Raw genomic sequence first — 57,671 nt, 5'->3', positions numbered from 1 at the left:
CCGCGCCCGGCAGGTGGTGCCGCGCTACCGCCAAACCGACGCCGCGTCACCGGCTTTCACCACCGGACGGGCGAACCTGGCCCGCGGCTGGTGGGAGCTGGTTCCCGACGACGCCGATCTCGACGACCTCATCTGGTTCCCGACGTCGGGATCGGGCCATCCGGCGATCGTGGTGCCCACGCACCCGGTCTCGGTGTCCAGCTACTACCCCTTGCTGCTGCAGGCCGCCCGCTGGCATGGCGTCACCGTGCAGTTCCGGGCCGACCGCGCCGACTGGATGACCGTGGTGAGCCAGCGGCACGGCGGCTTCATCGTGCCGTCCTGGTCATCATTTCTCGGCTGTGCGAGCGCCAAGGTGAACCTCGAGGAAGCGGGCTGGCCGGATCCCCTGGCCCGGCGGCGTTTCTTGGAACACCACGATCCCCAGATGATCACCGGCGACCCGGTCTCACTGAGTCAGCTCGCCGGGCTGGACGTGGACCTGCATCCCAAGGTGCTGATCTCCACCGCGTTACACCTCAGCGCCGCAACCCGACAACGAGTTGCCCAGCGCTTCGGATGCCCCGTCATCGACGTGTACTCCACCACCGAATCCGGCCCGGTCGCCGCCAGCCGTCCCGGACGCGGCATGGCCTTGCTGCAGCCACGGCTGTTCGTGGAGGTGCTCGACGATGCCGGCATGCCTTGTGCGCCAGGATCTTTGGGGCAAATCGCACTCACCGGCGGAATGAATCCGTACCTGCCGCTGCTGCGCTACCGCACCGGGGACAGCGCCCGGCTGGTGTGGTCGGGCGACCAGCCGGTCATCGAAGACCTCGTTGGCCGCACCCCGGTGATGTTGAGCCGTGCGGACGGCACCCAAGCGAACTCATTCGACGTCACCCAGCTTTTCCAAGAGCTACCGCTGCGTCGCTGGGCGGTCCATCAACACGCCGACACGTCGATCACCGTGCGACGGGAGCTGGAGGTCGGCGCCACAGACCATGCCGACGACCTCATCGTCGCCGCCCTGCGCCGCGCACTCGGCCCCGTCCCGATAGCCGTCGAACCGCTGACCGAACCCGACAAGGTCACTCCGTTCACCACCGCGGGGCCACGATGAGCTGGGCCGACTGTCGCTTCCTGACCTGCTCGGTGCTGCCGGTACGGATGGCCTGCCAGTGCAGCTGCCCGTTCTGCTTTTCGCGCTCATCGATTTCCGCGCTGGAAGCTGCGCCGGCCCGCTGGTCGGATGAGGAGCTGCGGAGCTACTTCCGGTGGTCGGCGAGCCGGGGTGCCAGACGAATGGTGGTCACGGGAGGTGGCGAGCCGCTGCTGCGCGCTGACGAGTGTGTGCGAGCCATTCGGTTGGCCGCCGACGTTTTCGACGAGATCGCGCTGTTCACCAACGGGGCCCGACTGAGTTCGCCGGTCGCCGCCGAGTTGCGGTCCGCGGGCCTAACGTATCTGTGCTGGTCCCGCCACGCCGTGGACGACGCCGGGAACCGGGCGATCATGGGCGACGCCGCGCCCACCGCCGAAGCGGTGTTGGCGGTCACGCAGGGCGCCGGATTGCCGGTTCGAGCAACCTGCGTGATGAGCACCGCCGGTGTCGCCGACCCCGACCAGGTCTGGGCGTACATCGGGACGTTCACGGCCCTGGGCGTAGCCGAATTCACGTTCAAGCACACGTATGTGGCGTCGGCACGGTCGCTGTTCTCCTCGTCTGACGCCAACCAGTGGTGCCGGGAGCACCGGATTCACGCTGATCCGTTCACCGGTCGTGGCCACGTCGTCGGGAAACTGCCATGGGGCCCCACAATCCGTCGCATTGGGAAGGTGCAGGTATGCCATTACTACGAACCGACACCGGAGTGGGAGCTGCGGCATCGGCTGGCCCGCTCGTCCAACCTGCTGGCGGACGGCCGGGTGTACGCGTCGCTGGAAGACCGGGCCAGCCTGCTGTACCGGCTGGGCTGCTCACCGATGCGGACTGCGAACCGTTAGTCGACGCGGACCTGCTCGCGGGTGCCATCCCGCCGGATCAGGTCGAGTCGCTGCGCCCGCTACTACCCGTCGGTTCTCGCATCGCGGCCGAGGCCTACCGGAGCGCCGTTGCGCAGCTGAGCGCCGACGACCTGTCCAACCATTACCGCGACGGCCAAGACTGGCTGCGCCATGTCTTCGCACCCGCACTCATTGACCGGGTACAACGACTCAGCGAAGGCGAATGGGATTTGACCGGCTGGCAGCTGTTTGCGGCCGGAAGCGACGTCGACCTCATCACCCACATCACCGAGGCGGTGGCGGCCGCGGGTCAGGTTGTGATCTACCCGGGCGACTGGTACGGCTTCATGGTCGGCGCTACCCATGACCACGCCGTCCGGTTCGACGCCGCGGGATCAGCAGACCTGGCCTGCGTGTGCGTGCCGTCGGTGCGCAACGGTCACCTAACCGACGAGATGGTCACCTTCCTGGCCCGCTCGCCGGCGCGACTACTCAATATCAACCTGCTTCCGACGCTGGCCGCCGCAGACCGCGCGGAGATCGCCCGGGCGCTGCGGCCGCTGCTTCCCGGCGCGCTGCTGTCGATCAGTTTCAGCCGCGGCTTCGGCCTGACCGCCTCGCAGCTGGGCGTGCTGCTCGTCCCGCCCGGTCACCCGTTGGCAACCAGATACCGGCGGCAGTGGGATTGGTTCTCCTACTTCTACAACGCCCTGGCCGCTCGGGCCTTCATGGCCGTCGACCTGGCAGCGCTGGCCGAGGTCGACGCCGCGCGGCGGGACTGGGTGGCCGATTGGCTTTCGCAACGTCAGTTACCCGCCATGGCGTCGGGCAGCTACTACGTACGCAGCTTCCGTCCGGACGGACCCGTCGCCGACCACCTTCGGCCGTTGTTCCGGCACGGGGTGTTGCGCTGCTGCCTCAAGCCGACGATCACGGGGTAGCAGCATCTTCGGGCGCCACTCGCCGGGCTGATTACCCCTGACCGTCCTGAACGGGGTCGACGGAATGCGGCGCCGCAGGACTACGTCCAACCGCACCGAAGCCTCACCTCGTCGACCACGGTTTGCCAGGACGCACCGTCCATGCACAGCTGGCTGGCGCTGAGCACCAGCCGTTCCGGAGTCCCGGGCAGCAGCGACACGGCGAACAATCGGCCGGTGCGCATGTCGAAGGAAGCACGTTGGCGGGCGACGACATCGGCGACGGTAACGCCGGGAGGTTCCACTGCCCAGCCCCATCCGCCACCCGGACGAGCCGCCCAGCAGTCGAAGAACGGTTCGAACACGGTGCCCAGAGCCGGGTTGGCGGCGAAGACCTGCTCGATCACGGCGCGCACCCGCCACTGGTCCAGCCGCGCATCGGCAACCAGCACGCTGGTGTGCATCAGCGGCTCGATGTCCTCGATCCCGGGCAGCTCAGCGATATACGAATAGGACGACACGTCCACAGACTCCGACGCCAACCTCGGCGAATCCTTGGCGGATCCTTGGAGCCGTCACACTTTGGCGACCCGTCTCGTCTGAGGGGTATGACAACGAAAACCCGCATCGAGCCCCTGCCTCCCCAACGCGCCGGACTGCTGGTGCGCGCCATGTACCGAGTCGCCAAGCGCCGCTTCGGCGAGGTCCCTGAGCCGCTGGCCGTCACTGCGCATCATCGGCGCCTGCTGCTCGCCAGCGCCGTGCACGAGACGATGGTCCAGCGCGCGTCGCAAACACTGCCGGCCAGCGTGCGTGAGCTGGCGGTGTTGTGGACCGCGCGTCAGGTCGGCTGCTCATGGTGTGTCGACTTCGGCACCATGCTGCAGCGCCTCGACGGCCTCGACATCGAAAGGCTCACGGAGATCGACGATTACGCGACATCTCCGGCGTTCAGCGACGACGAGCGCGCCGCCATCGCCTACGCTCAGGCCGTGACCACCGATCCGCATACCGTCACCGACGAGCAGGTGGCCGACCTGCGGGCCCGCTTCGGCGATGCCGGCGTGCTCGAGCTGACCTATCAGATCGGCTTGGAGAACATGCGTGCCCGGGTGAATGCCGCGCTGGGGATGACCGAGCAGGGCTTCAGTTCCGGTGATGCCTGCCGGGTTCCCTGGGCTACCGAGCCGACCCGGGCCGCAACGGAGAGCCGGTGAACTTGTCGGGGTTGGCGATATCCCATATCGCACAAACCTTTCCGTCGCGAACCGTCATCGCGGTGATCCGCGGCGCCATGTCCCGGTGCCCGTCGGCGCCGGCGAAACCCGTTGTGTAGGCGCCGAGTTCGCCGTTGACCAACGCCAGCTGATTTGCGGTGAAGAACGCCGGGCCGTAGCGACGGGCCAGGCCGAACATGAACCGAACCACCTTGTCCGCGCCGTGAATGACCTGAACGGCCGTGGCGGCCTTACCATTCGAGTCGCCGGTAAAGGTCACGTCGGGATGCAGCAGCGACACCACGGTGTCCAGGTCGCCGGCGGCCATGGCGGCCATCAACTTGCCGACGACCTCGTTGTGGGCGGGGTCAGATTGTGGCGGGCGGCCCGCTGCGTCGGTCGCTAGCGCCTTGCGGGCTCGCGATGCCAGTTGCCGGGCAGCGGACTCGCTGGTCCCCAGCACCTCGGCGATGTCGGCGAAGGGCACCGAAAACCCGTCGTGCAGCACGAACGCGACCCGCTGGTCAGGTGACAACCGCTCCAGCACCACCATCGCCGCGAACCGGGCATCTTCGGCGGCCACCACGGCGGCCAGCGGGTCGGCGCCGGCGGGGCCCTGCAGCTCGGTGACTATCGGTTCGGGCAGCCAGTTGCCGGTGTAGGTCTCCCTGCGGTGTGCCGCCGACCGCAACTTGTCCAGACCGAGCCGGCTGACCACGGTGGTCAGCCACGCCCGCGGGTCGTCGATCTCCCGGTCGTAGGTGTCCCAGCGCAGCCAGGCTTCCTGGACGATGTCCTCGGCGTCGGCCACGGTTCCGGTGAGCCGATAGGCGACCGACATCAGATGCGGCCGCAGCTCCTCGAATTCGGTGATCCGCGTCCCAGTGGCAGACAGGGCCATAGCCCGAGGGTAGCGCTACGCTCGCGAACAAATGACGAGCAACCTCTGGCTACATTTCGCCCGCCACGGCGCGGGGATCACGCCGCCGGTCATCACCCGCGGCGACGGCGTCACCATCTACGACGACCGCGGCAAAAGCTACCTCGACGCCCTGTCCGGGCTGTTCGTGGTGCAGGTCGGTCACGGCCGTGCCGAACTCGCCGAGGCCGCCGCCCACCAGGCCGGCACACTGTCGTACTTCCCGCTGTGGGGTTATGCCACCCCGACGGCGATCGAGCTCGCCGAGCGTCTCGCCGCCTACGCGCCCGGCGACCTGAACCGGGTGTTCTTCACCAGCGGCGGCACCGAGGCCGTCGAGACGGCCTGGAAAGTGGCCAAGCAGTTCTTCAAGCTCACCGGCAAACCCGGTAAGCACAAGGTCATTTCGCGCTCGGTCGCCTACCACGGCACCACGCAGGGCGCGCTGGCGATCACCGGCCTGCCGGCGTACAAGGCGCCGTTCGAGCCGGTGACCCCGGGTGGGTTCCGGGTGCCCAACACCAACTTCTACCGCGCGCCCGAGCCCTTCGACACCGATGTCACGGTGTTCGGGCGGTGGGCGGCCGACCGGATCGCCGAGGCGATCGAATTCGAGGGCCCGGACACCGTCGCCGCGGTGTTCTTGGAACCGGTGCAGAACGCCGGCGGCTCCATCCCGCCGCCGCCGGGCTATTTCCAGCGCGTCCGCGAGATCTGCGACGCATACGACGTGTTGTTGGTCTCCGACGAGGTGATCTGCGCGTTCGGGCGGATCGGGTCGATGTTCGCCTGTGACGACTTCGGTTATGTGCCCGACATGATCACCTGCGCCAAGGGCCTGACGTCGGGCTACTCACCGCTGGGCGCCATGATCGCCAGCGACCGGGTGTTCGAGCCGTTCAACGACGCCACGACAATGTTTGCCCACGGCTACACCTTCGGCGGTCATCCGGTGTCGACGGCCGTCGCGCTGGCCAACCTCGACATCTTCGAACGCGAGGGCCTCAACGACCGCGTCAAGCAGCACTCCCCCGTACTGCGAGCCACCTTGGAAAGGCTTTACGACCTGCCGATCGTTGGCGAGGTGCGCGGCGAGGGCTTCTTCTTCAGCATCGAACTGGTCAAAGACCAGGCGACCAGGCAGACCTTCACCGGCGAGGAACGCCGATCGCTGTTGAGCCGGGTGTCCGCGGCGCTGTTCGAGGCCGGGCTGTATTGCCGCACCGACGACCGCGGCGATCCGGTGATCCAGCTGGCGCCACCGCTGATCAGCGGTCAGGCCGAATTCGACACCATCGAAACCACGCTGCGCGCGGTGCTCGGCCAGGTGCGCTTTTAGACCCAGAAGCGTCGCTTGGGAAGCAGCTTCTTGACGGCCCCGGCGGCCTCGAGCACCTGCTGCGCCCCTTCCTCGGTCGGGCTGCACAGGTACCTGGTCAGCGCGTCGCACAGCACCGTGAGCGCCGCCGTCAGCGCGGGATCGGTCGCCGCGTCGCGATGCGCGGTCAGTTCCGCGCAGACCGTGTCGCGTCCGGAGTCGTCGCCGCCAGCCAGTCCCTTCTCCAGCAGCTTGAGCAGTTCCTTGAGGGCGCGGTTACGGGCGACCGGCGCACCGGCAAGCGGTACGGCGTCCTTTATCGCGGTGAGACCGCGGGCCGCGGCTGCCGCCGGGGCCGGCAGGAAGCCCACGGCCGATGCCACCCATCCCGACGGCAGCTCGACGGGCTGCACGACCTCGGTGAGCGGGCCGGCCTCGGTGTGTTCGGGATCGATGGCCACGAACGCGGTGAACCTCGACAGCACCCCGAACCGGATCGAATGCGCCACCAGACGCTCGGCCAGCTCCTCGGAGTTGCGGCCCGACGCGTAGTCGTCCTCCAGGTCACGCACTACCGACCGCGCCCAAATCGTCTGCACCGCAACAGCTTCTGCTGCCATCCGGGCGGGTAGAGCCAACCGGAACGGGCCGTCAGGGGCGTCGGCGTCGACGCGCAGCGTCACTTCGGTAACCGGGCCGCGATAGCGCCCCGAGATCACGCAGGGCACCCCGGCGAAGGCGTCGGGCACCCGGCTGGGCGTGATGCTGCCGTCGACGATCTCGATACCGTCGGCGCGCACCCGCACCGAGGTCAGCGCCGGCCGCCCGATGGTCCGGGCCAGCCTGGACATCGCCTCGTCCAGCCGGGCCTCGGATTCGACCAGCTCGGCCCGCCCGTTGCCCAGCCGGGCCAGCCGGTCCAGGAAGCCGGCGTTGACGGCCCGGTCGATGCCGACGCAGTAGAGGCGGGTTCGCCCGATCGCGGGCGCCAACAACCGCAGCAGGTGGTCCTCCCCGCTGATCTGGCCATCGGTCACCAACACCACGCTGGCCTGCCGGTCCTCCCCCGAACCGGCGAGCATCTGCACGGCCTGACGCAGCGGCTGGGCCATTTCCGTCCCGCCCCGGCTGCGCAACGAGCCCAGCCAGGACGCCGCCGCGAACCGGTTCTGATCCGAACCGGCGAGCAACCCCGGCGCCATCTCCGGCGGCGTATCGATCCGATCGTCGAAGGCCAGCACGCAGAACCGGTCGACGGTGTCGAGCATGTCCACAATGCGCCCTGCCGCTCGCCGGGCGGCGACCATTTTCCAGCCGCCCATCGACCCCGAGCGATCCAGCACCACGACGACATCGCGCGCGGCGCTGGACGGCTGCGCGGGCGGCACCACGGTGACCAACCAGGTGCCTTCATCACCGTCGGCATCCGGGACCAGCAGTGCCGACGACGCCAGCTCGCCGCGGTCGACACGGAACCGCAGCACGAAATCACGGTCGGCGCGGGCGCCCGGCTCCAGCCGCAGCCGGGTCAGCCCGTCGGCGGAGGCTTCCAGAACGGTCGTCGGAAGCGAGGACCGCAGGTCCGCGACGGGCAGGCCGCCGCCGTCGACGGTCACCGAGATCTGCACGTCGGGGCGCTCGTCGACCTCCGCAAGCTGCGGCGGGGTCACCCGCGACGCGTCCGGTACCGCGTCGGTGTCGTGCGCCCATCCCGGACCGGTCTGGTCACCGGGCAGCGGGGTTCCGGTGGTGTATCGCGGGGCGACCACCAGCGGGAAGCGGAAGGTGGCCTCGCCGTCCTCGAAGGCCAGCGGGCCGGTAAGCCGCATCTCGATGGTGGCTTCCTCGCCCGGCCCGAGATTGCCCACCCGCACCGAGAACACGTCGGAGCGGTCCTCCTCCACAATCGCGGCGCGCTGGCCCGCGGCCAAGGCCTGCTCGTAGTCGGAGCGGGCTTGGGCGCGCTCCTTGAGCACGCCGACCACCCGCCGCCCGGCCAGGTCGGCGACGAAATCGGTGACGCCCGCGCGGGCCGGCAACGGGAACACGTAGGTCGCCTCGATGCTGGTTTCACCGGTATTGGCGAAACGTTGCCGCACGGTCGACGTCGCGGTCATCCCGACGACCACGGTGTCCACGCTGATCGCCCGTAGCGGCAGCCGCCGCCCATCCGCCGAGCTGAGCTCGCCGCATGTCGGCCTGCCCGCCGGTCCGGGTGTCACCGTAATCAGGGGCAGCAATTTCGTACTCATGGGGCGTCCTTTCGGGTTTCGACTCGGGTGGCGGCGAGCAGGTCCAGCAACGGCGCGGCGGCCTGCCGCAAGGTGTCGAGCGCCGGGAGCGGGCCGTCGATCAGCACCGTGACGGTGTCGGAGAGCCGGACGGCGTGAACGTCGTGGACGTCCGTGACGGCCGGGGCAGCGTCCGGCGCCGGGGCGGTCTGGGGCACGGCGCGCCAGAAGCGGCCGGCCGCCCGCGACGGTTCCGCGGGCTCGGGATCCCCGAGGTCGGCCGGTATGACGCCGGCCGGGACCGCGGCCAGCGAGGCCAGCTCTGCCGGCGACATCGAGGCCAACCGGTCGCTGATCTCCTCCAGCGACAAGCCCTTGCCCTGCAGCCGCTTGACGGCGACCAGGCGCAGCAGGTGAGTGCGCCCATAGGTCAGTGCGCGGCCTCGGGTTCCGGGGCGCGGCAGCAAACCACGCGCCGTGTAGTACCGGATCATCCGTTGCGCCGGCACCGCCTTGGCTTGGCGGTTTTCCGGTGCGGCGCCAGACGCCCGCACGGCCGTGGCGGCCAGCGCGGCGAATTCGGGCAGCGTGAGAAGTGATGGCATGCTAGTTGACAGTGTCATATAGCTCATCGACACTGTCAACTGATATTTTTAACTTCCGCCTCACCAGTCACAGCGCGGCGCCCGGCGATCCGGCCACCGATCGCCTAATCTGCACACCGATGGACCTCTTACGTGCAGCATCGTGCCTGGTCGCAGCAGCATTCCTGGCGACCGCGCCGGCCGCTGTGCCGACCGCACACGCCGAACCCAATGCGGAGGCCAACGGCGCCGGAAATTGCCCGTACAAGGTGTCCACCCCGCCCGCGGTGGACTCCTCGGAAGTCCCGACGGCCGGTGACCCGCCGCTGCCGCTGGCGGTGCCCCCGACACCGGTCGGCGGCAACGCCCTGGCCGGCTGCGGCATCATCACCGCACCCGACACCCCGGCGGTACCGGGCGACGTCTCCGCGGAGGCATGGCTGGTGGCCGACCTGGACAGCGGCGCCGTCATCGCCGCCCGCGATCCGCACGGCCGGCACCGCCCGGCCAGCATCATCAAGGTGCTGGTCGCGATGGCCGCGATCAACGAGCTGAACCTCAACAAGGCGGTCGCCGGCACCGACGACGACGCGGCCGCCGAGGGCACCAAGGTCGGCGTCGACGCCGGCGGCAGCTACACCGTCAACCAGCTGCTGCACGGCCTGCTGATGCATTCGGGCAACGACGCCGCGCACGCGTTGGCCCGCCAACTCGGCGGCATGCAGATGGCACTGGAGAAAATCAACGTGCTGGCCGCCAAGCTGGGCGGGCGCGACACCCGGGTGGCGACGCCGTCCGGACTCGACGGGCCGGGCATGAGCACCTCGGCCTACGACATCGGGCTGTTCTATCGCTACGCGTGGCGCAACCCCACGTTCGCCGACATCGTCGCCACCCGCAGCTACGACTTCCCCGGCCACGGCGACCATCCCGGCTACGAACTGGAAAACGACAACCAGCTGCTGTATCACTACCCGGGTGCCCTGGGCGGCAAGACCGGTTACACCGACGACGCCGGCCAGACGTTCGTCGGCGCGGCCAACCGCAACGGCCGACGCCTGATGGCGGTGCTGCTGCACGGCACCCGACAGCCGATCGCGCCCTGGGAACAAGCCGCCCACCTGCTGGACTACGGCTTCAGTACCCCCCAGGGCACTCAGATCGGTTCGCTGATCGAGCCCGACCCGGCCCTGGCGTCGGGCAAGGACAAACCAAGCAACCGGCAGCCCGATGCGTCGCAGGCGGCCGGGTTCATGTCTTCGGCCGACGCTTTGCCGGTTCGGGTCGGGGTCGCGGTGATCGGCGCCATCGTCGTGTTCGGGTTGATCATGGTCGCACGGTCGATGAATAGCCGCGCTCAGCACTAGACTCTGCGAGATGACTGCCCTGTACGAGGACGCCGGCGTGCTCCTGGATGACGACTGCATCACCATCCGCCGCTACTATTTCCCGTTTGCTACGTCGAAGCGAATCGCCTACCGCGACATCAAAAGCATCAAGACCGAACAGATGGGCTGGGCGTCCGGCAAGGGTCGCCTGTGGGGCGCGACCGACCCGCGCTACTGGTTCCCGCTGGACGTCAAACGGGGCAGCAAGAACACCCTGCTGATCCTCGATGTGGGCAGCCGGGTCAAACCGTGCATCACCCCAGAGGATCCCGACCACGTCATCGAGTTACTCAAGGCCCGGGTGTCGGCGAGCTGAGCTGTCCGTGCAGCGGGGAATACAGGTCGGGCTCACCGCGGCCAGCGTCGGCCTCATCTACGGCTACGACTTGTCCAGTATCGCCGGCGCGCTGCTGTTCGTCACCGAGGAGTTCAGTCTCACCACCCGCCAGCAGGAGCTGCTGACCACGACGGTGGTGATCGGCCAGATCATCGGGGCGCTCGGGGCCGGCGTGCTGGCCAACGCTATCGGGCGCAGTAAGTCGACGGTGCTGCTCACTGCCGGCTTCGCGGTGTTCGCGCTGCTCGGCGCGTCGGCCGTGTCGTTTCCGATGCTGCTGATCGCCCGCCTGCTGCTGGGAGTGACGATCGGCGTGGCGGTGGTGGTGGTTCCGGTGTACGTGGCCGAATCCGCGCCGGCGGCGGTGCGCGGGTCGTTGCTGACCGCCTATCAGGTGGCCATTCTCAGCGGCATCATCCTGGGCTACCTGGTGGCTTACCTGCTGGCCGGCGCGCATGGCTGGCGGTGGATCCTGGGGCTCGCGGCGGTGCCCGCCACGCTGCTGCTGCCGTTCTTGGCGCGGCTGCCCGACACCGCCCGGTGGTATCTGCTCAAGGGCCGAGCCGACGAGGCACGAACGGCGCTGCTGCGCATCGAATCCGAGGCCACCGTCGATACCCAGCTGGCCGACATGGCCGCCGCACTCGGCGAAGGCAGCGGACGGATTTCCGAGATGCTGCGACCGCCGTATCGGCGCGCCACCTTGTTCGTGGTCAGCCTCGGCTTTCTGGTCCAGATCACCGGGATCAACGCGATCATCTATTACAGCCCACGGATCTTTGCGGCCATGGGTTTCACGGGTGATTTCGCGTTGTTGGGACTGCCGGCGCTGGTGCAGCTGGCCGGATTGTCGGCGGTCTTCGTCTCGCTGTTTTCCGTCGACCGGTGGGGACGGCGCCCGATCCTGCTGTCAGGCATCGCGATGATGATCGCCGCGGACGGCGTACTGGTCGTGACCTTCGCCCACAGCGCCGGCAGCGGACTGATCGGCGGATTCGGCGGGGTGCTGCTGTTCATCGTCGGCTTCAACTTCGGGTTCGGCTCGCTGGTCTGGGTGTACGCCGGCGAAAGCTTCCCCGCCCGGCTGCGGTCGATGGGGTCGAGCGCGATGCTCACCTCGACGCTGACGGGCAACGCGATCGTTGCCGCCCTATTTCTCACCATGCTGCATTGGCTCGGCGGCGCAGCCGTTTTCGCGCTCTTCGGGGCGCTGACCGTGATCGCCTTCGTAGTGGTGCTCGGATATGCGCCGGAGACCAAGGGCCGCGAACTCGAGGAGATCCAGCGTTACTGGGAGAACGGCGGCCACTGGCCTACCGAACCTTCCCAGGCCCCGGGGCCTCAGTGACCCTGGTCTGTGCCGGCACCGCGGTCATCGACGGCCGAGTGTGCCGGCCGGGCTGGGTGCACACCGCGGGCCGCACGATTTCGAGCTGCGGTGCCGGCCGGCCAGCGCAGCCGGCCGATGTCGATTTCCCCGACGCCGTTGTGGTGCCCGGTTTCGTCGACATGCACGTGCACGGCGGCGGCGGCGCGTCCTGCACCGACGGGCACATCGCCCGGGCGGCCGGCTTTCACCTGCGGCATGGCACCACGACCATGCTGGCCAGCCTGGTCACCGCCGGGCCGGCGGAGCTGCTCGACGCGGTGGCTCGGGCCGCCGACGCGACCCGGTCGGGCGCTGTCGCCGGTATCCATCTGGAAGGGCCGTGGTTGAGCCCGGCGCGCTGCGGCGCACATGACCCCACGCAGATGCGTGCCCCGGATCCGGCCGAGATCGACACGGTGCTGGCCGCCGCGGACGGCGCCATTCGGATGGTCACGCTGGCCCCCGAACTGCCCGGTGCGGACCAGGCGATCCGCCGTTTTCTGGACGCGAATATTGTTGTGGCAGTGGGCCATTCGAATGCGACGTACGAACAGGCCAGACATGCCGTGGGGCTCGGTGCGACGGTGGCGACCCACCTGTTCAACGCGATGCCACCGCTGGACCATCGCGCGCCCGGGCCGGCGCTGGCCCTGCTGGAGGATCCTCGGGTGACGGTCGAACTGATCGCCGACGGCGTCCACGTCCACCCCGCGGTGGTGCGAGCGGCGATCGCGGCCGTCGGCCCCGGCCGGGTGGCGCTGATCACCGACGCGATGGCCGCGGCCGGATGCGGCGACGGGGCATATCGGCTGGGCGCGGTGCCGATCGACGTCGAGGCCGGCATAGCGCGGGTGCGCGCGACGTCCACCATCGCCGGCAGCACGGCCACCATGGATCAGTTGTTTCGCAGCGTGGCCGGACCCGATCCCGACGACGACACGCTGGCCGCCGCGGTGCAGATGACCTCGGTTACTCCGGCCCGCGCGCTCGGGCTGGCGGACATCGGCGGTCTGCGGGCCGGCTGTGCCGCCGATCTCGTTGTGCTGGACCGCGACCTGCGGGTGGTAGCGGTGATGCGCAATGGGACGTGGCAGACGCAGCCCGCGGAAACGTGAGAGCCCTCGCCGCGACCTGCGCAACCGTAGCGCTTCTCAACAATTGACAAGAGTTGTACCGGGTGAGTTTGATATTCCCGAACTCGTGAGCCAGACCCCGGTGCAGTGGTCGACCACGGCCTTGCCGTGCAGGTAGGCCGAATGCAAATAGATCGCCAGCTAAAGGAGTGCCGGTAGTGATGCTGCGCGTAATGCCTCACCGGTCCGGGGTCGGTGATGCCGCGGCCGGGGCCCGACCGATCTCGGGCGCATCAGGCGGATCGGTATGACGGCGCCGGTCTGGATTGCCTCCCCGCCGGAGGTGCATTCGGCGCTGCTGAGTTCGGGCCCGGGATCCGCTCCGCTGCTGGCGGCCGCTGCGGGGTGGACCTCGCTGAGCACCGAATATGCCTCTGTAGCAGAAGAACTCACCGCAGCACTGGCCGCAGTTCAGGCCGCGGCGTGGCAAGGCCCGAGCGCCGAGCGCTATGTGGCCGCGCATCTGCCTTATCTGGCCTGGTTGACCCAGGCCAGTGCCGACAGCGCGACGCTGGCCACCCAACACGAGACCGCGGCGACGGCCTATGCCGGGGCACTGGCGGCGATGCCGACGCTGGCGGAATTGGCCGCCAACCACCTCACCCACGGAGTGCTGGTGGCGACAAATTTCTTTGGGATCAACACCATCCCGATCGCACTCAATGAAGCCGACTATGTGCGGATGTGGATCCAGGCGGCCACCACGATGAGCGTCTACGAGACCGCTGCGGGTGCGGCGGTGGCGGCGGCGCCCCGGACCGCGACTGCGCCGGTACTGCTCGGCGCCGGAGCCGGCGCGGCCACTGCCCTGCCCGCCGCTGCCGCGGTGGGAGAACTTCCGATCATCATCGTGATCTTGCTCAATATCATCCTGATATTGCTCGAGATCCTGTTTGCCGTGGTCGCATACACGATCGTGATCGCACTGATCACGCCGCTGCTGATCCTCACCTACGCGATCGTCTTCGCGATCCTGGGCCTCATCTTCGGCCCGCCGTTGCTGGTGATCGCAACGCCGTTCGTGCTGACCGGCGCGTTGATCGCGGTGCCGACGTCGTTGTCGACCGCGTTGCCGATCGGCATCGGCGTGGGCAGCCAGCTGGCTGTGGACACCGAGCCGGTCGATGACGACCTGAAGACGGCGGACCCCGTGCTGGTTGCCGCGGTGGGCGGTGGATCTGCTCCGGTGAGGCTGCCGGCAGATGGTGCGACGGCGCCGGCGGTCAGGCCCGTCTCGGCGGTGGCGCCGACGCCCGCGGCCACGCCGGCGTCGGTGCTGCCTTCCGACCGGGGTACCGGGACGTGGGGATTTGCCGGCACCGTCGGTGAGGCGACCGTCGCACAGCCATCGGGGTTGGCAGTGCTGCATGGCGAGGGACTCGTCGCCGGTCCGCGGGTGCCGATGCTGCCGAGCGGCTGGGGTGCCGATCTGCTCGCCGCGGTGAGTTAACGGCGCTACTACCGTCCCCGGCGCAATAGTCGTGAAAACGTCAGCGCCCCAACGGCTCCGGCAGCTATCGCGGCCACGGTCTGCCGTGCCGACAGGCCCTCGTCAACCTGTATCCGCGGCCGGATGATCGCGGGGCTCGGCGGATCGACATGCCTGGCACGCGGGTCGTCACCGGTTTCGGTGGCGGCCCAGGCGGTGGCGAACAGCACCAGGTAGGCGGTGACGTAGGCGAACACCATCAAACCCAGCACCGGCCCGAATGTCGCGCCCGCCGGGCTGCGCAGCACCATCCGCAGATAGATCGACCCCACCTGCTTGAACATCTCGAACCCGACCGCCGCCATCAAACCGGCCCGCATCGAGGTGACGAAGCGTCCCGACTGCCGCGGCAGCCGCGCGATCATCCAGGTGAACAACAGCCACGACACCACCACCGACAGCACGACAGAGATCGCCCTGAAGATCCAATCCAGCACCGAAAACTCCGGGATTCCAAGCCATTTCAAAGCCGTCGCCATCGGCCGCAGGTAACTGAACGCGGTGAGCGCAATGGTCGCCATGGTCACCACGAACGTCCCGACCATCGCCGCCAGGTCGGAGAGCTTGTTACGCAGGTAGTTCCCCGACTCGACGGGATGTGCCCACATCTCGCTCAGCGCCAGCCGCAGATGTGACATCCACCCCAGCCCGGCCCACGCCGCGGTGGCCAGGCCGATGACGCCGACCGACGCCCGCGCCTCGATCGCCGAGTTCATCAGGTCGATCAGCTGCTGACCGAAGGCCCCCGGAACCAGGGCCCGGATCCGGTCGTAGGTCATGTTCAGCAGTTTGTCGTTGCGCGACAGGGTGAACCCGACGACGGCGAAACCGACCATCAGCAACGGGAACAACGCGAAGATCGTGTAATACGTCAGGCCGGCCGCGTAGAAGCCGCCGCGGCGTTCGCTGAACCGCGTGTAGGCGCGCATCGCATGGTCGAACCACCCGTACCGGGCCCGCAGCCGATCAAGGATTCCAGGCTCGGCCGGCTCGCTCATCGCAGGTGATTACCCCGTTGCGGTAGGAAGCCCAGTCTTTCATAGACCCGTCGCACGGTTTTGCTGGCGACGTCGTGAGCGCGCTCGGCCCCGGCCCGCAGCACGGACTCGAGCTCGGCCACGTCGGCGGTCAACTCGTCGACCCGGGCCTTGATCGGGCTGACGTAGGCGACGACGGCCTCGGCGGTGTCCTTCTTCAGGTCGCCGTAGCCGCGTCCTGCGTAGCCGTCGACGAGGGTGTCGATGCCGGCTCCGGTGACCGCCGACTGGATGCTGAGCAGATTCGACACACCAGGTTTGGCGTCCGGGTCGTAGCGAACCTCGCGTTCGCTGTCGGTCACCGCCGAGCGAATCTTCTTGGCGGACAACGCCGGATCGTCGAGCAGGCTGATCAGCCCGGCGTCGGTGCTGGCCGACTTGCTCATCTTCGAAGTCGGGTCCTGCAGGTCGTAGATCTTGGCGGTGATCTTGGGAATGAGCACGTCGGGAACCACGAAGGTGTCCGGGAAGCGGCTGTTGAACCGCTGCGCGACATCGCGCGCCAGCTCCAGGTGCTGGCGCTGGTCCTCCCCCACCGGGACCAGGTCGCTGTCGTAGGCCAGCACGTCGGCGGCCTGCAAGACCGGGTAGGTGAACAGGCCGACGGTGGTGGACTCGGCGCCCTGGCGACTCGACTTGTCTTTGAACTGAGTCATCCGCGAGGCCTGACCGAAACCGGTGAAACACCCCAGCACCCAGGCCAACTGGCTATGGGCGGGGACGTGACTCTGCACGAAGATGGTGGCGCGCGCCGGGTCGATGCCCAGCGCCAGGTATTGCGCGGCGGTGATCAGGGTCCGGCGGCGCAGCGCTGCCGGATCCTGCGGCAGGGTGATCGCGTGCAGGTCGACCACGCAGAAGAACGCGTCATGGTCGTCCTGCAGCGCCACCCACTGGGTGACCGCGCCCAGGGCGTTGCCGAGGTGAAGCGAATCGGAGGTTGGCTGCACGCCGGAGAAAATCCGGCGGGATCCGGTGGGGGTGCTCATGATGCCCCTGATCTTGTCACGCGGGCATCGGGGTGATTCGCAGACGCTTGCGGTACCGGCGGTACCACCTTGTAATGTCGAAAATATGACGACCCGTACACCGATCCACCTGGGTGCCGGCGAGCCGGTCCTGCTGCTGCACCCGTTTCTGCTGTCTCAGGCGGTATGGGAGAAAGTGGCCCGCCAGCTGGCCGACACCGGCCGCTACGAGGTGTTCGCTCCGACCATGGCCAGCCACAACGGCGGACCCCGTGCCGGCACCTGGTTCCTGTCCTCGGCGGTGCTGGCCGATCACGTCGAGCGCCAGATGGACGAACTGGGCTGGGACACCGCCCACATCGTCGGCAACTCGCTGGGCGGCTGGGTGGCCTTCGAGCTGGAGCGGCGCGGGCGGGCACGCAGCGTCACCGGCATCGCCCCCGCGGGAGGCTGGCACCGCTGGAGCCCGGCCAAGTTCGAGGTGATCGCCAAGTTCATCCTGGGTATCCCGCTACTGGTGTCCGCCTGGATGTTCCGGCAGCGGGTGCTGCGGTTGCCGTTCAGCCGCCGGCTGGCCACCTATGCGATCAGCGCCTCACCGGACGGGGTCACCGACGCCGAACTGCACGGCATCATCGACGACGTGGCCCACTGCCCGGCCTACTTCCAGCTGCTGGTCAAGGCGCTGCTGATGCACGGCTTGCGGGAATTGGCCGAGAACGCCGTCCCGGCGCATCTGGTGATCTGCGGTAAGGACCGGATCATCCCCTCGCCCCGCTACACCCGGCACTTCACCACCCACCTGCCCGACGACCACCGCGTCACGGTGATCAAGAACGTGGGCCACGTTCCGATGTACGAGGCGCCGGAACGCATCACCGAGGTGATCAGCAGCTTCATCGAAGAGTGCTGCCCGCACATCCGGGCCGTCGACCCGTCGGCGAGCTGAGCTTCGTCTCCAGGTTCTCGGCGATCGCGTCGAGAAACTCCTCGCTGTTGAGCCAGTCCTGCTCCGGGCCGATCAGGATGGCCAGATCCTTGGTCATCTTGCCGCTCTCCACCGTCTTGATGACCACGTCTTCGAGCGTCTGGGCGAATTCGACGACCGCGGGGGTGTGGTCCAGCTTGCCGCGATGCGCCAGCCCGCGGGTCCAAGCGAAGATCGAGGCGATCGGATTGGTCGAGGTGGGCTGTCCGGCCTGGTACTGCCGGAAGTGGCGGGTGACGGTGCCGTGGGCGGCCTCGGCCTCGACCGTCTTGCCGTCAGCCGTCATCAGCACCGAGGTCATCAGTCCCAGAGAGCCGTAGCCCTGGGCGACCGTATCTGACTGGACGTCGCCGTCGTAGTTCTTGCACGCCCAGACGTAGCCGCCTTCCCACTTCAGGCACGCGGCAACCATGTCGTCGATCAGCCGGTGCTCGTAGGTCAGGCCTTCTGCTTCGAACTTGTCCCTGAATTCGGTTTCGTAGATTCGCTGGAACTCGTCTTTGAACATGCCGTCGTAGGCCTTGAGAATGGTGTTCTTGGTCGACAGATAGACCGGCCATTTGGCGTTCAGGCCGTAGGCGAACGACGCGCGGGCGAAATCCTGGATGGATTTGCGGAAGTTGTACATTCCCATCACGACGCCGCCGTCTTCGGGAATGGACACGAGTTCATGGATGATCGGCTGACCACCGTCCGCCGGAGTGAACGTCAGGGTGACGGTCCCGGGCTTTTCCACCTTGAAATTCGTCGCGCGATATTGATCGCCAAAAGCGTGCCGGCCGATGACAATTGGTTTGGTCCACCCCGGAACCAGCCGCGGCACATTCGAGATCACAATCGGCTCGCGGAAGATGGTGCCGCCCAAGATGTTTCGTATCGTCCCGTTGGGTGACAGCCACATCTTCTTGAGGTTGAATTCCTGGACGCGCGCTTCGTCGGGGGTGATGGTCGCGCATTTGACTCCGACACCGTGGCGCTTGATGGCATAGGCCGCGTCGATAGTCACCTGGTCGTTCGTTTGGTCACGGTGCTCGACGCCCAGGTCGTAATACTCCAGGTTGATGTCGAGATGCGGCAGGATCAGCTTGTCCTTGATCAGCTTCCAGATGACGCGGGTCATCTCGTCACCGTCGAGCTCTACCAACGGGCCTTTGACCTTGATCTTGGCGTCACTGGACATGGGGCCCGAATCCTCCAGCCTGGTGAGCTTTGGGTGAGCGGTCGCTCTTGTGGCCAGGTTACTAGCCGGGTTCACCCGCCCTACCGGCTCGCCGTTGGGCCGGAGTTGGCATGAAGCAGCCGCCGTACGGTAGGCTTCGAATCGGTCATGAGCGCCAGCGTCAAGCCCCGGCTTGCTGGCCGGCAACCCTCCAACCGCGGTGGGGTGCCCCGGGTGATGACCCGGTTGAGTAGCCACAATCGGCTACACGGCAAGCGCGGGTCCGCCATGACGGGCCCCCTGAGCTGACAGGGAGTTACGCCTATGAGCGCCGAAAACACCAGCACCGACGGCGATCCGGCCGCGCACTGGTCGTTCGAAACCAAGCAGATCCACGCCGGCCAGCAGCCCGACTCCGCCACCAATGCCCGGGCGCTGCCGATCTACCAGACCACCTCGTACACCTTCGAAAACACCGCGCACGCTGCGGCGTTGTTCGGGCTCGAAGTACCCGGCAACATCTACACGCGGATCGGCAACCCGACCACCGATGTGGTCGAGCAGCGCATCGCGGCCCTCGAGGGCGGGGTGGCCGCGTTGTTCCTGTCCTCCGGTCAGGCCGCGGAGACATTCGCCATCCTGAACCTGGCCGGCGCGGGTGATCACATCGTGTCCAGCCCGCGGCTGTACGGCGGAACCTATAACCTGTTCCACTATTCGCTGGCAAAGCTGGGCATCGAGGTCAGCTTCGTCGAGGATCCCGACGATCTGGACTCCTGGCAGGCAGCCGTCCGGCCAAACACCAAGGCCTTTTTCGCCGAGACCATCTCCAACCCGCAGATCGACATCCTGGACACCCCGGGGGTCGCCGAGGTCTCGCACCGCAACGGCGTACCGCTGATCGTCGACAACACCATCGCCACGCCCTACCTGATCCAGCCGTTTACCCAGGGCGCCGACATCGTGGTGCACTCGGCCACCAAGTACCTGGGCGGACACGGGGCCGCGATCGCGGGGGTGATCGTCGACGGTGGAACGTTCGACTGGACGCAGGGCCGCTTCCCCGGATTCACCACCCCCGACCCCAGTTACCACGGCGTGGTGTTCGCCGAATTGGGACCACCGGCGTTCGCCCTCAAGGCCAGGGTGCAGCTGCTGCGCGATCTGGGCTCGGCGGCCTCACCGTTCAACGCGTTCCTGGTGGCGCAGGGCCTGGAGACGCTGAGTCTGCGGATCGAGCGGCACGTCTCGAACGCCCAACGCGTGGCCGAGTTCCTGGACGCCCGCGACGACGTGCTGACGGTCAACTACGCGGGCCTGCCCGGTTCGCCGTGGCATGAGCGGGCAAAGAAGCTGGCGCCCAAGGGAACCGGTGCAGTCCTGTCCTTCGAGCTGGCCGGCGGCGTCGAGGCCGGCAAGGCGTTCGTCAACGCGCTGAAACTGCACAGCCACGTCGCCAACATCGGTGACGTGCGCTCGCTGGTGATCCATCCGGCATCCACCACCCACGCCCAGCTGAGCCCGGCCGAGCAGCGGGCCACCGGCGTCAGCCCTGGGTTGGTGCGGTTAGCCGTCGGGATCGAGGGTATCGACGACATCCTGGCCGATCTCGAACTCGGCTTTGCCGCGGCCCGAAGATTCAGCGAGTTCAGCGGCGAGTCGCAGGCCGTGGCAGCCTTCTGAGGGGCGCTGACGTGACGATCTCCGAGGTGCCCACCCAGACGCTGCCCGCCGAAGGTGAGATCGGTTTGGTCGACATCGGCTCGCTGCGCCTGGAAAGTGGTGCGGTGATCGACGACGTCTGCATCGCCGTACAGCGCTGGGGCACGTTGTCACCCACCCGCGACAACGTGGTGGTGGTGCTGCACGCACTCACCGGTGATTCGCACATCACCGGGCCCGCCGGGCCGGGACACCCCACCCCCGGCTGGTGGGATGGGGTCGCCGGGCCGGGCGCGCCGATCGACACCGACCGCTGGTGCGCGGTAGCCACCAATGTGCTGGGCGGTTGCCGCGGCTCCACCGGGCCCAGTTCCCTTGCGCGCGACGGAAAGCCTTGGGGCTCAAGATTTCCGACGATCACGGTACGCGATCAGGTGCAGGCCGATATGGCCGCACTGGCCGCGTTGGGCATCACCCAGGTAGCCGCCGTGGTCGGCGGGTCGATGGGCGGGGCCCGCGCGTTGGAATGGACTGTCGGCCACCCCGACCGGGTACGCTCGGCGCTGCTGTTGGCGGTCGGTGCACGCGCCACCGCGGACCAGATCGGCACGCAGACAACCCAGATCGAGGCCATCAAGGCCGACCCGAATTGGCAGGGCGGCGACTACCACGACACGGACCGCAAGCCCGAGGCGGGGCTGAAGATCGCCCGGCGCGTTGCGCACCTGACCTACCGCGGCGAGATCGAGCTCGACAATCGGTTCGCCAACCGCGGTCAGGACGGCGAAGATCCCACCGACGGCGGCCGCTACGCGGTGCAGAGCTACCTCGAACACCAGGGGGACAAGCTGCTGTCCCGATTCGACGCCGGCAGCTATGTGGTGTTGACCGAGACCCTCAACAGCCACGATGTCGGGCGCGGACGCGGCGGCGTCGCCGCGGCGCTGCGCGGCTGTCCGGTGCCCGTCGTCGTCGGTGGTATCACCTCCGACCGGCTCTATCCGCTGCGCTTGCAGCAGGAATTGGCCGAGTTGCTGCCCGGCTGCGCCGGGCTACAGGTTGTCGACTCGGTCTGCGGGCACGACGGATTCCTGATCGAAATGGAGGCTGTCGGCGAATTGATCCGTCAGACGTTGCTTTTGGCCGACCATCAACCCGACCATCGAGGCCTGCGCCCATGGTGACCCGGTCCAGCCAGGACCCGTCGCTGTCATTCGGTTCGGCGGCAGCTGCCTACGAGCGGGGACGCCCCTCTTATCCACCTGAAGCCATCGACTGGCTGCTGCCGGCCGGCGCCCGCGATGTTCTTGACCTGGGCGCCGGTACCGGCAAACTGACCACCCGGCTGGTCGAGCGCGGGCTCGACGTGGTGGCCGTCGACCCGATTCCCGAAATGCTGGAAGTGCTGCGGGCCTCACTGCCGGATACGTTGGCGCTGCTGGGCACGGCGGAAGAGATTCCATTGGCGGGCAACAGCGTCGACGCGGTGCTGGTGGCTCAGGCCTGGCATTGGGTGGATCCCGGGCGCGCCATCCCCGAGGTCGCACGGGTGCTGCGGCCCGGCGGGCGGCTAGGTTTGGTGTGGAACACCCGCGACGAGCGACTTGGCTGGGTCCGCGAGTTGGGCCAGATCATCGGGCGCGACGGCGACCCCACGCGTGACAAAGCGACGCTTGCCGAACCGTTCACCGACGTGGAACGTTTTCAGGTCGAATGGACGAATTACCTTACGCCACAGGCATTGATAGACCTAGTCGCCTCTCGCACCTACTGCATCACCTCACCGGCGAAGGTGCGCACCAAGACACTGGGCCAGGTCCGTCAATTGTTGGCCACCCACCCGGCGCTGGCGAATTCGGCCGGTTTGGCGCTGCCATACGTCACGGTGTGCGTACGGGCAACGCTGTCCTGAGGATCGGGTGGCGTTGCGGCGCTGGCGAATGGCAAGCAGCGGCCAAGCTCTGTTCCAGCGCCCCGAGGGCTTGTCGCTGGTGGCCGACGGCGCCGAGTGTGCGCTGGCGGCGCCGACTGTGCTCTGGCGGCGCCGAGTGTGCGCTGGCGGCGCCGACTGTGCTCTGGCGGCGCCGACTGTGCCGTCAGGGCGGGCCGCTCGCGGCGGTTCCCGCCCTACATACCCAGTCAAAGCCGTCACCGCACACTCGATGCGGCGGCATGACAGCCGACTCGGTGGGCACGTGAGACATCCCCCGAACGCCTGCTACCACAAGAGGTTTGAGCGACGGTGCGGTACCGCGGTGTGGAAACTAAAGCCATGCGCACGAAGACATCGTTGACCAGCCGCGTTCGTGGGGCACGATGAGTTTCCTAGTGAGACGGACACATCGTGCAGCAGGCTCAGCCTGCCGACCAGGTAAAGATCTGATGTCGGGCCCAGGACTACGTTGCGTGAGCTGACCAGTTCGGTACCGTCTTAGCAATCGATCTCGGCGTTCAGATCGAATTCGGCCAAGGTACGCGAAACCAGCTCCCGTAGCTCATCCGTGGTATTCGAGCGACCGACAATGTAGGCAGAGACTCCGATACGCATCTGCCCGCGACTTCGCCCGGAACTCAGCAGCATTCGTCCGCCCGTGCCCTCGAGTTCGTTTCTGGTGATATCGGGCTCGAGCTGTCTCATGTACGCCGAGTCGGCATCGGTGCCGTCAGGACGGTTCGCGGCCGGGGGCAGGTCACCGACATTGGAGCAGGTGACGGGAAGGCTGGGACCACCCGCGGCCATCCCGACCAGCCTTCTGGCCACCCACGCCGGTGTCATCGCGGCCAGCGGAAGCGGTGCCAGGAACTCGTTGTCGGAATCCTCCATCGCTTCCAGGACCGCTCGGGTGATCTTGGCGTGCATTCCCCCGAGGTCGGTCGCCGCGTGCTCCGGGTCGACCGCGACGTCAACAGCCGTCAGCGCATTGCCGCGGGTGTCACCTTCGGTCCGCAGCGACACCACAAGTCGTAGGGTGACCGTTCCGTCATCCTGAACCCGTCCAGCCCGCACCGCGAGTCTGCAAGCGACCCCGCCCACAAGCGAATTACTGCTCGCGCCAAGTCTTTTGGCGCAAGCATCCCATTCCGCCAGGTCGATGCATGCGGTCACGGCAGGCACCGCCACCGTCTGGTCGCCGCCGGCGGACTTCGGGGAAGGCGGTGCCGCTTTGATCGATGACCGGAACTCCTCGCGATCACGCCGAAGCCTTCGCGTCACACCACCCAGAGCGTGCATGACCTCGGGCAGTTCCTTTGCGGTTTGCCGGAGATCCGCACGCAACGCCCGCCTGAGGGTGCGCGATCCCGCAGGCAGATAACCCAGATCCAGCGTCCTGCCTTCGACCGCGTCGACTATCGCCTGGCCGAAAGCGATCGCGTCGACGACCGCGTGCGAAGCCACCAGACTGATCGCGGTCCCGCCGTCCTCGAGCGGCAGCACCCCGAGATGCCAGGCTGGGCCCCACTCCGGATCAATGGGTAGGCGCGCCCGCTCGTCGACCCATGCGCCCACGTCGGCGCGCCGTCGCAGGGTTGCGGCGAAGTCAATCTCCTCCGGCGGCGGAGCCAAAACCCAGTGATCGCGCGCGAACGGCACTGGTGACCGTTCGATCCTGCGCCCCAACAATCCGCGTCCGAGATTGCGGTGAAAACGCCGCAACCCGTCAACATCGACAGGACGGTCGTATATCCATGTCACCTGGAGCAGCGAGACGTGGCCCGCCCGCAGCCCGAGGAAAGCAGCTTGATCCAGGTAGGCGAGCCGATTGTCCACCGGCTCAGCGCCTTCGGTGGCGACCACAGCCGGCGCGGCCGCGGGCGCAGCGGTGACATTGAGCAGCTCGGCGAGGTGGGCCGCGAGCATTGTCGGGGTGGGGTGGTCGAATGTGACAGTGGCCGGCAAGGTGACTCCGGTTTGGGCCGACAGGGTGTTGCGCAGTTCCAGCGCACTGAGCGAGTCGATGCCGAGGTCCTTGAACGGCTGATCGAGATCCATCGCTGCCGGGTCCGGGTGGGCCAACACGGCTGCGGTGGCGGTGATGACCAGGTCGGCCAGGATGGCTTGTTGTCGATCGGGGGTCAGCCCGGCCAGCCGGGCACGCAGCCCACGTGAGTCGACCGCGGCGGCCTGCGGCCGAGTGGTGATCAGCGCGGACAGGATCGGAGGCAGGCTGTTTTCCCGGGCCAACGCCGCCAGCGCGCGGGTGCTCAGCGGGGCCGGGATCAGATTGGGGTGCTGCTGGGCAAGGGCGGCGTCGAAGAGGGCCAAACCCTGGTTGGTGGTGATCGCGACCGTCCCGCTGCGGGCGAGGCGGGTGAGATCACGCGACTCGAGGTTGCCGGTCATCCCGGAGGCGGGCTGCCAATAGCCCCACGCCAGACTGATAGCCGCCCGGTGGTTGTGCGCAAGAGCGTCCAGGACGGCGTTGGCGGCCGCGTAGTTAGCCTGTCCCGGGGCACCCAGGACACCGGCGGCCGAGGAGAACAACACGAACGCGGCCAGCTCGATGTTGGCGGTGAGTTGATGTAGATACCAGGCGCTATCGGCTTTGGCGGCAAGCACGTTGTCGAGCTGTTGTGCGGTGAGTTGGCTGGTCACCGCGTCATCAAGGATGCCGGCAGCGTGAATGACGGCGGTCAGCGGGTGCTCGGCGGGAATCGAGTCGATCAGGGCCGCCAGCTTGGTCGGGTTGGCACAGTCGCAGGCACTGATCGTGACATGCGCTCCCAGACTTTCCAGGCGCCGGGCCAGCTCGACCGCTTCGGGCGTGCTGGAGCCGCGCCGGGAGGTCAACAGCAGCCGGCGCACCCCGTAGCCGGTGATCAGGTGTTCAGCGAACAGTCCGCCGAGCATGCCGGTGCCGCCGGTGATCAGCACCGTGCCCTTCGGATCGAGCACTGCGGGCGGGGTGAGCACGATTTTGCCGGTGTGCCGGGCCTGGCTCATGTCGCGGAACGCCTGGGGGGCGCGCAACAGCCCGTAGCTCGTCACCGGCAGGGGCTGGATCACCGCGTACTCGATCAATTCGCGCACCCCGGCCCAGGCGTGTTGCAGCTGTTCGGGGGTGGCGGCGCTGAGGTCGTAGGCGTGGTAGCTCAGGTCCGGATGAGTGTGCGCGACGTCGGCGGCTGCCCGGATGTCGGTTTTGCCGATCTCGACGAAACACCCGCCCGGGACCACCAGCCGCAGCGACGCGTCCACAAATTCGTCACGAAGACTGTTCAGCACCACGTCCATCCCGCGCCCGCCACCGGCTGCGGCGAAGGTGTCACCGAAATCCAGGGTGCGCGAGGAAGCGATGTGATCCTCGGGTATGCCCAACCCGCGCAGGATGTGGTGCTTGGCGGGATGGGCGGTGGCGAACACCTCGGCGCCCACGTGTTGCGCCAGGCGGATGGCGGCCTGGCCGACCCCGCCGGCAGCCGAGTGGATGAGGACCCGCTGTCCTGCGGACAACTGCGCGATATCGATCAGAACGCTGTACGCGGTGATATACGCGGCCGGGACCGAAGCCGCTTGCGGGTAGGACCATCCCGGCGGGACGGCCACGACGCCGCGGTGATCGGTGGTGGCGGTGGGGGCGAACGCGTTGTTGGGGAACAGCCCCATCACCGCATCCCCGGGCGCGAAATCCGTGACGTCGTCTGCGGTGTCGATGACCACCCCGGCCGCTTCCGCGCCAAGGCCTTCATCGCTGATCGCCGCCAGGGCGACCACCACGTCATGGAAATTCAGGCCAGCGGCTCGGATCTGCACCCGAATCTGACCCGGGCCCAACGCCGTTGGCGCCGGGGTGGGAACCAGGGTCAGGTTCGCCAAATCCCCGCGACCGGTGGTGATCAGCTGCCAGTGCGGCGTCGGGGGCGGGGTCAACGCCCGCGCCGGGGTCAGCCGGGGCATGTGAGCGATACCGTCGCGCAATGCCAGTTGCGGCTCGCCACCCGTACCGGTGAAGGTAGCCAGCATCTGCCGCAGGATGTCGGTGCTGGTGGCGGCGTCGTCGATGTCGACCAACCGGATCCGGCCCGGATACTCGTTTTGCGCGCTGTGGATCAGCGCCCACACCGCGGCTTGCGCCAGGTCCGGCGCTCGATCGTAAGGGCTGGTTGTCACCGCGCGACACGTCAGAACCACCAGCACCGTGCCGGACGTGTCGGGGCGGGCCAACCACGCCTGCAACCCGGCCAGCACCCGTCGGGTCAGCACATGGATGCCCGATACGGCATCACCGTTATCGCCACGAAGGTCCGGAACGGCGACAGACCAGATGACCACCGGCGGGCATGGCTTCACGGCGTCCAACTCGGGGCGCACCGAGCCGCGGCGCAGGCCAGTCGGCAGCGCATCGAGATCTTCGGCAACAACCGTCCACTGCGGCAGCTCGGCCGCTGCCGCAGTACCGGCGGACAGGGGCGGCCAGGCCAGCTCCCACAAACCCTGAACGGACGGCGCGGCCGTCGTGGCTGGTGTGAGAGTCGCCGTGTCGGGCAGGACCCGCACCACAACCGTGTCGATGCTGATTACCGGCGCGCCGGCGGGATCGCTGGCCTGAAGGGTGAAGGTGTCGGTGCCGGTGCGGGTCAGCCACACCTGCAGCCGGGTGGCCGCGGTCGCATACAGCGTGACCCCGGTGAACACGAACGGCAGGCGCACCACCGCCTCAGCGTCCGTCTCGACGCCCAGGGCGGCGGCTATGGGCTGCAGCGCGGCATCCAGCAAAGCCGGATGGATCCCGTAACCGGTGACATCGGTTCCGGCAGGAAGGGCCACTTCAGCGTAGATGTGGTCGGGGTCGGCCGGATCGTGGCCGATCCCGCGTACCGAGCAAAATGGGGGTTCATAGTGCAGACCGCATGCGGCCAGCTCCCGATAGAAACCCTCAACATCGATGGTCGTCATCGGCAACGCCGCAGGGGGTTCACCGGCAGCGGTTTGCACGGTGCGCAGGATTCCGCTGGCGTGCAACACCCAACCCGGCTCGGCCCGATGGTCGGCGCCTACGCGGGAATGGACGTTGAACGAGCGTCGCCCACCCCCGTCGGGGTCCGCCACGCTGATCTGGATATCGGTCGGGGTGTGTTCGGCGAGCACGAGCGGGGTGTGCAACACCAACTCGTCAATGACCGGACACCCCACGTAATCCCCGACCCCCAGCACCACATCGACAAACCCGGTCCCGGGCAACACCACCACGTCACCCACGCGATGGGCGGCAAGCCAGCGCTGCGAACCGAGAGCCAACCGACCGGTTGCCACAACCTCGTCCCGATCAGCCAACGTGGTGATCGCACCGAGTAGCGGATGCTGCGGTTGATCAAGTCCGAGACCGGCGGCATCACCGCTCGGTTGGGGGGTCAGCCAATACCGATGGTGCTGGAAGGGATACGTCGGTAGCTCGACCGTGCGGGCGTGGGGATACACCACCGACCAGTCCGGGCTACGACCATGAACCTGCAGCCGGGCCAGCGTGGTAGTCAAGGCATCCAGATCGGCGCGCTCGCGATGCAGGGTGGGAATGACTGCCGAGCCAGGACGCCCGGCAGCGCCGGCCAGGGTGTCAGCGATCGCCGGGGCCAGCACCGGGTGCGGTGATACCTCCACAAACACCTGCTCGGCCGAGGCCAGCAGATGCCGGATGCTGTCGTAAAACCGGACCGGTTGACGCAAATTGGCATACCAGTAGTCGGCGGTCATGGTGGTGGTGTCCAGCGGCTGATCCGACATGACGCCGTCCACGGTGGAATACAGAGCGATCCGCCCCGGTTTCGGGGTCAGCCCAGCCAGCTCCTCGAGTAGGCGCTCGCGCAATGGTTCGACCTGACTGCAGTGTGAGGCGTAATCGACTGGGATGGAACGGATCTGGACGTTATCTGCCTCGCACGCCGCGACGAACCGCTGCATCGCGGCGGGACCACCGCTGATGATGGTCTGGGTGGGTCCGTTGACCGCAACAACGGCCAATGCGTCGCCGTAAGGCCGCAGCCGCGCAGCCACTTCGTCAGCGGCCAGCAACACCGATGCCATCGCACCGGCCCCGGCCAGATCCGCGAGGGCTGAGCTGCGCAGCGCCACGATTTTGGCGGCCTGCTCAAGGGTGAACACCCCGGCGACATGGGCGGCCGCGATCTCGCCTTGGGAGTGGCCGATCACCGCGTCCGGTTCGATCCCGTAGCTGATCAAAGTGCGGGCCAACGACACCATGACCGCAAACAACACCGGCTGGACCACATCGACCCGATCCAGGGAGGGGGCGCCGGGCTCGCCGCGAATCACCGCACGCACCGACCAGCCCGTCCGGGCAACCAGGGCCTGATCGCACTCGTCGAGCGCGGCGGAAAATGCGTGGTGCCGGCCGTATAGCTCGGCGGCCATACCGGGGTATTGGCCACCCTGTCCGGGGAACACCAACACGGTGTTTCCCGCCGACGTCGCGCGTTGGTGGTGTTGGATCAGTTGCGGATGCGGTTGATCAGCGGCTAACGCTTCGAGTGCCGCCAGCAGCTCAGCCCGCGGATCGGGGCTACCGACCGGCACCGTCACGACGGCCCGGTGTGGGTGGTGGGTGCGGGTGCCGGCCAGGCTGTAGGCCACGTCGCTGAGATCCAGGTCGGGACGGCGGATCAGGAATTGGTGTAACCGGTCGGCCTGCGCGCACAACGCCGCGCGGCTGCGCGCCGAAACCGTCCACAGTGGCAATACCGGCAGCCCGAGCGCACCATCGTGATCGGTTGGCTCAGTCGCGTCGGGCGGCGGGGTGGGGGCTTGTTGCAGGATGAGATGCGCGTTGGTGCCGCTGATCCCGAACGAGGACACCGCCGCGGTGCGGGGATGATCGCGCACCGGCCAGGGCACCGGTTCGGTGAGTAGCCGGACGGTGCCGGCGGACCAGTCGATGTGCGGGCTGGGGCGATCGACGTTGCGGGTCGGCGGCAGACTGTCGTGGTTGAGGGCAGCGATCATCTTGATCATGCCGGCGACACCGGCAGCGGCCTGGGTGTGGCCGATGTTGGATTTGATCGATCCCAACCACAGTGGGTGCTCCGGACCACGTGCGGCACCGTAGGTGGCGATCAGGGCGCCGGCCTCGATCGGATCGCCCAGCGTGGTGCCGGTGCCGTGGGCCTCGACGACGTCGACCTCGTCAAGCCCGATACCGGCGTTGGCGACGGCCTGGCTGATGACGCGCTGCTGAGCGGGCCCATTGGGGGCGGTCAACCCGTTAGAGGCCCCATCCTGGTTGATCGCCGATCCCGCGATGACCGCCAACACCGGGTGGTTGTTGCGATGCGCGTCGCTGAGCCGTTCCAGCACCAGCACCGCGGCCCCTTCGCCCCAGCCGGTGCCATCAGCAGCGGCCGCAAACGCTTTACAACGCCCATCGGCGGCCAGCCCGCGTTGCCGGGAGAACTCGGTGAACACTGCTGGAGTGGTCATCACCGTGACACCGCCGGCCAGGGCCAAACCGCATTCCCCGTTTCGCAGCGACTGAGCCGCCAGATGCGCGGCCACCAGTGACGACGAACATGCCGTGTCAACGGTGATAGCCGGGCCCTGCAAACCCAACGCATAAGCGACCCGCCCGGAGGCCACACTGGTGGACGTCCCGGTCATGGCGTATCCCTCGGCGCCATCAGAACCGCCCCCGCCGTATTGCTGTGACCAGGCTCCGACGAACACCCCGGTTTCGGAACCCACCAAGGCGGCCGGATCGATCCGGGTGGTTTCCAACGCTTCCCAGCACACCTCCAGCAGCAGCCGCTGCTGCGGATCCATGGTCAGGGCCTCCCTGGCCGAGATCCCAAAAAACTCGGCGTCAAACCCGCTCACGTCGGTCAGAAACGCCCCGGCGCGGGTATAGGTCTTACCCACCGCATCAGGGTCGGGATCGAACAAATCCGCCAGATCCCAGCCACGATCGGTCGGAAACTGCCCCACAGCCTCGGCGCCGCCGGCGACCAGATCCCACAGCGCCGCCGCCGAATCCACCCCACCGGGAAAACGACACGCCATCCCCACCACCGCTACCGGCTCATCCGTTCTTACCTGCGGCTGCACCGGCGGTGCCGCCGCAACCGTTCCGCTCAGCAGCTGGCCCAGATGGGTGGCCAACTCGGCCGGGGTGGGGTAGTCGAAGGCCAGGGTTGGTGGCAATGGCAGCCCGGTGACCGTCTTGAGGCGGTCAAGCAATTCGGTGGCTTTCACCGAGTCAAACCCCAGGTCCTGAAATGTGCACTCAGGGTCGATGTCGTCAGGGCCGGGATAGCCCAGCACGGTTGCCGCCTGCTCGCACACCATCCCGAACAGCAGGTCGTGTTGCTGCTGGCGCAGCGTGTGCAGGCGCTGTGTCAACGTCACGTCGGCCCCGGCACTCGCGGTGTCGGTAGCATCAGGCTTCACGCGCTTCTCCCGCTGGCTCCCGTCCAACCGGGTGAACTCATCGCGCAGATACCGTTGTAGGCAATCCCGCCGCCGGACCTTGCCACTTGTGGTGAGCGGAATCGAATGAGGCGGAACCAGAACGAGATCCGCCACACTCAGCCCCTGCGACTTCGATATCTTCGAGGTGATTTCCCGCCGGACGAGGCCCAGAGCGCGCATCGCCTCGTCGGAGTCGCCACGCGCCTTGAACTCGACGATGGTGACCAGCTTCTCGACGCCGTCGTCGTCCGGAACGGCGATGGCCACACAGCGGCCTCCGGTGATCTCCTGGATCGCCGCCTCGATGTCATCGGGAGAGTGGTTGCGGCCGTACACGATCAGTAGATCCTTGATACGGCCGATGATGAACAACTCGCCTTCGGAGACGACGCCCAGATCTCCGGTTCTCAGCCACGGCCCCTCGGGTGTTCCGGCCGACGGACCGACAATGGTTGCGCCGAAGGTCCGTTCCGTCTCCTGAGGTTTCTGCCAATAGCCGGTCGCGACGTTGTCACCGTGTGCCCAGATCTCCCCAACCGTTCCGTGCGGACACTCGATGCCGGTCTCGGGGTCGACGATGCGCACCGTGGGCGACCGCGGCATGCCGTAACTGACCAGCGGTGTGCCGTCTCCGCGTGGGCACCGTTTCGCGTGGCCGGCGGTCAGTTCCTCGGATTCGAAATGGCCGGTGAGCGGTGGTTGATCCGATTCGCGGGTCGCCACGAACACCGTGGCTTCCGCAAGCCCATACGAGGGCCGCAATACCTTGGGGTCGAGATTGTAGGAGGCGAATCGCTTGGCGAAGCGCCGCAGCGTCGCCGGTTGTACGCGTTCGGCACCACTGACAATGTTGCGCACGTCCCCGAGGTCGAGCCCGGCCATATCGTCATCTGAGGTTTTTGCCGCCGTCAATTCGAACGCGATGTTGGGCCCGCCGGTAAATACGGAACTATGGCTTGCCGTCAATTGCATCCACCGCGCCGGTCGTTGCAGGAACGACCCCGGGCTGGTGAGCACGCCATGAAATCCGCCCAGAATCGGGATCGCAATCCCCAGGACCAAACCCATGTCGTGAAAGAACGGCAGCCACGACACGACGGTGGTGTCCGGCGGAGCAGCGTCGCCGCGGTCCCGATACAGGCTGGACAGAATTTGCTCGACGTTGACGTGAATGTTCTTGTGCGAGATCTCAACTCCCGCCGGCGTACGGGTGGACCCGGAGGTGTACTGCAGATAGGCGATGTCTGGTGTGTTCGAGGCTTCGTCAGTGGGTCCGCCCGGGGAGTCCAAGTCCAGGAGGTCGACTTCGATCAGCGATGGGGTGCCGCGCTCACGGGCTTCGGATCCGATGCACTCGGCGATGTCGCCGGCGACAGACGATGTGGTCAGAATCGTCGACGGCGATGCGTCGCCCAGGACGGCACTAACCCGCTCATCGCTGGCGCCACCCAGCGGCATCGACAGCGGAACCGCGATCTGACCGGCCTGTAGTGCGCCCAGAAACGCCAGGACGTACTCCAGTCCTTGCGGCGCCAAGATCACCGCGCGGTCGCCGGTCGACCCGCGGGCAGTGAGCTCCCGCGCAACGCTGCGCGTGCGCCGATACAGCTGCGACCACGTCAGACTTTCCGCAACGCCCGCCCAATCCTGCTCGTAGTCGACAAACGTGAACGCTGTCTCGTCAGGCCGCAGGGTGGCACGCTCGCGCAGCATGGCGGGAATCGAGTTCTCACGCACAGCTAAACGATAGGGGACGAGCAGACAGGCCGTCTGGAGAACCTACGCAGCCCAGAACAAGCCACTTTCGGACGCAACCGATACCGTATCGTCGCCGAATGGGCCGCGTCCTGGATGGTGCGGGTGCTCGACGCCGGGATTGGCGCCGGCACGGCGTCCACGCGCTGCGGCCGGGCACGGTTTGGGCCGAGGTATCGCGCCGGCGCGGCGTTGGGTTCGAGGGCGCCGGCGTGCGGGCAGTTGGCGGCACCCGCTGCTGGTCACAGTGGCCACACCAGCATCACCGAGGTGGTCTTGATCCAACCGCAGCCGCTGCGTCTGCCGTACCGACGCCCCGACCCTCAATGGGCACTGCGTAAGCCGGGTTGGAGCTGAGATCACTACTGAAACCACCTATTTGGTGAACAGCGGTTAGAAGTTCAGACCGGAGTACATCAACCGGTTGGGGTCGTACCGTTGCCGGATCTCGGTGAGCCGCGACAGGTTTGGCCCAAAGTATCGCGACGGCGCGGTGTTGGGTTCCAGGTAGTTGACGTACGCTCCGACCGAAAACTGTTGCACCGCTTGATGTGCGGCGCTGAGCCAGTTGTTGGCGACGGCGGCTTGCCCGCTGTTGGGCGTCTCGACGTACCACTGCGCGACGGCGGATTGCCGGCGCCACGGAAATGCCGAGCCGGCCGGATCGATGTCGCCGACCGCGCCGCTGAGCGTGTCGACGATCACCGACGCCCGTCCCGAGGCCGGCGGCCACTTTCCCAGCGCTGCGACAATTGCTTGTGCCGCAGCCGAATTCACCGTGCCGATGACGTCGGATCCGGCCACGAAGCCGCGTGGTGAACTCGTCGAGCTGCCGCCGGCCAGATACATCACCAGGTCCATATGACTCAGCGTCTTGTGCTCGGTCCCGGTGGGCTGTACACCGACCGCGGATTTGATCGCATCGGCCACGCCGGGACCAGATCCCGCCGGGCAGGTCGCCAGCACGTGGCAGTTGGCCTGCGACCCGCCGACCGACATGTCGACCAGACCCCAGGTGTTGCGGTCGGCCGCCGCCAGCCAGGTCTGCCAGCCGGTCAGCACCCGGGCCGCCGACGACGGGGCGAAGTCGACGCGCACCACGTCGGAGTCGGCGGTCGGGAAGGTCGCAAACGTCATCGACGTCGTCACCCCGAAGTTGCCACCCCCGCCGCCCCGCAACGCCCAGAACAGGTCTGGGTGATCGTCGGCGGAAGCGGTGACCGTTTGCCCGCTGGGCAACACCACGGTCGCCGACTTGAGCGCATCACAGGTCAGGCCGGCGTGGCGGGAATCGGCGCCCATTCCACCGCCGAGGGTCAGGCCGCCCACGCCGACGGTCGGGCAGCTGCCGGTGGGAATCGCGCGGCCGGCGCCGGCCAGCGCCTGCTGCGCCGCGTACAGCTCGGTCGCGGCCGGCATCGTGACGTTTCCGGTGGCGCTGTCGAAATTCACGCCGCCGGTCAGGCCCCGCAGATCGATCACCATGGCGCCGGCCGCTGCCGACGCGCCGATGTAGGAATGCCCGCCGCCGCGCGGAGCGATCTTGAGCTTGTTGGCGGCCGCGAACGCGACGGCCTTCTCGACGTCGGCCTGCGAGGTGACCGTGACCACCGCGGCCGGATTCGAGCCGTTGTAGAGCGAGTTGAAAACCTGCTTGCCCGACGTGAACGAGCCCCCGCTACCGGGCAGCAGCACCCGGCCACCGATCGAGGAGGCCAGACCGCTCCAACCGCTGGACGGATCCGCAGCCGCCCGCACCTGCCCGAATACCGCCGACGTCGCCAACGCTCCCACCGCGCCGCGAAGGAACGCCTGCCGAGAAATCATGGGCCGCATTGTCAATCAGCGCGACGGCGAAACCGGCTGAGGTGCGACGTGTCGTGGCACAGTGTGACGCGATCGTGTCGTTGGGCGCGGGCTGACAGTCGACGACAAACCTTTACGCGGTCGTGTTCGAAACGTGACGGCCGTGCACCAAGGTTCCTAGGGAAGCCTGAGTGTGCCCGAACGGCCTGGTGCGCTCCGATACGAAATGGGAGCTGACATGAAAACATGGCGCCATCAGCCGCTCACGATTCGTTTATTGGCGGGATCCGCAGTCGCGCTCACCGCGGCCGCCGCACTGGCGGCACCGGCCGAAGCCGGCACGATCGACGACGCTTTCATCGGCGCGCTCAACGACGCCGGCGTCAACTACGGCGACCCGGCGAGTGCCGTGGATCTGGGCCACTCCGTGTGCTCGACACTGGCCCAACCGGGCGGGACGTTCAACTCGGCGGCAGCGACCGTCGTCGCCGCGGGCACCGGCATGCCCAAGTCGATGGCGCAAATCTTCACCAGCATCGCCATTTCGACGTATTGCCCGCAAGCGATGACGGACGTGGCAACCGGCAACCTGCCGGGCTTGCCGCAGATACCGGGGATTCCCGGGTTCTAGGGCTTAGCCGGTGCCCAGCGGGTCGATCGTCGACGCGATATAGACCATCGCGGCCCCCACCACCGCCATGGTCGTGAAGTCCGTTCCCTTGCTGCGCACCACCAGCAAGCCGGCCAGGTCGTCGGACAACACCAGCCGCAGCGCGGCCGCCACCCCCACACCGATCCCGATCAACAACGCACCTCGGCGCCAGAAGTTCGCCCCCACCAGCACGAACGCCACCACGAAAATCAGCCCCACCAGCAGGATCGGCCACTGAGCGCGAAACGTGTGCGCCAGGATGGCCCGCGCCGTCATCGCTGCTCGGCCAGCTCGACGACGTTGGTCAACAGGAACGCCCGGGTCAGCGGCCCGACGCCACCGGGGTTCGGCGACACGTGACCGGCGACCTCCCACACGTCGGGGTGTACGTCGCCGACCAGTCCGTCCACGGTGCGGCTGACTCCGACGTCGACCACCGCGGCGCCGGGGCGCACCATGTCCGCGGTCAACATGTGCGGCACCCCGACGGCCGCCACGATGATGTCGGCTTGCCTGGTCAAGGCCGCCAGGTCGCGGGTTCCGGTGTGGCACAACGTCACCGTGGCGTTCTCGGAGCGGCGGGTGAGCAACAGCCCCAGCGGGCGGCCCACCGTCACACCGCGGCCGATGACGACCACGTGCGCCCCGGCGAGTTCGACGTCGTAGCGCCGCAGCAGGTGCACGATGCCGCGCGGGGTGCAGGGCAGCGACGCCGGGGTGTTGAGGACCAGCCTGCCGAGGTTGGTCGGATGCAGTCCGTCGGCGTCCTTGCCCGGGTCGACGCGCTCCAACGCCGCGTTCTCGTCCAGATGTTTGGGCAGCGGCAGCTGCACGATGTAGCCGGTGCAGTCGGGGTTGGCGTTCAGCTCGTCGATGGTCTCGTTGAGCGTGGCGGTGCTGATGTCGGCGGGCAGGTCGCGGCGGATCGACGTGATGCCGACCTTGGCGCAGTCGGCGTGCTTACCCCGCACGTAGGCCTGCGATCCGGGGTCCTCGCCGACCAGGATGGTGCCCAACCCGGGGCGATCCGAGCCGGCCGCAGTCAGTGCCGCCACCCGCCGCTTCAAGTCCACAAAGATCTCGTCGCGGGTGGCCTTGCCGTCCAGCGTGATTGCGCCCACGGCAGACAGTGTGGCACGTCCGCCGCGTACGCTCCTGACATGGCCGATGCCCCCGACGTGTTCAGCCCGGCCAAGCTGGGTCCGCTGACGCTGCGCAACCGCGTCATCAAGGCCGCGACGTTCGAGGCGCGCACGCCCGATGCGCTGGTGACCGACGATCTGATCGAGTACCACCGGCTGCCGGCGGCGGGCGGGGTCGGCATGACGACGGTCGCGTATTGCGCGGTCTCCCCCGGCGGCCGCACCAGTGGCGACGGGATGTGGATGCGGCCCGAGGCGGTGCCGGGGCTGCGCCGGCTCGCCGAGGCCGTGCACGCCGAGGGCGCGGCGGTCAGTGCCCAGATCGGCCACGCCGGCCCGGTGGCCGACGCCCGGTCCAACAAGGCGACCGCGCTGGCTCCGGTGCGGTTCTTCAATCCGCTCGCGATGCGGTTTGCCAAGAAGGCCACCCGCGACGACATCGCCGACGTGACGGCCGCGCACGCCGACGCCGCCCGCCTGGCCGTCGACGCCGGCTTCGACGCCGTCGAAATCCATTTGGGCCACAACTATCTGGCGAGCTCGTTTCTGTCGCCGCTGATCAACCGGCGCGACGACGAGTTCGGCGGGTCGCTGCAGAACCGGGCCAAGGTCGCCCGCGGATTGGTGCTGGCGGTTCGCCGTGCCGTCGGACAACAGATCGCGGTGACCGCCAAGCTCAACATGGCCGACGGCATCCGCGGCGGGATCACGGTGGACGAGGCGCTGATCACGGCGAAGTGGCTGCAGGACGACGGCGGACTGGACGCGCTGGAGCTCACCGCCGGCAGTTCGCTGGTCAACCCGATGTACTTGTTCCGCGGCGACGCGCCGGTCAAGGAATTCGCCGGCGCCTTCAAGCCGCCGCTGCGTTGGGGCATCCGGATGACCGGCCACAAGTTTTTCCGCGAATACCCCTACCGTGATGCCTATCTGTTGCGCGACGCCCGGCTGTTTCGCGCCGAGTTGTCGATGCCACTGATCTTGCTGGGCGGAATCACCAACCGGGAGACGATGGACCTGGCGATGGCCGAGGGATTCGAGTTCGTGGCGATGGCCCGGGCGCTGCTGGCCGAGCCCGACCTGATCAATCGGATCGCCGCCGACGGGCAGCGGGCCCGTTCGGCGTGCACGCATTGCAATCTGTGCATGCCCACGATCTACAGCCGCACCCGCTGCGTCGTGACCGGCGCTCCCGACCGCTGACGATGCATTCGCGTCGAAAACACCGATGCCGTGGTTCGCTGGGCTTTAGGCGGGACCCAAGGCGCCGACTTCGAGGGAGGGCAGCCGGTCATCGGCGGCGGCGACAGCGAACAGAGTGGCGGCGGTATAGAAGGCCTCCTCGCTCATCAGGGCGCGTCGGGCAAGTTCGATGCGGTCCACCTCGGTGCGCCATCGGCTGGCGAAGAGGTTCTTGAGCTGCTTTGGGTCGGGTCGGTGCAGGTTCAAATGCGGCTTGCGACGGGCTAATTCGTCGCGCCTGGCCAGAGCGTGGGCCGTAGCAATGCGCCAGCCCGGCAGCCGCTCGTCCGCGCGTAACAGGTCGAGAAAGTGCTCGATGGCCGGGAGCGCCCGGGTGACGAACAACGTGCGGGTGATCAGTCGCGCGGAGACGGCAATCGGGTCGTCGCAAAGGATTTCGTTCTCTTCGGCGGTCAACCACTGCGACCTGACCGCCTCGGGGAAGCCGGACTCGTCGGCAAGTCCGACGGCCACGGCGTGGTGATGGGCGACGGTCTCCAACGCGCGTTGCCGGGTGTCGGCAGCAACCTGCGCAATCGCGCGGGATGCGTCGTGGCGAACGTCGCCGCTGTGCCCGGAATGCGTCAGGCTCCAGTGCCAGGCGGCGACCTGCTCGAGGGCGGGCAGGTAGGCCCAGCGGTCGGTGGCGCAGATGCTCAGCAGGGATAGGACGTCGGTGTCGCGGACCTCGACGGTGGTGTCGGTTCCGCTGTCGGTGCTAATGGTCACCGGAACGGGTGGTGCCCAGCGTTGTTGCCAGCGTTGGGACCAGATGGTTGGCGGTGGGCCGGGGCGGGTCGGCGCGCCACGGTGTCCGTCGGTGATGTTGTGCAGTGCCAGTAGCGCGTCGGCGTGTTTGACGTCGACCCGCACTTTCTGCAATTGCGTTGCCAAGCAACGTCTTTCAGGCACATCGAGGGCGGCGAGGAGGCGCTCCCAGCTGCGCTCGGTGAACGGCATGCGGCGGGCCGCTTCGACGATCTCTGCCGCTAATTGCGCGGATAGCAAACCGGTCCCGACCGCGCGGTCCAGCGTTTGGCGGATGTTGACCAGCGCGTCGACGAACACGGGATAGCCGTCTTCGGGCTCGCCGTGGACCATGCCGACTTCGTCGTCGGCTTCCAAGTATCCATTGCGGTAGCTGTCGAATACCCAGCCGTAGCCTTCCATGCCGAAGGGATGAAGTTCGGCGGCGCGCAGCGCGCCCATGCTGGACGAGCCGACCACGCGGACGCCGGCGTCCATCAAAGTCAAGAGTTCTTTGTGCCGCACCGGGGGGTGCTGGAAGAACAACCCGTCGACAATCAGCAGCGTGTCGCCGGGCTCCAGCCCGTAGCGCAGCGCGTCGCCAAACGAAATCGGAGGCACCACTTCGGCATTGGGCACGACCGCGCGGATATCGTCGACGCCGATGGTGGGCCCTGCGGTTACCACGATCCGGCCGGCGGTCGTCATGCCAACTCCTGCAAGGGGGTGCGCATCGGAGAACCATGTGCTGCCGCCAGGCCGGGCGCGATGACCTTCACCACCGGAACGCAGCTGCCGGCCAGATCGCACCCGACCGCCAGCGGCTCGGTGCCCGACCGGGCCGCCACCGCGGTCGCGGCCGAGGCCAACAGGTCACTCAGCGAACCGGTGTCGGGAACATGCCACGATGTGGTTTCGGCGATGGGCAACTGCCGCATGGTTGGCCGCAGCGGGCCGTAGGCGTGCACTCGGGCGAAGCGGTGGTACAACGCCGGTGACAGATCCTCGCGGGCTCCGCTGATCGCCGTCAGCCGCGATTGCGCGGCTTCGGTGATCGCACGAGACAGCGCCACGTTGGGATCGTGGTGTAAACCGAAGCCGCTGAACGGCACGCCCAGCATGGGCGAACAGATCTCGGCAGTGAAGCAAGGCAAACCGTCCCAGACGTCGGTACGCGCGATCTTCAGTTCGCTTCCGGCCCGGTAAATCTTGTCGACCAACCCGGCGCAGCCGGAGTCGGCGACATCGTCGACAGGCACCTCGAACAGTGTGCGTCCGGGCTCGCCGGCGGCCATGGCATGGCGTTCCATGACCTCGTAGAGGGCATGCAGGCTGGCCTCCCAGTAGCTGTTGCCCGACGCCAACCCCGTGGTGTCCATCGAGAACATCGGCGGGTCCCAGCGGTTGTCGACCGCCGCGTTCACCAGAACCGCCTCCCAGGGCACCCAGGTTTGGCGGCCGGTCAACAGCGTCGTCGCGGTCATCCAGTCGAGCTTGGCGCCCGGATGGTAGATGCTTCGGGCCGACAGGAGCAGCTGGGCGGGATCGTAGGTCAGTGCGGCCGCGATGTCCCTGGTGGTCATGGAAAACAGATCGGGCGTGACGTTTTCGGCGTGCCAGGTTTCCAGCGATTCCATGACCGCAGAAACTTGGGCGGCGCGGTAGGTGGCGGCCTTGCCCTGACTGACCGAGAGTGTCAGCGAGGCCGGGCGCACTGCCTGAACGGTGGGAATGCCGAGATCATCGAGCCAGGTGAGGTCGGCGACACGGGTGATGCCCGCCGATTCCAGCATCGGTTGCACGGCCTGCCAGGTCTGCTCGGGAGAGATGATGCGATAGGTCCCCGAACGGTGGGCGATGGAAGTTGGATCGGCATGGCCCAGCACTCGGGTTGGCCACAGCGACCAATCCGGGCCCGCAAACACGGCCGTGGCCGCGGCGCAAGATTCAGACATGGGCTTAGGTCCTCATAGTCGCGGGGATTGCACAGATTTGCGGTAGCTGTCGGCGGCCTATGACACCGCTGCCTCATGCGGGAAGCATTGGAGACCGCTGGTGGGGGTTCATTGCCTGACAAACCCCCACCAGCGCCGTCTCCACGGACTGCATGCCTCTTCAGTCGATACTCTCCGCGTTGAACCAGTAGCAAACGTAGTGGAGCCGGTACGTTGCCTCGTCTTCGGCGAACAGAAGTTCGTGGGCCATGTGATCACCTCCTTCCGCGGGGACGAGCAGTTACCAGCCGCTCTGGTGGTAGGACTTCGCTCGATCTGATCGTTACTTATCATGAGCAATTGTAACGGTAGGCAATAGTAACCTATGGCCGTCGAATGCGCGTCCCTTGTCATGTGCCCGCGCGCAACTCGACGCGCGGCAGTCGCGCCGCCGAGCAGCATTAACCTTCGCCTTAGATACAGTTGGATCGATGCCCCAACCTGCCCCGCCCGCGCTGACTGTTCGCTACGACGGGTCGGTACGTACCTTCGCGCCCGGTCATGACGTGGTTGTCGGCCGCGACTTGCGCGCCGACATGCGTATCACGCATCCGCTGATCTCCCGGGCACATCTGCTGCTGCGGTTTGACCAGGGCCGGTGGCTGGCGATCGACAACAATTCGCTGAATGGGACCTTCTGCAACGGCCGGCGGGTGCCGATGGTCGACATCCACGACGGCCAGAGCGTCAACATCGGAAATCCCGACGGCCCGTTGCTGACCTTCGAGGTCGGCCGGCACCTGGGGATGGTCGGACGGCCGCCGCAAACCGAGTCGATGCGACTGGCCGCCCAGTCGTCGCCGTGGCCGCCGCCCACCCAGGCTGCCGGTCACCCGGGGCCGCCGCCGCCGTCCGGTCGCCAGTCGAATTGGACCGCGCCACCGTCGGCTCGACCGCATCCCGGTCCGCCGCCCCCGTCGAAATCGGGGCAACCGATGTACCCCAGCAGTTCGTCGTCGCGGCAATCCGGGTTTGCCCCGGCCCCGCCGCGGCAGCCCTCGAACCAGCCATCGAACCAGCCATCGAACTATGCACCGGCCGCGCCTCACCCGGCGCCACCCACGCAGCTGCAGCCCAGCGCCGCCAAGCCGCCGGACGTGACAAACCTGGCGACCAAGATGATCCATGCGTTGCTACCGCGCACCGGGTCCAACGACATGCCCGCCGGCTCAGTCACCATCGGCCGCGCCACCGACAACGACGTCGTCATCCAGGACGTTCTGGCGTCGCGTCACCACGCATTCCTGACCATGACACCGCTGGGCACCGAAATCCGCGACGCCCACAGCGTCAACGGGACGTTCGTCAACGGGGTCCGGGTCGGGTCCGCGATCTTGAGCGACGGCGACATCGTCACGATCGGCAACGTCGACCTGGTATTCACCGGGGGCACGCTGATTCGCCGCACGGAGGCGGCCACCCGCACCGGCGGCCTGGAAGTGAAATCGGTGTGCTTCTCCATCGACGGCAAGCAACTGCTCGACCAGATCTCGCTGACCGCGCGGCCCGGCACGCTGACGGCCATCATCGGCGGCTCCGGCGCCGGCAAGACCACACTGTCGCGGCTGATCGCCGGGTATACCAGCCCCAGCTCGGGAACGGTGACCTTCGAGGGCCACAACATCCACACCGAATACGCGTCCATGCGCAGCCGCATCGGGATGGTCCCCCAAGACGACGTCGTGCACCGGCAGCTGACCGTCAACCAGGCCCTCGGTTACGCCGCCGAACTGCGGCTGCCGCCCGACACCAGCAAAGCCGACCGTGACCAAGTGGTCGCCCAGGTCCTCGAGGAACTGGAGCTGACCAAACACGCCGACACGCGGGTGGACAAGCTGTCCGGCGGACAGCGCAAGCGAGCCTCGGTGGCGCTGGAGCTGCTCACCGGGCCGTCGCTGCTGATCCTCGACGAGCCGACGACGGGTCTGGACCCGGCGTTGGACCGGCAGGTGATGATGATGCTGCGGCAACTCGCCGACGCCGGCCGGGTGGTGCTGGTGGTCACCCACTCCGTGTCCTACCTGGACGTTTGCGATCAGCTGCTGTTAGTGGCACCCGGCGGCAAGACCGCGTTCCTGGGCCCGCCCGACCAGATCGGCCACGCCATGGGAACCACCAACTGGGCCGACATTTTCGCCAAAGTCGGCGCCGACCCGGACGAGGCCAACCGCCGTTTCCTGGCGGACAAGCAGGCCCAGCCGGCGTTTCCGTCCCAGGCCAGCCCCGCTGCCGACCTGGGTGAACCGGTGCACACCGACGTGCTTCGCCAGTTCTCCACCGTCGCCCGCCGCCAGGTGCGCTTGGTCGTTTCCGACCGCGGCTACACGGTGTTCCTGGCATTGCTGCCGTTTCTCATCGGGGTGCTGAGCCTGACCGTTCGCGGCAAGACCGGGTTCGGCATGTCGGATCCGTTGGGCAACAATCCCGCCCAGCCCGACCAGATTCTGGTGATGCTCAACGTCGGCGCGGTGTTCATGGGCACCGCGCTGACCATCCGGGATCTCATCGGCGAGCGTCCGATCTTCCGTCGCGAACAGGCCGTCGGCTTGTCGACCGCGGCCTACCTGGCCGCAAAGATCGTGGTGTTCTCCGCGTTCGCGATCTTTCAGGCGGCGATCGCCACCACCATCTGTGTGATCGGCTGGGGTAAGCCGCTTTCCGACGCCGTGTTGCTGGGAGACGTCAGATTCGAGCTGTTCGTCACCGTGGCCGCGACGTGTGTGGCTTCGGCGCTGTTGGGCATGGCATTGTCGGCGCTGGCCCAGTCGCAGGATCAGGTCATGCCGATGCTGGTGTTCTCGATCATGTCTCAGCTGGTGTTCTCCGGGGGCATGATCTGGGTGACCGACCGGATCCTGCTCGACCAGCTGTCCTGGGCCACTCCCGCCCGCTGGGGCTACGCGGCGTCGGCCTCGACGATCGACACCCACCGGCTGGTGCCCGGCCCGACCGATCCGAAAGACCAGCACTGGGACCACAAGGCGAGCGCGTGGCTGTTCGACATGGCCATGCTCGGGGTGGTGTCGATCGCCTATACCACCATCGTGTGGTGGAGGATTCGGCTCCGACGACGCTGACGCGGGCACAACTAGGGTGAAGCGATGACCCGAGCTCACCGGCCGGTGCTGACAGTCCGGTCGGACCGGTCGCAGCGCAGCTTCGCACCGGGCGCTGACGCGATCGTGGGCAGTGACCTGCGTGCCGACCTGCGCGTGGCGCACCCGCTGGTCGCCGGGACGCACGTGGTGGTGCGCTTCGAGCAGGGCAACTGGATCGCCATCGACAATTCGCGGACCGGGATGTACGTCGACGGCCGCCGGGTGCCGCTGGTGGACATCCGGGACGGTCTGGTGGTCAACCTCGGCCGGCCCGACGGGCCACGCATCAGCTTCGAGGTCGGACATCACCGGGGCATCATCGGCCTGCTACCGCCGACCGGCTCGCCGCCGCCGGGGGGCGGACCCGTCGGCACCGACCAGCAGCAGCAGCAGCGCCGGCCACCCGGGCAGCCGCCCGGCCCCGCGCCGCCGACACCGGGCCCACCCGGCTACCCCGGGGCACAGCGCACCACCGTCATACCGGTTTCCCCGCCTCCCCCACGAGTGGGACGCGACACCACGACGCGCAACGTCTTGGGCGCCGACTCGCACCTTGCGCCGCCTCGCGGGGGCATCGCCTGGATCGGCCGGGCGCTCGACAACGACATCGTCGTCGCCGACGTACTGGCATCCCGCCACCATGCATTCTTGACCCCCACGCCGGTGGGCACCGAGATCAACGACGCGCACAGCATCAACGGGACGTTCGTCAACGGGATCCGGGTCGGCTCGGCGATCCTTCGCGAGGGCGACGTGGTCACCATCGGCAACGTCGACCTGGCGTTCACCGGAGACGCCCTGGTCCGTCGCGCCGAAGCCGCGGCCCCCACCGGCGGCCTGGAGGTCAACGCGGTCAGCTACCGCGTCGACGGCACCGCGCTGCTCGACAACGTGTCGCTGACCGCGCGGCCCGGCACGCTGACCGCCGTCATCGGCGGCTCCGGCGCCGGCAAGACCACGCTGTCGCGGCTGATCGCCGGCTACCTGCGCCCCAGCTCGGGAACGGTGACCTTCGAGGGCCACAACATCCACACCGAATACGCGTCGTTGCGCAGCCGGATCGGGATGGTCCCCCAAGACGACGTCGTGCACCGGCAACTGACCATCAACCAGGCCCTCGGCTATGCCGCCGAGCTGCGGCTGCCGCCCGACACCAGCACGCAGGATCGCGCGCACGCGGTCGCCGGCGTGCTCGAGGAGCTGCGGCTCACCGAGCACGCCGACACCCGCGTCGACAAGCTGTCCGGCGGCCAGCGCAAACGGGCCTCGGTGGCCCTGGAACTGCTCACCGGCCCGTCGCTGCTGATTCTCGACGAGCCGACGTCGGGCCTGGACCCGGCGCTGGACCTGCAGGTCATGACGATGCTGCGGCAACTCGCCGACGCCGGCCGGGTGGTGTTGGTGGTCACCCACTCGCTGACCTACCTCGACGTCTGTGATCAGGTGCTGCTGATGGCGCCCGGGGGCAAGACCGCGTTCCTGGGGCCGCCCGACCAGATCGGGCAGGCGATGGGCACCACCAACTGGGCCCAGATTTTCGCGAAGGTCGGCGCCGATCCCGAAGAGGCGAACCGCCGCTTTCTGGCCCGCAACCAGCCCCGCGCACCGGCACAGACCGAGACACCCACGGACCTGGGCGCACCGGCGCACACCAGCGTGCGCCGCCAGTTCTCCACAATCGCGCGCCGACAGGTCCGGCTGGTGGTCGCCGACCGGGCCTACTTCACCTTCCTGGCGGCCTTGCCGTTTGTTCTGGGTGCGCTGTCGCTGACGGTTCCGGGTGACACCGGGTTCGGCATGGCCCAGCCGACCAGCCAGACGCCCGACGAGGCCGCACAGATTCTGACGCTGCTGTCCATCGCCGCCGTCTTCATGGGTACCGCGCTGACCATCCGCGATCTCATCGGCGAGCGCGCCATCTTCCGTCGCGAGCAGGCCGTGGGGTTGTCGACAAGGGCCTACCTGGGCGCCAAGATGACCGTGTTCTGCATGTTCGCCATCACTCAAGCGGCGATCACGACGGGGGTCGTGCTGCTGGGCAAGGGGGTACCGACGCAGCGGGCGGTGCTGCTCGGCAACGCCAGCTTCGAGCTGTTCACCACGGTTGCCGCCACCTGTGTGGCCTCGGCGATTCTTGGCTTGCTGCTGTCGTCGGTCGCCCGGTCCAGTGAGCAGATCATGCCGTTGCTGGTGGTGTCGCTGATGCTGCAGCTGGTGCTCGCCGGTGGCCTGGTCCCGGTGACCGACCGGATCTTCCTGGACCAGTTGTCGTGGGCGGTGCCCGCGCGGTGGGGTTACGCCGCATCGGCGGCAACGGTCAACCTGCGCGAGCTGGTGCCCGGCTCCTACAGTCCCGAGGACAGCCATTGGACGCACTCGCGCCCGGCGTGGCTGTTCGACATGGCGATGCTCGCCACGCTGTCGGCGGCCTATGCCTGCCTGGTGTGGTGGCGCATCCGCCTCAGACGCCACTGACCGGGCGGGCCCGCCAGGTTTCGGAAGCATCGCCACTGGCTACAGCTATTTTCGATGAACACGGTGGCGCCGCCCGTGCTGACAGTGTCGGGGCTCGGGCCGCAACGTACTTTCGCCGCAGGTCACGACATCATCGTCGGCAGCGACGTGCGTGCCGACATGCGCGTCACCCACCCTTCGGTCTCCCGGGCCCACCTGCTGCTGCGCTTCGAGCATGGCAGGTGGATGGCGATCGACAACGGATCGCACGAGGGCACCTTCGTCGACAATCGGCGGGTACACGCCGTCGAGATTCGGCCCGGCCAGAAGATCAACATCGGCAGCCCCGACGGACCATGCCTGACCTTCGAGGTCGGACGGCACGGGGCGCTCGGACGGCCGCCGCGAACGACGCCGATGCCGGCCGCGCAGCGCCGCCCGCATCCGGCCGCGCGACCGGTTCCGCCGCCGCCGGGCCCGACACCGTCGATGGAGCCCGCCCACCCCGCACCGCCGACCCGGCTCGGCAGGGTCCATCCCGGACTCCACCTGCCACCCACCCAGATGGGGCCGTACCTGGCGCCGGACCCGGCGCCGCCGCGCCCGCCGAGCCACCCGTCCGCTCCCCCGCGCGACCCGTCGAACCTGGCGACGAAGGTGATCCGGTCCCTGTGGCCCGAGTCCGGCCGAAACCGCCGGCTGGCGGGTGCGGTGACCATCGGCCGAGCGCAGGACAACGACATCGTCGTCTCCGACGTCTTGGCGTCGCGACGGCACGCCTTCCTGGTCCAGACGGCCCTCGGCACTGAAATCCGCGACGCCCGCAGCGTCAACGGAACCTACGTCAACGGGGTGCGGATCGGGTCGGCGGTGCTCAGCGAAGGTGACGTGGTCACCATCGGCAATGTCGACTTGGTGTTTTCCGCGGGCACGCTGACCCGCCAGGCCGATGCCGGGATGCCGGCCGGCGGCCTGGAGGTCAACCGGGTGCAGTTCGAGATCGACGGCAAGCAGCTGCTCGACAACATCTCGCTGACCGCCCGCCCGGGCAGCCTGACCGCCATCATCGGCGGCTCGGGAGCGGGCAAGACCACGCTGGCCCGGCTCATCGCCGGCTACACCCGCCCCAGCGCCGGCTCGATCACCTTCGAGGGACACGACATCCACGCCGAATACCCGACCCTGCGCAGCAGGATCGGGATGGTTCCGCAAGACGACGTGGTGCACCGGCAGCTGACGGTGAACCAGGCGCTGGGGTATGCCGCCGAACTGCGCCTGCCACCGGACACCAGCAACGCCGACCGGGCCAAGGTCGTCGCTCAGGTGCTCGAGGAGCTGGAGCTGACCGAGCACGGCGATACCCGGGTGGACAAGTTGTCCGGAGGGCAACGAAAACGCGCGTCGGTGGCGCTGGAGCTGCTCACCGGTCCGTCGCTGCTGATTCTCGACGAGCCGACCACCGGCCTGGACCCGGCGCTGGATTCCCAGGTGATGATGATGCTGCGCAAGCTCGCCGATGGCGGCCGGACGGTGGTGGTGGTCACTCACTCGGTGTCCTACCTCGACCTGTGTGACCAGTTGCTGTTGCTGGCGCCCGGCGGCAAGACCGCCTACTTCGGACCGCCCGACCAGGTGGGCTCGGTGATGGGCACCAGCAACTGGGCCCACATCTTCATCAAGGTGGGCGCCGATCCCGACGAGGCGAAGCGCCGGTTTCTGGCGCAGCGCGGGTCGGAGCCGAAGTTCTCGGCCCGGGCCGAGCCGCGGGACCTGGGCGAGCCGGTGCACGTCGACGTGTGGCGCCAGTTCTCGACGGTCGCGCGCCGGCAGGTCCGGCTGGTGGTCTCCGATCGGTGGTACACGGTGTTTCTGGCCGCGCTGCCGTTCATGCTGGGACTGCTCACCTTGACCGTCCCGGGCCATAGCGGCTTCGGCGTGGCCGACCCGAACGGCAAGACACCCGCCGAGCCGGCGCAGATACTGGTCCTGCTGTGCGTCGGGGCCGTGTTCATGGGCACCGCACTGACGATCCGCGACTTGGTGGGCGAGCGGCCCATCTTCCACCGCGAGCAAGCCTTCGGCTTGTCCACACAGGCATACCTGCTGGCCAAGGTCGCGGTGTTCGCGATGTTCGCGACCGCCCAGGCGGCGATCGTGACCAGCATCGCGGTGATCGGCAAGGGCGCACCGACCCGGGGAGCCGTGCTGTTGGGCAATCCGACGCTCGAGCTGTTCGTCGCCGTCGCCGCCACCTGCTTCGCCTCGGCGATCGTCGGCATGGGCATGTCCGCGCTGGCCCGCTCCAGCGACCAGATCCTGCCGCTGCTGGTGGTGGCGATCATGGCGCAGCTGGTGTTCTCCAGCGGCATCATTCCGGTCACCAACCGCGCGGTGCTCGATCAGCTGTCCTGGCTGACCCCGGCGCGTTGGGGCTTCGCCGCCTCAGCCTCGACGATCGACCTCAACACCGTGCAACCGAGCCCGTTCAGCCCGAAGGACAGCCACTGGCATCACACCAGCGGAGCCTGGCTGCTCGACATGGCGATGCTGGGCCTGTTGTCGACGGTCTACGCCGGCTTCGTGCTGTGGCGGATCCGGCTCAAACGCTGAGACCTCAAGCGTCCAGCCGCAACCCGTGGGCCAGCGCAAACGCCAGAGCTTGCGGAACGTCGATGCGCGCTCCGGTCAGCGACGCCGTGGTCCACAGCGACGGGTCCAGGGTGGCCCCGCGCAGATCGGCGCCGTCCAACCGGGCGCCGGTGGTGCGGGCGCCGCGCAGGTCGGCCCCGCGCAGCACGGCCTTGCGCAGGTCGGCCTCCACCAGGCTGCTCTCGCGCAGCCGGCAACCGCTCAGGTCGGCGCCGCGCAGGTCGTTACCCGCGAGCACCGCGAGGGTGAAGTCGACCTCGTCGAACGTCAGCGGCCGCAGCCGGCAACCCACGAATACCGAGCCGAGCAGGCTGCATTGCTGAAAAGTGCTATGCCACAGCGCTGTTCGCTCAAAAGTGCAGTTGCGAAACGCCGATCCGCGGTGCTGCGACTCGGCCAGGTTGACGCCGCTGAAGTCGCATCCGCTGAACACCACGCGTTCGGTGCACAACCGGCTGAGGTCTTCGTCCCGGAAATCCCGGTCGTCGAATTCGCAGTCCACCCACTGCAACGCGGTCAGCTGCCCGTCAGGCTGGCCAGGGCGTATTCGCTGACCGCGATCAGCGCGTCGGTGGCAGATCTGCGGCTGCGGGCGTCGATGCTGATCACTGGGATGTGCGCGGGCAGCGTCAGCGCCTGGCGCACCTCGGTGGCCGGATACCGTGGCGCGCCGTCGAATTCGTTGACCGCGACCAGGAACGGCAGGTTGCGGTGCTCGAAGAAGTCGACGGCGGCGAAGCTGTCCTCCAGGCGGCGGCAGTCGACCAGGACGATCGCGCCGATGGCGCCGCGCACCAGGTCGTCCCACATGAACCAGAACCGGCGCTGGCCCGGGGTGCCGAACAGGTAGAGCACCAGATCCTCGGCCAGGGTGATGCGACCGAAGTCCATCGCCACCGTCGTGGTCTGCTTCTCCGGGGTGGCTTCGAGCATGTCGACTCCCACCGAGGCATCGGTGACCATGGCTTCGGTGCGCAACGGCATGATCTCCGACACCGCGCCGACGAACGTGGTCTTGCCGGCGCCGAATCCGCCCGCGATCACGATCTTCGTGGAGGCATGGGCCGCGGTACCCCGCCCCGGGTGCACCTCAGAGTGCTTGGAGGCCACGCAGCGTCCTTCCTATGAGTTCGCGGCGCTCATCGCTGGTCGAGCGGTCGGTCATCGTCCGATGCACCCGAAGGTAGTCGGAGCTGACCAGATCACCCACCAGGACGCGCGCGACGCCGACCGGCAAATCCAGCCGGGCAGCGATTTCGGCCACCGACGGGCTCGACGGGCTGTCGGCGCATAACCGGATGATCTTGCCTCGCATGTCGTGCGGCGGCCACCGGTGAGCCGAGCCCGCCGGCAGCGCCTGCACCGGCGCTTCCAGTGGCAGGTCGATGTCGGTGCCGGTGCGTCCGGCCGTCAGGGTGTACGGGCGGACCAGGTTCGCCCCCGGCCGGGCTAGCGGCGGCTCGCGTCTGTCCATTGCGGCTCAGGTTGGGCGCGGCGGGAGGACTGCACGACGCTGCCGACCCGTTCGACCAGGATGGCCATCTCGTAGCCGATCTGCCCGATGTCGCATCCGGTGACCGCCAGCGTCGCCAGGTGCGAGCCGTCGCCGACCCGCATCAGCAGCAGAAAGCCGTTCTGCATCTCGACCACCGACTGCAATACCTGACCGCCCTCGAACAGCTGGGCGGCCCCGGTGGCCAGGCTGGCCAGGCCGGAAGCGACGGCCGCCAGCTGGTCGGCGCGTTCCCGGGGCAGATACTCGCTCGCGGCCAGCGGCAGACCGTCGACGGACACCAGCAGGGCATGCGCGACACCGGGCACCTCGCGGGCGAACTTCGACACCAGCCAGTCCAGCGGGCTGTCCAACGAACGGGTGTTCATTGCTGATCGGCTTCCTGACTGGTCGTGCGGGCATGCGCCCGGCCGGTGTGCACACCACCGAAGTGGCTGCCGATGGAGGCTCGAACCGCGTCGGGGTCCCGCACCGCGGCCGCAGCCGGCGGTTGCCGGCCGGGCTGCGGTCCGCCGCCGGGCTCGGGTTCGGCGGCGCCGGGGACCAGCCGGGCGCCGGGGGTGCGCACCGGCAGGCCGTGGTCGGTGCGCGACTCCACCGGCTGGTCCTGGGCCTGGGCGGCGGCTGACCAGCCGCGGTCCCACACCGACCGCCAATCCAGATCGGGGCTTGCGGCCAGCTCGCGTGGGTCACCCAGCATTTCCGACAGCATCCGCTGGTAGATCACGTCGTCATCAACGGGACCGGCTGGTACCGACGGCGTGGGCGGCGAATCGGCGGGCCGGGCACCGGCGGCGGTCGAGCGCTGTGCGAAAAACGCGGAGGTATCCGACGCGGTGGCCTGCTTGGTGGGCGGTAGCTGAGCCGGGGCCTGCCGGGCGTCGCGCTGGGTCTCGTGCCGGGCGTCGTGCCGGGCGTCGCGCTGGGCCTCGTGTTGGGCCTCGTGTTGGGTCTCGTGTTGGGTCTCCCACCAGGGCGTTTTCAGTTCGCGCCGGGCCCGTGGCTGCTGCCCGGCGGGCTGGGCGGGAATGTCGGTGATGCCGCTGGAGCCCGGCTTGCGGCGCGGCAGCAAGGTCACCGCCGGCACCGGCTTGTCGGCACCGTTTTGGTGCGACGCCGTCGCGGCCGGGTCCGGCGCCGGTTCGCGGGTGGGCGGGTTGATGATGAAGGGCCGCGGCGTGGGCGCGGGCGCACCGGCCTGGCTCGCCGCCGCCTCGCCGGCCAGCACGGCAACGGGCAGGTAGACCTCGGCGGTGGTGCCATTACCGGCTTCACCGGTCGACGGGCCGCGCAACCCCACCCGGATGCCATGGCGCGCCGCCAGCCGGCCGACCACGAAAAGACCCATGTGGCGCGCATTGTCGGGGGTTACCTCGCCGCCGGACTGCAGCCGCATGTTGGCGATGCGCCGATCGGAGTCGGTCATGCCCAAGCCGCAGTCGGCGATGCGCAGCAGCACCCCGCCCGCGCTGCCGCGAACCGCCGACACCCGAACCGTCGTGGTGGGCGGCGAATAGCTCAGCGCATTGTCGATCAGCTCGGCAAGCAGGTGGATGACACTGCCGGCGGCCGCGCCGATCACCTTGCAGTCGGCCACGCCGCCGACGGCGACACGGCGATAATCCTCGACTTCGGAGACGGCGGCGCTGACCACCGTCGGCAACGCAACCGGTTCGCGCCGCTCCCGGGAAATCTCCGCGCCCGCCAGAACCAGCAGGTTGGCGCTGTTGCGGCGGAGTCGCGCGGCGAGGTGATCCAGCCGGAACAGGCTGTCGAGCCGGTCGGGGTCCTGTTCGTTGCGCTCGAGCCGGTCGATCAGCGACAGCTGCTGGTCGACCAGGGACCGGCTGCGCCGCGACATGGTTTCGAACATGTCGTTGACCAGCAGCCGCAGCCGCGCCTCATCGCCGGCCAGCAGCAGCGCCTGGGTGTGCAGCTCGTCGACCGCATGGGCGACCTGGCCGATTTCCTCGGTGGTGTACACGGCCAGCGGCTGCGGCTGCGGCTGCGGTTCGGCGCCGGCTCGCACCCGGGCGATTTCGCCCTCGAGGTCGGTGTGGGCGACCTTCAGCGCGCCGTCGCGCAGTACGCGTAGCGGCCGGACCAGCGCCCGCGCCACGAGCAACACGACGACCAGTGCGATCGTGATGGCGGCCAGCACCAGCACGGCGTCGCGGATGGCGGCGTCGCGCCGCGCGGTCGCCTGCGTCTGGACCGAATTCGTCACCGACGCGGTGGCGTCTTTGATGACCTGTTCGGCGATTCCGTCGGTGACCTTGATCGAACGCAGTAGTTCGGGGTTGTCGACGAGTTCGCTGGCCGGATCGGACATGATCGCCATCCGGGTGAGCAGCTGTTGCTGCAGATTCTTGGCGTCCGGCGAGCCCACGCCGAGCACTTCGCTCATCCCGAACAGCGTCGACGGTTCGGTGCCGGCCAGGGTGATCATCGAGGTGCGCAGCTGGGGCTCGGGAAGATCGGCGCCGCGGGTCACCAGGATCTCCTGCATCGTCATCTGCCCGCGAGCTCCGACGGCGCGGCTCAGGCCCTGAACCTGGGCCCGGATCTGCTCGCTGTCGACCCGCACGGACGTGTTGATCGCGTTCTCGGCCGTCAACAGCAGCGGCGCATAGGTGGTGATCCGGTCCCGCAGGCCGATGCTGTTCTCCAGCACCTTGTCCAGCAACGCCTGGCCGCCGTTCAGCAGGGTGTTCACCCCGGACCGGACGTCGGGGATCACGTCGGTGTCGGCCAGCCGGCTCTGCAGCTCGTATTTGCGGGCCGTGAAGTTCTTCTTGGCTCCCTCGACGTCGCGTCCGGTGGAACTCGCCAGCAATGCCACGTCCAGGGCCGACATGTACTTGGTGATCGCCGGTATCACGTTGGCGCGGGCGGCGGCCAGCCGCAGGTTGCCGGAATTGGCCATGGCGGCGTCGATCCGCAACACCCCGAACACCGTCGCCAGCAGCAGCGGTACCACGGCGATCGCGACGACCTTCCATCCAACCGGCCAGTTGCTCAGCGACCAAGCCGCGGGGCGGCGCCTCGCGGGTCGCGGTCGGGCGCCGCGCACCTCGGGCGGAACCGCCGCGACCGGGGTGGTCGGGCGGGCGAACATGGTCACGTTATTGCGGCCGGGCAACCGGCCGCACCCCTGATTCGTCGCGTTCGCAGAGACCAGAGACTCATCAAACTTCCTGCCTTGTTCCGCCCGCCCCGGCAGCTGAGAGCCAACGCAAACGCCTGGCAATCCGACGAGTATGACAGGCTCCGCTGTGAACAAAGCCGAGGCCTCCCCAATTGTTACTGAGCAGATAACGTCCGCCGCAACACACCGGGCGCCGGCAGTGGTCCGAAATGCGAAGACCGCGTGTTCCGCCGCTGTCCGGCATACGAAGCGGGGTTCCGCCTTGCTCCCGAATTATGTTGTGTTGCAACGGATTAGTGCGCATCCGGGACGTCGTGCGTAGCGTTGAGCATGTCGGCGGCGGCGTTTGTCGGCCTGGTCGGGCGATGGGATAGTCCTGCATGGGGGGCCACACGGCGCCGGTGGGGAGGTGTGAGGATTCATGAGCTGCGGCGACGGTGCCTTCCCGCGCCCCGGCGACGCCGCGAGACGGCCCGAAACGGTGTTGTCGCCTGAGCGACAACACATGTACACGGTGCTCAGCGAGGTCGACGAGCTGCAACGCCGGGGTGAAACGGATTTCGAATCGGCGCTGCGCGACATCAACGCGATCACGGTGGCGTCGGTCCCCGGCGCTCAGTACCTCGGCGTGACCGTCGTCGACACCGCCGGGACCATCAAGACGTTGGCCGCCACGCACCGCTACCCGGCCTTGCTCGACGACGTCCAGCGCGATGTCCGCGAGGGCCCGTGTCTGTCGGCGGCATGGGAGCAACACACCATCCGCATCGACGACCTGACGGTCGATGGGCGCTGGCCCCGCTATCGCACCGCCGCGCTGGACCGCACCCCGGTGCGCTCGATCATGTCGTTCCGGCTCTTCGGCGCCGACAAGGCGCTGGCCGCCCTGAACTTCTACGCGGAGTCCGCCCGGGCCTTCGACGACGAGTCCGTCGAGCTGGGCCTGGTCTTTGCCGCACACACCACCGTGGTCTGGAACCTGATCCGCCGTCAACAGCAATTCCGCAGTGCGTTGGCCAGCCGCGACCTGATCGGCCAGGCCAAGGGCATTCTCATGGAACGGTTCGACATCAACGGAGTCGCCGCCTTCGAATTGTTGCGCCGGCTGTCGCAGGAATCCAACACCAAGATCGTCGAGATCGCCGAGAAGCTGATCGAGCTCAAGCACCGCTAGCCGGTAGCGCGCCAGAGCGTCCTACCGCCCCGCGTCAACCCCGCAACGTTGCGTGGGGCGAGCGGCCGTAGGTCTCTCGGTAGTAAATGGCGAACCTGCCGATGTGGGTAAAGCCCCATCGATTGGCGATCTGCTTGACCGTGGCGTGGGCCCGAGAGGAATTCAGCAGCTCGCGGTGCGCCCGGTCCAGCCGGACTCGGCGAAGATACTGCATCGGCGTGCAGTCCAGGCGCTGGCGGAACATGTACTGCAGGGCGCGCGGGGTCACGTAGACGTGGGCGGCGATGTCCGCCAACGCGATGTCTCGGTGAGCGTTTTCCTCGATGAAGGCCATGGCCCGGCGCAGCAGCACCGGCCGGGCCGAATCACGCCGGTCGGTCGGGGTGGGATCGAGCAACGCACTGTGCGGGAAGGCGTTGAGGGTGGCGACGGCCAGGTGCGCCGCCGCGGTGTCGGTCACCAGCGGCGCCGACGCGGCGCTCGGATCAGCCAGAATGTGGTCCCGCAAATAGTCGATCAAGGCGCTGAGCCTGTTGCCGGCCGCAACCGACACCGGTCGATGGCCGGTCAAGCGAACCGGCTCGTGGGCCCGGTCCGGGGCGTTGGCTGCCACGCGATCCAGCAACGTGGGGTCAAACCCGGTCAGCTGGTAGCCGGCATGGCGGACCCGCCCGGAATGAGGCAGCTCCGGCGGGCCGATCACGGCGAGCTCACCGGGGGCGCACACGTGCTGCGGTTCGCCGATGAAGTTCTCCTCGATCCGGCCACTACGGACCCGGCAGAGCAGGATCGTCCCCAGCGGGTTTGCGTCGTAGCTCATGTCGTAACTGAACGAGAGTTCGTCGACGCTGAGCGAGCCCAGGCAACGACGCCGGATACGGGCGCGGCACGTGCGGCCCTCGGCGCTGATCCGCATCTTGGTGTAGGTCCGGACGAGGAAATCTTCGGTCTCAGCGAGATCGCTGCTGTCGAAATCGACATCGCGTGGCTTGGACCGGGCGGCCGGCGCCGTCGAAATCGAGATCTCGCACCGCACTTCTCGCCCTTTCGCCGCAACGTCCGGTCGCCGTTACGGCGGCAACGCCGCCCGCGCGGTCCGGGGCCCCCGAATTCCCGATGTGGCGCGGGCCGCTGATCCGGTCCACGCAGCGCCTTACTCAACCGTACCGGCGTTGGTCACCTGGGTGCGCTTCGTCGCGATGTGGCGCGACGCCTGCGCTGAGAGGATGGCGTGGTGTTCAAGCTGATGTTTGTTTCCCCACGTATTGCGCCCAATACCGGAAACGCCATCCGCACCGCCGCCGCCACCGGTTGCGAACTGCATCTGGTGGAACCGCTGGGTTTCGACCTGTCCGAGCCCAAGCTGCGGCGGGCCGGTCTGGACTACCACGACTTGGCGTCGGTCACCGTCCATGCGTCGCTGACGGCGGCGTGGGACGCGCTGTTGCCGGCGCGGGTGTTCGCGTTCACCGCCCAGGCCGCCGTGCCGTTTTCCGACGTCCGCTACGTCCGCGGCGATGTGCTGATGTTCGGGCCGGAACCCACCGGGCTGGACGCGGTGACTCTGGCCGATGAGCACATCACCGAACAGGTGCGCATTCCCATGCTGGCGGGCCGGCGTTCGCTGAACCTGTCCAACGCCGCGGCGGTGGCCGTGTATGAGGCCTGGCGGCAGCACGGCTATTCCGGGGCCCTCTAGGGCCCCGGTTTCCTGGGAGCTAGATGCCCGTCGGCTGTGAATCAGCTGGGGTTACCGGGCAAACGCCGGATCGGGCCCGCCGGGCCGCCATACGTTACGGGAATCGCGGTTTTCGCGTGATAGCCCGAAAGGACAGCGATGTCTTACCTGGTGGCGGTCCCCGAAGCGGTCAGCGCGGCAGCGACGCAAGTGGCCGGCTTCGGCGCGGCCCTCAGCGACGCCAATTCGTCGGCGGCACTCGCCACCACCGGGTTGCTGGCCGCCGGCAGCGACGAGGTCTCGGCGGCCATCGCGTCGCTGTTTTCCGCCCACGGGCAGGCCTACCAACAGGTGGCCGCGCAGATGACGGCCTTTCACGACCGCTTCGTGCAGGCACTGACCGCCGGTGCCGGCGCCTATGCCCACGCCGAGGCGGCCAACGCCTCCCCGCTGCAGACCCTCGAGCAAGACCTGCTCGGCGCCATCAACGCCCCCACCCAGACCTTGTTGGGGCGCCCGCTGATCGGCGACGGCGCGGCCGGCACCGCGACCAACCCCAACGGAGCAGACGGCGGACTGCTGTTCGGCAACGGCGGCGCCGGCTACTCCCAACCGGCCGGCTCCGGAATGGCCGGCGGCAACGGCGGCAGCGCCGGACTGATCGGCAACGGCGGGGCCGGCGGGGCCGGCGGCGCCGGTGCGGGCGGCGGCGCCGGCGGTCACGGCGGCTGGTTGACCGGCAACGGCGGCAACGGCGGCGCCGGCGGCAATGCCGCGCTCGCCGGCGGCAGCGGCGGCAACGGCGGGGCCGGCGGCGCCGCCGGACTGTGGGGCGACGGGGGCACCGGCGGTCACGGCGGCGCCGGCCTGGCCGGCAACAACGGCGTCAATCCAACACCGACCACCGACCCGGGACTCAACGGCAAGGCCGGTGACAGCAATATCGTCGACAAGACCACCGGCAATGTCTCCGGAACAGCTGGCCATGACGGCACACCCGGTGGTGCCGGCGTCAACGGCGGCAACGGCGGCGACGGCGGCAGTGCATTTGTCAACGCCGGGACCAATAACTTCGCCCAGGGAGCCAACGGCGGCAATGGCGCCACGGGCGGTTACGGCGGCGCCACCGGCGGCAACGGCGGCGCCGGAGGTCCCGCCGCATCCGAACTCGGTACCGCGGTCGGCGGTAACGGCGGTAACGGCGGCGACGGCGGCGCCGGCACCAACGGCCAGGCCGGCGGCGCCGGCGGCGCTGGAGGCGCCGGCGGCAACGGCGGTTGGCTGGTCGGCAACGGCGGCGCCGGCGGCGCCGGCGGCAACGGCGCGATCGGCGGCAACGGCGACATCGGCGGCACCGGCGGCACCGGCGGCTTCAACGGTGTTCCCGGCGGTAACGGCGCCGCGTCGACCTTAGCCGTCGCCGCCGGCGGGTCCGGCGGCAGTGGCGGCAGTGGCGGCACCGGCGGCACCGGCGGGCACGGCGGCGCCGGCGGCACCGGC

At 68.1% G+C, this 57,671-nt stretch carries 40 protein-coding genes and 1 riboswitch (1 of these 41 running past the window's edge); of the genes, 21 read left to right on the top strand and 19 right to left on the bottom strand.

The annotated features are described in order from the left end of the window. Together BST40_RS29380 and BST40_RS29375 are read left to right on the top strand one after the other, a co-directional pair. A protein-coding gene (locus BST40_RS29380; RefSeq protein WP_131808286.1) for a phenylacetate--CoA ligase family protein crosses the window boundary here: on the top strand, positions 1-1,102 show its 3' portion. The gene continues 254 nt to the left of window position 1, outside the view; 1,102 of the gene's 1,356 nt are visible here — the last part of the coding sequence; its start codon lies beyond the left edge, outside the window; it ends in the stop codon at positions 1,100-1,102. Further along, on the top strand, positions 1,099-1,986 hold the full coding sequence (locus BST40_RS29375; RefSeq protein WP_075546814.1) for a radical SAM protein: 888 nt from the start codon (positions 1,099-1,101) through the stop codon (positions 1,984-1,986). The genes BST40_RS29380 and BST40_RS29375 overlap by 4 nt, the downstream gene beginning before the upstream one ends. A gap of 1,021 nt (positions 1,987-3,007) precedes the next feature. Here BST40_RS29375 and BST40_RS09715 read toward each other — a convergent pair. Beyond that, complete coding sequence (locus tag BST40_RS09715; RefSeq protein WP_075546827.1) at positions 3,008-3,370, bottom strand: condensation domain-containing protein; 363 nt, start codon at positions 3,368-3,370, stop codon at positions 3,008-3,010. A gap of 144 nt (positions 3,371-3,514) precedes the next feature. On the opposite strand from BST40_RS09715, the gene BST40_RS09710 reads away from it, so the two are divergent. Beyond that, a complete protein-coding gene (locus BST40_RS09710) occupies positions 3,515-4,123 on the top strand; it encodes a carboxymuconolactone decarboxylase family protein (RefSeq protein ID WP_075546812.1) in 609 nt (202 codons plus the stop codon). On the opposite strand, the gene BST40_RS09705 is transcribed toward BST40_RS09710, so the two are convergent. After that, positions 4,086-5,024 (bottom strand): sigma-70 family RNA polymerase sigma factor, encoded by a 939-nt coding sequence (locus BST40_RS09705; protein WP_075546811.1) that lies wholly within the window; start codon positions 5,022-5,024, stop codon positions 4,086-4,088. The two genes, BST40_RS09710 and BST40_RS09705, sit on opposite strands and share 38 nt — an antisense overlap. Before the next feature lie 31 nt (positions 5,025-5,055). Here BST40_RS09705 and BST40_RS09700 point away from each other — a divergent pair, with 31 nt between their 5' ends. Further along, positions 5,056-6,381 (top strand): aspartate aminotransferase family protein, encoded by a 1,326-nt coding sequence (locus tag BST40_RS09700; RefSeq protein ID WP_075546810.1) that lies wholly within the window; start codon positions 5,056-5,058, stop codon positions 6,379-6,381. On the opposite strand, the gene BST40_RS09695 is transcribed toward BST40_RS09700, so the two are convergent. Then, the gene (locus BST40_RS09695) at positions 6,378-8,612 is read right to left on the bottom strand and encodes a VIT domain-containing protein (RefSeq protein WP_083154096.1); all 2,235 of its coding nucleotides are present in this window, start codon (positions 8,610-8,612) and stop codon (positions 6,378-6,380) included. The two genes, BST40_RS09700 and BST40_RS09695, sit on opposite strands and share 4 nt — an antisense overlap. Then, a complete protein-coding gene (locus tag BST40_RS09690) occupies positions 8,609-9,196 on the bottom strand; it encodes a MerR family transcriptional regulator (protein ID WP_075546808.1) in 588 nt (195 codons plus the stop codon). Before BST40_RS09690 ends, BST40_RS09695 begins: the two co-directional genes overlap by 4 nt. A 119-nt stretch (positions 9,197-9,315) precedes the next feature. Between BST40_RS09690 and dacB1 the strand changes: the two genes are divergently transcribed. The 5 genes from dacB1 (at position 9,316) to BST40_RS09665 (ending at position 14,852) form a co-directional block, all read left to right on the top strand. Further along, positions 9,316-10,542 (top strand): D-alanyl-D-alanine carboxypeptidase DacB1, encoded by a 1,227-nt coding sequence (gene dacB1, locus BST40_RS09685; protein ID WP_075546807.1) that lies wholly within the window; start codon positions 9,316-9,318, stop codon positions 10,540-10,542. Between the two features lie 10 nt (positions 10,543-10,552). After that, on the top strand, positions 10,553-10,879 hold the full coding sequence (locus BST40_RS09680) for a PH domain-containing protein (protein ID WP_075546806.1): 327 nt from the start codon (positions 10,553-10,555) through the stop codon (positions 10,877-10,879). 7 nt (positions 10,880-10,886) lie between these two features. Then, positions 10,887-12,248: a sugar porter family MFS transporter gene (locus BST40_RS09675; protein WP_075546805.1), complete on the top strand. Its 1,362-nt coding sequence runs from the start codon at positions 10,887-10,889 to the stop codon at positions 12,246-12,248. After that, on the top strand, positions 12,245-13,384 hold the full coding sequence (gene nagA, locus BST40_RS09670) for an N-acetylglucosamine-6-phosphate deacetylase (RefSeq protein WP_083154095.1): 1,140 nt from the start codon (positions 12,245-12,247) through the stop codon (positions 13,382-13,384). The genes BST40_RS09675 and nagA overlap by 4 nt, the downstream gene beginning before the upstream one ends. Positions 13,385-13,649: 265 nt before the next feature. After that, positions 13,650-14,852 carry a PPE family protein gene (locus tag BST40_RS09665; RefSeq protein ID WP_083154093.1) on the top strand — a complete coding sequence of 401 codons (1,203 nt, stop codon included), beginning with the start codon at positions 13,650-13,652 and terminating at the stop codon, positions 14,850-14,852. 8 nt (positions 14,853-14,860) lie between these two features. Here the strand turns inward: BST40_RS09665 and yhjD are convergent, their stop codons facing one another. Together yhjD and trpS are read right to left on the bottom strand one after the other, a co-directional pair. Beyond that, the gene (gene yhjD, locus BST40_RS09660) at positions 14,861-15,889 is read right to left on the bottom strand and encodes an inner membrane protein YhjD (RefSeq protein WP_075546802.1); all 1,029 of its coding nucleotides are present in this window, start codon (positions 15,887-15,889) and stop codon (positions 14,861-14,863) included. After that, the gene (gene trpS / locus BST40_RS09655) at positions 15,886-16,917 is read right to left on the bottom strand and encodes a tryptophan--tRNA ligase (RefSeq protein ID WP_083154092.1); all 1,032 of its coding nucleotides are present in this window, start codon (positions 16,915-16,917) and stop codon (positions 15,886-15,888) included. The genes yhjD and trpS overlap by 4 nt, the downstream gene beginning before the upstream one ends. 85 nt (positions 16,918-17,002) lie before the next feature. On the opposite strand from trpS, the gene BST40_RS09650 reads away from it, so the two are divergent. Continuing rightward, positions 17,003-17,845: an alpha/beta fold hydrolase gene (locus tag BST40_RS09650; protein ID WP_075546800.1), complete on the top strand. Its 843-nt coding sequence runs from the start codon at positions 17,003-17,005 to the stop codon at positions 17,843-17,845. Here the strand turns inward: BST40_RS09650 and BST40_RS09645 are convergent. Beyond that, entirely contained in the window at positions 17,793-19,064 is a 1,272-nt protein-coding gene (locus BST40_RS09645) for an NADP-dependent isocitrate dehydrogenase (RefSeq protein ID WP_083154090.1), read from the bottom strand. The genes BST40_RS09650 and BST40_RS09645 overlap by 53 nt on opposite strands. A gap of 143 nt (positions 19,065-19,207) precedes the next feature. Next, a riboswitch (SAM riboswitch) is annotated at positions 19,208-19,327 on the top strand. 40 nt (positions 19,328-19,367) lie between these two features. On the opposite strand from BST40_RS09645, the gene BST40_RS09640 reads away from it, so the two are divergent. The 3 genes from BST40_RS09640 to BST40_RS09630 are packed head-to-tail and all read left to right on the top strand — an operon-like array spanning position 19,368 to position 22,617. Then, positions 19,368-20,726, top strand: a complete 1,359-nt coding sequence (locus BST40_RS09640; protein ID WP_075546798.1) for a bifunctional o-acetylhomoserine/o-acetylserine sulfhydrylase — start codon at positions 19,368-19,370, stop codon at positions 20,724-20,726. A gap of 11 nt (positions 20,727-20,737) precedes the next feature. Further along, positions 20,738-21,889 carry a homoserine O-acetyltransferase MetX gene (gene metX, locus BST40_RS09635; RefSeq protein ID WP_075546797.1) on the top strand — a complete coding sequence of 384 codons (1,152 nt, stop codon included), beginning with the start codon at positions 20,738-20,740 and terminating at the stop codon, positions 21,887-21,889. Next, complete coding sequence (locus tag BST40_RS09630; protein WP_083154102.1) at positions 21,886-22,617, top strand: class I SAM-dependent methyltransferase; 732 nt, start codon at positions 21,886-21,888, stop codon at positions 22,615-22,617. Before metX ends, BST40_RS09630 begins: the two co-directional genes overlap by 4 nt. 519 nt (positions 22,618-23,136) lie before the next feature. On the opposite strand, the gene BST40_RS09625 is transcribed toward BST40_RS09630, so the two are convergent. Together BST40_RS09625 and BST40_RS09620 are read right to left on the bottom strand one after the other, a co-directional pair. Further along, positions 23,137-32,856, bottom strand: a complete 9,720-nt coding sequence (locus tag BST40_RS09625; RefSeq protein WP_083154089.1) for a type I polyketide synthase — start codon at positions 32,854-32,856, stop codon at positions 23,137-23,139. A 411-nt stretch (positions 32,857-33,267) separates the two neighbouring features. After that, positions 33,268-34,710, bottom strand: coding sequence for an FAD-dependent oxidoreductase (locus BST40_RS09620; RefSeq protein ID WP_083154087.1), 1,443 nt, complete (start codon positions 34,708-34,710; stop codon positions 33,268-33,270). Positions 34,711-34,918: 208 nt separating this feature from the next. Between BST40_RS09620 and BST40_RS09615 the strand changes: the two genes are divergently transcribed. Beyond that, positions 34,919-35,311, top strand: a complete 393-nt coding sequence (locus BST40_RS09615) for a DUF732 domain-containing protein (RefSeq protein WP_075546792.1) — start codon at positions 34,919-34,921, stop codon at positions 35,309-35,311. A 3-nt stretch (positions 35,312-35,314) separates the two neighbouring features. Here BST40_RS09615 and BST40_RS09610 read toward each other — a convergent pair whose 3' ends face one another. Together BST40_RS09610 and BST40_RS09605 are read right to left on the bottom strand one after the other, a co-directional pair. Then, positions 35,315-35,608, bottom strand: coding sequence for a DUF3017 domain-containing protein (locus tag BST40_RS09610; protein WP_083154085.1), 294 nt, complete (start codon positions 35,606-35,608; stop codon positions 35,315-35,317). Then, a complete protein-coding gene (locus BST40_RS09605; RefSeq protein WP_083154083.1) occupies positions 35,605-36,453 on the bottom strand; it encodes a bifunctional methylenetetrahydrofolate dehydrogenase/methenyltetrahydrofolate cyclohydrolase in 849 nt (282 codons plus the stop codon). Before BST40_RS09605 ends, BST40_RS09610 begins: the two co-directional genes overlap by 4 nt. Before the next feature lie 39 nt (positions 36,454-36,492). Between BST40_RS09605 and BST40_RS09600 the strand changes: the two genes are divergently transcribed. Continuing rightward, positions 36,493-37,677, top strand: coding sequence for an NADH:flavin oxidoreductase (locus BST40_RS09600; RefSeq protein ID WP_075546789.1), 1,185 nt, complete (start codon positions 36,493-36,495; stop codon positions 37,675-37,677). A 45-nt stretch (positions 37,678-37,722) separates the two neighbouring features. On the opposite strand, the gene BST40_RS09595 is transcribed toward BST40_RS09600, so the two are convergent. Further along, the gene (locus BST40_RS09595) at positions 37,723-39,171 is read right to left on the bottom strand and encodes a TfuA-like protein (protein ID WP_075546788.1); all 1,449 of its coding nucleotides are present in this window, start codon (positions 39,169-39,171) and stop codon (positions 37,723-37,725) included. Beyond that, positions 39,168-40,418 carry a YcaO-like family protein gene (locus BST40_RS09590; RefSeq protein WP_083154082.1) on the bottom strand — a complete coding sequence of 417 codons (1,251 nt, stop codon included), beginning with the start codon at positions 40,416-40,418 and terminating at the stop codon, positions 39,168-39,170. Before BST40_RS09590 ends, BST40_RS09595 begins: the two co-directional genes overlap by 4 nt. Positions 40,419-40,888: 470 nt before the next feature. Between BST40_RS09590 and BST40_RS09585 the strand changes: the two genes are divergently transcribed. From BST40_RS09585 to BST40_RS09575, 3 genes are read left to right on the top strand one after another with little or no spacing between them, the layout of a single operon-like run. After that, the gene (locus BST40_RS09585; RefSeq protein WP_083154080.1) at positions 40,889-43,534 is read left to right on the top strand and encodes an ATP-binding cassette domain-containing protein; all 2,646 of its coding nucleotides are present in this window, start codon (positions 40,889-40,891) and stop codon (positions 43,532-43,534) included. Between the two features lie 24 nt (positions 43,535-43,558). After that, a complete protein-coding gene (locus BST40_RS09580; protein WP_083154079.1) occupies positions 43,559-46,030 on the top strand; it encodes an ATP-binding cassette domain-containing protein in 2,472 nt (823 codons plus the stop codon). 54 nt (positions 46,031-46,084) lie between these two features. Next, positions 46,085-48,619: an ATP-binding cassette domain-containing protein gene (locus tag BST40_RS09575; protein ID WP_083154077.1), complete on the top strand. Its 2,535-nt coding sequence runs from the start codon at positions 46,085-46,087 to the stop codon at positions 48,617-48,619. Positions 48,620-48,623: 4 nt separating this feature from the next. Here the strand turns inward: BST40_RS09575 and BST40_RS09570 are convergent, their stop codons facing one another. Genes BST40_RS09570 through BST40_RS09550 form a run of 5 tightly spaced genes read right to left on the bottom strand, consistent with a single transcriptional unit; the run spans position 48,624 to position 53,295 of the window. After that, positions 48,624-49,169, bottom strand: coding sequence for a pentapeptide repeat-containing protein (locus BST40_RS09570; RefSeq protein WP_089025080.1), 546 nt, complete (start codon positions 49,167-49,169; stop codon positions 48,624-48,626). 5 nt (positions 49,170-49,174) lie between these two features. Next, complete coding sequence (locus BST40_RS09565) at positions 49,175-49,768, bottom strand: GTP-binding protein (protein WP_075546783.1); 594 nt, start codon at positions 49,766-49,768, stop codon at positions 49,175-49,177. After that, a complete protein-coding gene (locus tag BST40_RS09560; protein ID WP_083154075.1) occupies positions 49,749-50,132 on the bottom strand; it encodes a DUF742 domain-containing protein in 384 nt (127 codons plus the stop codon). The genes BST40_RS09565 and BST40_RS09560 overlap by 20 nt, the downstream gene beginning before the upstream one ends. After that, positions 50,108-50,539: a serine protease inhibitor gene (locus BST40_RS09555; RefSeq protein ID WP_023371258.1), complete on the bottom strand. Its 432-nt coding sequence runs from the start codon at positions 50,537-50,539 to the stop codon at positions 50,108-50,110. The genes BST40_RS09560 and BST40_RS09555 overlap by 25 nt, the downstream gene beginning before the upstream one ends. After that, a complete protein-coding gene (locus tag BST40_RS09550) occupies positions 50,536-53,295 on the bottom strand; it encodes an ATP-binding protein (RefSeq protein ID WP_089025078.1) in 2,760 nt (919 codons plus the stop codon). The genes BST40_RS09555 and BST40_RS09550 overlap by 4 nt, the downstream gene beginning before the upstream one ends. 529 nt (positions 53,296-53,824) lie before the next feature. Between BST40_RS09550 and BST40_RS09545 the strand changes: the two genes are divergently transcribed. Next, complete coding sequence (locus BST40_RS09545; RefSeq protein WP_075546781.1) at positions 53,825-54,493, top strand: GAF and ANTAR domain-containing protein; 669 nt, start codon at positions 53,825-53,827, stop codon at positions 54,491-54,493. A 34-nt stretch (positions 54,494-54,527) separates the two neighbouring features. Here the strand turns inward: BST40_RS09545 and BST40_RS09540 are convergent, their stop codons facing one another. Continuing rightward, positions 54,528-55,529 carry a helix-turn-helix transcriptional regulator gene (locus tag BST40_RS09540; protein ID WP_244174330.1) on the bottom strand — a complete coding sequence of 334 codons (1,002 nt, stop codon included), beginning with the start codon at positions 55,527-55,529 and terminating at the stop codon, positions 54,528-54,530. A 198-nt stretch (positions 55,530-55,727) separates the two neighbouring features. Here BST40_RS09540 and BST40_RS09535 point away from each other — a divergent pair, with 198 nt between their 5' ends. Continuing rightward, a complete protein-coding gene (locus BST40_RS09535) occupies positions 55,728-56,192 on the top strand; it encodes a tRNA (cytidine(34)-2'-O)-methyltransferase (protein ID WP_075546780.1) in 465 nt (154 codons plus the stop codon). 138 nt (positions 56,193-56,330) lie between these two features. Then, positions 56,331-57,671 (top strand): PE family protein (locus BST40_RS09530; protein WP_083154074.1); only part of this gene is annotated, 1,341 nt, incomplete at its 3' end.

This window comes from Mycobacterium persicum (assembly GCF_002086675.1).
Taxonomy (GTDB): Bacteria; Actinomycetota; Actinomycetes; order Mycobacteriales; family Mycobacteriaceae; genus Mycobacterium; species Mycobacterium persicum.
Note: the sequence above shows the minus strand (reverse complement) of the source record. Positions and strands in the feature narration are given on the sequence as shown.

Excerpts from the sequence above, each read along its gene's own strand:
- BST40_RS09575 (WP_083154077.1), top strand. The coding sequence starts at position 46,085 with ATGAACACGGTGGCGCCGCCCGTGCTGACAGTGTCGGGGCTCGGGCCG.
- BST40_RS09700 (WP_075546810.1), top strand. The coding sequence starts at position 5,056 with ATGACGAGCAACCTCTGGCTACATTTCGCCCGCCACGGCGCGGGGATC.
- yhjD (WP_075546802.1), bottom strand. The coding sequence starts at position 15,889 with ATGAGCGAGCCGGCCGAGCCTGGAATCCTTGATCGGCTGCGGGCCCGG.
- BST40_RS09640 (WP_075546798.1), top strand. The coding sequence starts at position 19,368 with ATGAGCGCCGAAAACACCAGCACCGACGGCGATCCGGCCGCGCACTGG.
- BST40_RS09555 (WP_023371258.1), bottom strand. The coding sequence starts at position 50,539 with ATGAACACCCGTTCGTTGGACAGCCCGCTGGACTGGCTGGTGTCGAAG.
- trpS (WP_083154092.1), bottom strand. The coding sequence starts at position 16,917 with ATGAGCACCCCCACCGGATCCCGCCGGATTTTCTCCGGCGTGCAGCCA.
- BST40_RS09650 (WP_075546800.1), top strand. The coding sequence starts at position 17,003 with ATGACGACCCGTACACCGATCCACCTGGGTGCCGGCGAGCCGGTCCTG.
- BST40_RS09585 (WP_083154080.1), top strand. The coding sequence starts at position 40,889 with ATGCCCCAACCTGCCCCGCCCGCGCTGACTGTTCGCTACGACGGGTCG.
- BST40_RS09665 (WP_083154093.1), top strand. The coding sequence starts at position 13,650 with ATGACGGCGCCGGTCTGGATTGCCTCCCCGCCGGAGGTGCATTCGGCG.
- BST40_RS09610 (WP_083154085.1), bottom strand. The coding sequence starts at position 35,608 with ATGACGGCGCGGGCCATCCTGGCGCACACGTTTCGCGCTCAGTGGCCG.
- BST40_RS09695 (WP_083154096.1), bottom strand. The coding sequence starts at position 8,612 with ATGAGTACGAAATTGCTGCCCCTGATTACGGTGACACCCGGACCGGCG.
- BST40_RS09560 (WP_083154075.1), bottom strand. The coding sequence starts at position 50,132 with ATGGACAGACGCGAGCCGCCGCTAGCCCGGCCGGGGGCGAACCTGGTC.
- BST40_RS09580 (WP_083154079.1), top strand. The coding sequence starts at position 43,559 with ATGACCCGAGCTCACCGGCCGGTGCTGACAGTCCGGTCGGACCGGTCG.
- BST40_RS09645 (WP_083154090.1), bottom strand. The coding sequence starts at position 19,064 with ATGTCCAGTGACGCCAAGATCAAGGTCAAAGGCCCGTTGGTAGAGCTC.
- BST40_RS09680 (WP_075546806.1), top strand. The coding sequence starts at position 10,553 with ATGACTGCCCTGTACGAGGACGCCGGCGTGCTCCTGGATGACGACTGC.
- BST40_RS09600 (WP_075546789.1), top strand. The coding sequence starts at position 36,493 with ATGGCCGATGCCCCCGACGTGTTCAGCCCGGCCAAGCTGGGTCCGCTG.
- BST40_RS09690 (WP_075546808.1), bottom strand. The coding sequence starts at position 9,196 with ATGCCATCACTTCTCACGCTGCCCGAATTCGCCGCGCTGGCCGCCACG.
- BST40_RS09620 (WP_083154087.1), bottom strand. The coding sequence starts at position 34,710 with ATGCGGCCCATGATTTCTCGGCAGGCGTTCCTTCGCGGCGCGGTGGGA.
- BST40_RS09705 (WP_075546811.1), bottom strand. The coding sequence starts at position 5,024 with ATGGCCCTGTCTGCCACTGGGACGCGGATCACCGAATTCGAGGAGCTG.
- BST40_RS09545 (WP_075546781.1), top strand. The coding sequence starts at position 53,825 with ATGTACACGGTGCTCAGCGAGGTCGACGAGCTGCAACGCCGGGGTGAA.
- BST40_RS09715 (WP_075546827.1), bottom strand. The coding sequence starts at position 3,370 with ATGCACACCAGCGTGCTGGTTGCCGATGCGCGGCTGGACCAGTGGCGG.
- BST40_RS09615 (WP_075546792.1), top strand. The coding sequence starts at position 34,919 with ATGAAAACATGGCGCCATCAGCCGCTCACGATTCGTTTATTGGCGGGA.
- BST40_RS09710 (WP_075546812.1), top strand. The coding sequence starts at position 3,515 with ATGACAACGAAAACCCGCATCGAGCCCCTGCCTCCCCAACGCGCCGGA.
- BST40_RS09595 (WP_075546788.1), bottom strand. The coding sequence starts at position 39,171 with ATGACGACCGCCGGCCGGATCGTGGTAACCGCAGGGCCCACCATCGGC.
- BST40_RS09590 (WP_083154082.1), bottom strand. The coding sequence starts at position 40,418 with ATGTCTGAATCTTGCGCCGCGGCCACGGCCGTGTTTGCGGGCCCGGAT.
- BST40_RS29375 (WP_075546814.1), top strand. The coding sequence starts at position 1,099 with ATGAGCTGGGCCGACTGTCGCTTCCTGACCTGCTCGGTGCTGCCGGTA.
- dacB1 (WP_075546807.1), top strand. The coding sequence starts at position 9,316 with ATGGACCTCTTACGTGCAGCATCGTGCCTGGTCGCAGCAGCATTCCTG.